57 protein-coding genes and 1 other annotated feature (2 of these 58 only partly in view) are annotated in these 57,671 nt (G+C 42.5%); of the genes, 22 read left to right on the top strand and 35 right to left on the bottom strand.

The window, feature by feature from the left end; all coding sequences use genetic code 11:
* Both sseA and Xish_RS18520 read right to left on the bottom strand, forming a co-directional pair.
* On the bottom strand, positions 1–635 hold the 5' portion of the coding sequence (gene sseA, locus Xish_RS02445; RefSeq protein ID WP_099116555.1) for a 3-mercaptopyruvate sulfurtransferase. 205 nt of this gene lie to the left of the window's left edge; 635 of the gene's 840 nt are visible here — the first part of the coding sequence; its start codon is at positions 633–635; its stop codon lies beyond the left edge, outside the window.
* Positions 636–674: 39 nt separating this feature from the next.
* Complete coding sequence (locus tag Xish_RS18520; protein WP_167383205.1) at positions 675–830, bottom strand: hypothetical protein; 156 nt, start codon at positions 828–830, stop codon at positions 675–677.
* A 212-nt stretch (positions 831–1,042) separates the two neighbouring features.
* Between Xish_RS18520 and dinG the strand changes: the two genes are divergently transcribed.
* Positions 1,043–3,157 carry an ATP-dependent DNA helicase DinG gene (gene dinG, locus Xish_RS02440; RefSeq protein WP_099116554.1) on the top strand — a complete coding sequence of 705 codons (2,115 nt, stop codon included), beginning with the start codon at positions 1,043–1,045 and terminating at the stop codon, positions 3,155–3,157.
* A gap of 1,005 nt (positions 3,158–4,162) precedes the next feature.
* On the opposite strand, the gene Xish_RS02435 is transcribed toward dinG, so the two are convergent.
* From Xish_RS02435 to rhtA, 3 genes are all read right to left on the bottom strand, one after another.
* Positions 4,163–4,387, bottom strand: a complete 225-nt coding sequence (locus tag Xish_RS02435; RefSeq protein WP_074018355.1) for an alkylphosphonate utilization protein — start codon at positions 4,385–4,387, stop codon at positions 4,163–4,165.
* Positions 4,388–4,580: 193 nt separating this feature from the next.
* Positions 4,581–5,084: a DNA starvation/stationary phase protection protein Dps gene (gene dps / locus Xish_RS02430; protein WP_099116553.1), complete on the bottom strand. Its 504-nt coding sequence runs from the start codon at positions 5,082–5,084 to the stop codon at positions 4,581–4,583.
* A 210-nt stretch (positions 5,085–5,294) separates the two neighbouring features.
* Entirely contained in the window at positions 5,295–6,185 is an 891-nt protein-coding gene (gene rhtA / locus Xish_RS02425) for a threonine/homoserine exporter RhtA (RefSeq protein ID WP_099116552.1), read from the bottom strand.
* 233 nt (positions 6,186–6,418) lie between these two features.
* Between rhtA and Xish_RS02420 the strand changes: the two genes are divergently transcribed.
* Complete coding sequence (locus Xish_RS02420; RefSeq protein WP_208614801.1) at positions 6,419–6,883, top strand: GNAT family N-acetyltransferase; 465 nt, start codon at positions 6,419–6,421, stop codon at positions 6,881–6,883.
* A 200-nt stretch (positions 6,884–7,083) separates the two neighbouring features.
* Here Xish_RS02420 and Xish_RS02415 read toward each other — a convergent pair whose 3' ends face one another.
* Positions 7,084–8,091, bottom strand: coding sequence for a Gfo/Idh/MocA family protein (locus Xish_RS02415; RefSeq protein WP_099116551.1), 1,008 nt, complete (start codon positions 8,089–8,091; stop codon positions 7,084–7,086).
* A 267-nt stretch (positions 8,092–8,358) separates the two neighbouring features.
* Between Xish_RS02415 and Xish_RS02410 the strand changes: the two genes are divergently transcribed.
* Positions 8,359–9,954, top strand: a complete 1,596-nt coding sequence (locus tag Xish_RS02410) for an ABC-F family ATPase (protein ID WP_099116550.1) — start codon at positions 8,359–8,361, stop codon at positions 9,952–9,954.
* An 85-nt stretch (positions 9,955–10,039) separates the two neighbouring features.
* Here Xish_RS02410 and moeB read toward each other — a convergent pair whose 3' ends face one another.
* Together moeB and moeA are read right to left on the bottom strand one after the other, a co-directional pair.
* A complete protein-coding gene (gene moeB, locus Xish_RS02405; protein ID WP_099116549.1) occupies positions 10,040–10,795 on the bottom strand; it encodes a molybdopterin-synthase adenylyltransferase MoeB in 756 nt (251 codons plus the stop codon).
* Between the two features lie 25 nt (positions 10,796–10,820).
* Complete coding sequence (moeA, locus tag Xish_RS02400) at positions 10,821–12,077, bottom strand: molybdopterin molybdotransferase MoeA (protein WP_099116548.1); 1,257 nt, start codon at positions 12,075–12,077, stop codon at positions 10,821–10,823.
* Positions 12,078–12,288: 211 nt separating this feature from the next.
* Between moeA and Xish_RS02395 the strand changes: the two genes are divergently transcribed.
* The 3 genes from Xish_RS02395 (at position 12,289) to yeiB (ending at position 15,489) form a co-directional block, all read left to right on the top strand.
* On the top strand, positions 12,289–13,473 hold the full coding sequence (locus Xish_RS02395; protein WP_099116547.1) for a YbfB/YjiJ family MFS transporter: 1,185 nt from the start codon (positions 12,289–12,291) through the stop codon (positions 13,471–13,473).
* A 174-nt stretch (positions 13,474–13,647) separates the two neighbouring features.
* Positions 13,648–14,316, top strand: coding sequence for a GTP cyclohydrolase I FolE (folE, locus tag Xish_RS02390; protein ID WP_099116546.1), 669 nt, complete (start codon positions 13,648–13,650; stop codon positions 14,314–14,316).
* Positions 14,317–14,355: 39 nt separating this feature from the next.
* Positions 14,356–15,489 carry a DUF418 domain-containing protein YeiB gene (gene yeiB / locus Xish_RS02385; protein WP_244185896.1) on the top strand — a complete coding sequence of 378 codons (1,134 nt, stop codon included), beginning with the start codon at positions 14,356–14,358 and terminating at the stop codon, positions 15,487–15,489.
* Positions 15,490–15,642: 153 nt separating this feature from the next.
* On the opposite strand, the gene sanA is transcribed toward yeiB, so the two are convergent.
* From sanA to metG, 6 genes are all read right to left on the bottom strand, one after another.
* Positions 15,643–16,368, bottom strand: coding sequence for an outer membrane permeability protein SanA (sanA, locus tag Xish_RS02380; RefSeq protein ID WP_099116544.1), 726 nt, complete (start codon positions 16,366–16,368; stop codon positions 15,643–15,645).
* Between the two features lie 210 nt (positions 16,369–16,578).
* Positions 16,579–18,276 (bottom strand): NAD-dependent malic enzyme, encoded by a 1,698-nt coding sequence (locus Xish_RS02375; RefSeq protein ID WP_099116543.1) that lies wholly within the window; start codon positions 18,274–18,276, stop codon positions 16,579–16,581.
* Positions 18,277–18,438: 162 nt separating this feature from the next.
* Positions 18,439–19,323 (bottom strand): cytidine deaminase, encoded by an 885-nt coding sequence (gene cdd, locus Xish_RS02370; RefSeq protein WP_099116542.1) that lies wholly within the window; start codon positions 19,321–19,323, stop codon positions 18,439–18,441.
* Positions 19,324–19,526: 203 nt separating this feature from the next.
* Positions 19,527–20,222 carry a CidB/LrgB family autolysis modulator gene (locus Xish_RS02365; protein WP_099116541.1) on the bottom strand — a complete coding sequence of 232 codons (696 nt, stop codon included), beginning with the start codon at positions 20,220–20,222 and terminating at the stop codon, positions 19,527–19,529.
* Positions 20,216–20,701, bottom strand: coding sequence for a CidA/LrgA family protein (locus tag Xish_RS02360; RefSeq protein ID WP_099116540.1), 486 nt, complete (start codon positions 20,699–20,701; stop codon positions 20,216–20,218). Before Xish_RS02360 ends, Xish_RS02365 begins: the two co-directional genes overlap by 7 nt.
* A gap of 148 nt (positions 20,702–20,849) precedes the next feature.
* Entirely contained in the window at positions 20,850–22,877 is a 2,028-nt protein-coding gene (metG, locus tag Xish_RS02355; protein WP_099116539.1) for a methionine--tRNA ligase, read from the bottom strand.
* A 183-nt stretch (positions 22,878–23,060) separates the two neighbouring features.
* Between metG and apbC the strand changes: the two genes are divergently transcribed.
* The 4 genes from apbC to asmA all read left to right on the top strand — a co-directional run bounded on the left by apbC (position 23,061) and on the right by asmA (position 27,696).
* Positions 23,061–24,173, top strand: coding sequence for an iron-sulfur cluster carrier protein ApbC (apbC, locus tag Xish_RS02350; RefSeq protein WP_099116538.1), 1,113 nt, complete (start codon positions 23,061–23,063; stop codon positions 24,171–24,173).
* Positions 24,174–24,523: 350 nt separating this feature from the next.
* A complete protein-coding gene (udk, locus tag Xish_RS02345) occupies positions 24,524–25,165 on the top strand; it encodes a uridine kinase (RefSeq protein WP_099116537.1) in 642 nt (213 codons plus the stop codon).
* Between the two features lie 47 nt (positions 25,166–25,212).
* The gene (gene dcd / locus Xish_RS02340) at positions 25,213–25,794 is read left to right on the top strand and encodes a dCTP deaminase (RefSeq protein WP_099116536.1); all 582 of its coding nucleotides are present in this window, start codon (positions 25,213–25,215) and stop codon (positions 25,792–25,794) included.
* A gap of 63 nt (positions 25,795–25,857) precedes the next feature.
* Positions 25,858–27,696 (top strand): outer membrane assembly protein AsmA, encoded by a 1,839-nt coding sequence (gene asmA / locus Xish_RS02335; protein WP_099116535.1) that lies wholly within the window; start codon positions 25,858–25,860, stop codon positions 27,694–27,696.
* Between the two features lie 106 nt (positions 27,697–27,802).
* Here asmA and Xish_RS02330 read toward each other — a convergent pair whose 3' ends face one another.
* Entirely contained in the window at positions 27,803–29,383 is a 1,581-nt protein-coding gene (locus Xish_RS02330; protein WP_099116534.1) for a TerC family protein, read from the bottom strand.
* A gap of 290 nt (positions 29,384–29,673) precedes the next feature.
* Between Xish_RS02330 and gndA the strand changes: the two genes are divergently transcribed.
* Positions 29,674–31,080, top strand: a complete 1,407-nt coding sequence (gndA, locus tag Xish_RS02325; RefSeq protein ID WP_099116533.1) for an NADP-dependent phosphogluconate dehydrogenase — start codon at positions 29,674–29,676, stop codon at positions 31,078–31,080.
* A 90-nt stretch (positions 31,081–31,170) separates the two neighbouring features.
* On the opposite strand, the gene Xish_RS18515 is transcribed toward gndA, so the two are convergent.
* Positions 31,171–31,311, bottom strand: a complete 141-nt coding sequence (locus tag Xish_RS18515; RefSeq protein WP_167383190.1) for a hypothetical protein — start codon at positions 31,309–31,311, stop codon at positions 31,171–31,173.
* Between the two features lie 86 nt (positions 31,312–31,397).
* On the bottom strand, positions 31,398–31,907 hold the full coding sequence (locus Xish_RS02320) for a YbaK/prolyl-tRNA synthetase associated domain-containing protein (RefSeq protein WP_141553930.1): 510 nt from the start codon (positions 31,905–31,907) through the stop codon (positions 31,398–31,400).
* Between the two features lie 154 nt (positions 31,908–32,061).
* Here Xish_RS02320 and yiaY point away from each other — a divergent pair, with 154 nt between their 5' ends.
* Complete coding sequence (yiaY, locus tag Xish_RS02315) at positions 32,062–33,213, top strand: L-threonine dehydrogenase (protein ID WP_099116532.1); 1,152 nt, start codon at positions 32,062–32,064, stop codon at positions 33,211–33,213.
* A 235-nt stretch (positions 33,214–33,448) separates the two neighbouring features.
* Here yiaY and Xish_RS02310 read toward each other — a convergent pair whose 3' ends face one another.
* The gene (locus Xish_RS02310; protein WP_099116531.1) at positions 33,449–33,736 is read right to left on the bottom strand and encodes an ArsR/SmtB family transcription factor; all 288 of its coding nucleotides are present in this window, start codon (positions 33,734–33,736) and stop codon (positions 33,449–33,451) included.
* 120 nt (positions 33,737–33,856) lie between these two features.
* On the opposite strand from Xish_RS02310, the gene Xish_RS02305 reads away from it, so the two are divergent.
* Both Xish_RS02305 and Xish_RS02300 read left to right on the top strand, forming a co-directional pair.
* Complete coding sequence (locus tag Xish_RS02305) at positions 33,857–34,858, top strand: permease (protein WP_099116530.1); 1,002 nt, start codon at positions 33,857–33,859, stop codon at positions 34,856–34,858.
* A gap of 88 nt (positions 34,859–34,946) precedes the next feature.
* Positions 34,947–36,032 (top strand): methyltransferase domain-containing protein, encoded by a 1,086-nt coding sequence (locus Xish_RS02300; RefSeq protein WP_244185895.1) that lies wholly within the window; start codon positions 34,947–34,949, stop codon positions 36,030–36,032.
* A 105-nt stretch (positions 36,033–36,137) separates the two neighbouring features.
* Here the strand turns inward: Xish_RS02300 and hisIE are convergent, their stop codons facing one another.
* From hisIE to hisG, 8 genes are read right to left on the bottom strand one after another with little or no spacing between them, the layout of a single operon-like run.
* On the bottom strand, positions 36,138–36,773 hold the full coding sequence (hisIE, locus tag Xish_RS02295; protein ID WP_099116528.1) for a bifunctional phosphoribosyl-AMP cyclohydrolase/phosphoribosyl-ATP diphosphatase HisIE: 636 nt from the start codon (positions 36,771–36,773) through the stop codon (positions 36,138–36,140).
* Positions 36,767–37,543 carry an imidazole glycerol phosphate synthase subunit HisF gene (hisF, locus tag Xish_RS02290; RefSeq protein ID WP_099116527.1) on the bottom strand — a complete coding sequence of 259 codons (777 nt, stop codon included), beginning with the start codon at positions 37,541–37,543 and terminating at the stop codon, positions 36,767–36,769. Before hisF ends, hisIE begins: the two co-directional genes overlap by 7 nt.
* Entirely contained in the window at positions 37,525–38,262 is a 738-nt protein-coding gene (gene hisA / locus Xish_RS02285; protein ID WP_099116526.1) for a 1-(5-phosphoribosyl)-5-[(5-phosphoribosylamino)methylideneamino]imidazole-4-carboxamide isomerase, read from the bottom strand. The genes hisF and hisA overlap by 19 nt, the downstream gene beginning before the upstream one ends.
* A gap of 4 nt (positions 38,263–38,266) precedes the next feature.
* Positions 38,267–38,857 carry an imidazole glycerol phosphate synthase subunit HisH gene (gene hisH / locus Xish_RS02280; protein WP_099116525.1) on the bottom strand — a complete coding sequence of 197 codons (591 nt, stop codon included), beginning with the start codon at positions 38,855–38,857 and terminating at the stop codon, positions 38,267–38,269.
* Positions 38,858–38,879: 22 nt separating this feature from the next.
* Positions 38,880–39,962, bottom strand: a complete 1,083-nt coding sequence (gene hisB, locus Xish_RS02275) for a bifunctional histidinol-phosphatase/imidazoleglycerol-phosphate dehydratase HisB (protein ID WP_099116524.1) — start codon at positions 39,960–39,962, stop codon at positions 38,880–38,882.
* Positions 39,959–41,077, bottom strand: a complete 1,119-nt coding sequence (gene hisC, locus Xish_RS02270; protein ID WP_099116523.1) for a histidinol-phosphate transaminase — start codon at positions 41,075–41,077, stop codon at positions 39,959–39,961. The genes hisB and hisC overlap by 4 nt, the downstream gene beginning before the upstream one ends.
* A gap of 26 nt (positions 41,078–41,103) precedes the next feature.
* Positions 41,104–42,432: a histidinol dehydrogenase gene (gene hisD / locus Xish_RS02265; RefSeq protein ID WP_167383204.1), complete on the bottom strand. Its 1,329-nt coding sequence runs from the start codon at positions 42,430–42,432 to the stop codon at positions 41,104–41,106.
* 2 nt (positions 42,433–42,434) lie between these two features.
* Positions 42,435–43,334: an ATP phosphoribosyltransferase gene (hisG, locus tag Xish_RS02260; RefSeq protein ID WP_099116521.1), complete on the bottom strand. Its 900-nt coding sequence runs from the start codon at positions 43,332–43,334 to the stop codon at positions 42,435–42,437.
* A gap of 52 nt (positions 43,335–43,386) precedes the next feature.
* Positions 43,387–43,510: a sequence feature (His leader region), on the bottom strand.
* Here hisG and Xish_RS18510 point away from each other — a divergent pair.
* Positions 43,456–43,605, top strand: coding sequence for a hypothetical protein (locus Xish_RS18510; RefSeq protein WP_167383203.1), 150 nt, complete (start codon positions 43,456–43,458; stop codon positions 43,603–43,605). Its footprint overlaps the feature before it by 55 nt.
* 219 nt (positions 43,606–43,824) lie before the next feature.
* Positions 43,825–44,664 carry an SDR family oxidoreductase gene (locus tag Xish_RS02255; RefSeq protein ID WP_099118637.1) on the top strand — a complete coding sequence of 280 codons (840 nt, stop codon included), beginning with the start codon at positions 43,825–43,827 and terminating at the stop codon, positions 44,662–44,664.
* A gap of 19 nt (positions 44,665–44,683) precedes the next feature.
* Here Xish_RS02255 and Xish_RS02250 read toward each other — a convergent pair whose 3' ends face one another.
* Complete coding sequence (locus tag Xish_RS02250; protein WP_099116520.1) at positions 44,684–45,304, bottom strand: glutathione S-transferase family protein; 621 nt, start codon at positions 45,302–45,304, stop codon at positions 44,684–44,686.
* Between the two features lie 154 nt (positions 45,305–45,458).
* Here Xish_RS02250 and Xish_RS02245 point away from each other — a divergent pair, with 154 nt between their 5' ends.
* A complete protein-coding gene (locus Xish_RS02245) occupies positions 45,459–46,664 on the top strand; it encodes a serine hydrolase (protein ID WP_425275013.1) in 1,206 nt (401 codons plus the stop codon).
* 99 nt (positions 46,665–46,763) lie between these two features.
* Here Xish_RS02245 and Xish_RS02240 read toward each other — a convergent pair whose 3' ends face one another.
* From Xish_RS02240 to Xish_RS02230, 3 genes are all read right to left on the bottom strand, one after another.
* Complete coding sequence (locus Xish_RS02240; protein ID WP_099116518.1) at positions 46,764–48,071, bottom strand: HAAAP family serine/threonine permease; 1,308 nt, start codon at positions 48,069–48,071, stop codon at positions 46,764–46,766.
* A gap of 831 nt (positions 48,072–48,902) precedes the next feature.
* Positions 48,903–49,511: an undecaprenyl-diphosphate phosphatase gene (gene ybjG, locus Xish_RS02235; RefSeq protein WP_099116517.1), complete on the bottom strand. Its 609-nt coding sequence runs from the start codon at positions 49,509–49,511 to the stop codon at positions 48,903–48,905.
* Positions 49,512–49,917: 406 nt separating this feature from the next.
* Positions 49,918–50,181, bottom strand: a complete 264-nt coding sequence (locus tag Xish_RS02230; protein WP_099116516.1) for a GrxA family glutaredoxin — start codon at positions 50,179–50,181, stop codon at positions 49,918–49,920.
* A 56-nt stretch (positions 50,182–50,237) separates the two neighbouring features.
* Here Xish_RS02230 and Xish_RS02225 point away from each other — a divergent pair, with 56 nt between their 5' ends.
* The 4 genes from Xish_RS02225 (at position 50,238) to rlmC (ending at position 52,466) form a co-directional block, all read left to right on the top strand.
* Entirely contained in the window at positions 50,238–50,429 is a 192-nt protein-coding gene (locus Xish_RS02225; protein ID WP_167383189.1) for a hypothetical protein, read from the top strand.
* A complete protein-coding gene (locus Xish_RS02220; RefSeq protein WP_244185893.1) occupies positions 50,395–50,706 on the top strand; it encodes a YbjC family protein in 312 nt (103 codons plus the stop codon). The genes Xish_RS02225 and Xish_RS02220 overlap by 35 nt, the downstream gene beginning before the upstream one ends.
* Before the next feature lie 78 nt (positions 50,707–50,784).
* Positions 50,785–51,306, top strand: a complete 522-nt coding sequence (locus Xish_RS02215; protein ID WP_099116513.1) for a type III secretion system chaperone family protein — start codon at positions 50,785–50,787, stop codon at positions 51,304–51,306.
* Between the two features lie 26 nt (positions 51,307–51,332).
* Positions 51,333–52,466, top strand: coding sequence for a 23S rRNA (uracil(747)-C(5))-methyltransferase RlmC (gene rlmC / locus Xish_RS02210; protein ID WP_099116512.1), 1,134 nt, complete (start codon positions 51,333–51,335; stop codon positions 52,464–52,466).
* An 80-nt stretch (positions 52,467–52,546) separates the two neighbouring features.
* On the opposite strand, the gene artM is transcribed toward rlmC, so the two are convergent.
* From artM to Xish_RS02185, 5 genes are all read right to left on the bottom strand, one after another.
* The gene (gene artM / locus Xish_RS02205) at positions 52,547–53,215 is read right to left on the bottom strand and encodes an arginine ABC transporter permease ArtM (RefSeq protein ID WP_099116511.1); all 669 of its coding nucleotides are present in this window, start codon (positions 53,213–53,215) and stop codon (positions 52,547–52,549) included.
* Positions 53,215–53,931, bottom strand: coding sequence for an arginine ABC transporter permease ArtQ (artQ, locus tag Xish_RS02200; protein WP_099116510.1), 717 nt, complete (start codon positions 53,929–53,931; stop codon positions 53,215–53,217). Before artQ ends, artM begins: the two co-directional genes overlap by 1 nt.
* A gap of 11 nt (positions 53,932–53,942) precedes the next feature.
* Positions 53,943–54,680 carry an arginine ABC transporter substrate-binding protein gene (gene artJ / locus Xish_RS02195; protein ID WP_099118636.1) on the bottom strand — a complete coding sequence of 246 codons (738 nt, stop codon included), beginning with the start codon at positions 54,678–54,680 and terminating at the stop codon, positions 53,943–53,945.
* A 158-nt stretch (positions 54,681–54,838) separates the two neighbouring features.
* Positions 54,839–55,567, bottom strand: a complete 729-nt coding sequence (gene artP / locus Xish_RS02190) for an arginine ABC transporter ATP-binding protein ArtP (protein WP_099116509.1) — start codon at positions 55,565–55,567, stop codon at positions 54,839–54,841.
* Positions 55,568–55,830: 263 nt separating this feature from the next.
* On the bottom strand, positions 55,831–56,733 hold the full coding sequence (locus Xish_RS02185; RefSeq protein WP_099116508.1) for a LysO family transporter: 903 nt from the start codon (positions 56,731–56,733) through the stop codon (positions 55,831–55,833).
* A gap of 663 nt (positions 56,734–57,396) precedes the next feature.
* Here Xish_RS02185 and macA point away from each other — a divergent pair.
* Positions 57,397–57,671, top strand: partial view of a macrolide transporter subunit MacA gene (macA, locus tag Xish_RS02180; RefSeq protein ID WP_099116507.1) — the beginning only. It continues 871 nt past the right edge of the window; the window shows 275 of its 1,146 coding nt (coding positions 1–275); the start codon lies at positions 57,397–57,399; its stop codon lies beyond the right edge, outside the window.

Below are 57,671 nucleotides of genomic sequence, written 5' to 3'. Positions count from 1 at the left end.
CACCCATTATCAATCAGGGCTGTCCATGGAACATTTTTAGCACCGGGAAGGTGCCCCATTCTTAGACCAGGGCGGGGTTCTGGCACTTTTGCCTGAAAACGGTCTTCTGCTCTGGCATCCACAAATTGTACTGCTACATCATTACGGAGAGCATCAAGGACTTGCGTCTGAGAACAGACTTTTTCAGGGGTAAACTGCATATTGAAAACTTCAGGTGAGCGGGTCACTTTTCCTGATTCGGTTGGATAACCAGCCTGTTGCCAGCCTTGTAAGCCCCCTTCAAGGATGCGGATATGACGGGCGCCAAAGATTTTAAATGTCCACCATGCCCGTGGAGCAGAAAACATATTGCCTTGATCGTAAATTACCACCAGATGATTTTCACTGATGCCCATTTTACTGACAGCCTGACGGAACGTTTCCGGCTCCGGCAGCATGTGTGGCAGATTGGTTTGTAGATTGGCGACTTTATCAAGATCAAAAAACTGGGCGCCCGGAATGTGTTTTTCTAACCAGAATTGGTAATAATTCATGGATTGGGTAGGCATTGGGGCACTGGCATCAATGATAACGACATTCCCATCATGAAGATGCTCGTTTAACCATTGTGGACTGACAAAATATTCATTTTTCATGAGCTTCCTCATCCGCTATTACGATAAAAGCCAATGTATTTATTGTTGCCCTGTTGGCGTATTTTCCTGCTGAATCTGTTGTGGCTCTTCGGCTGGTGTTGTTGAGCGAGTATAGATATTCAAACCCGCCAGAAAAATCCCACCAATTGAGCCGATAGAGAATAATATAATGATAATGAGCAGGATTTTTTTCATCTCTGTGTCCAATAAGGTTTTAATAAAGAGTGATAACAGCGATACAAAGCCAAAAGATAGAAAGACAAAAGTATATCCGCTTCCAGAGGCAAGACAAGCGATAAACTATTTTCGCAAAAGCTGGAAACTGTTTCCCAGTAATGGCTTGATAAGGCTGATCTGAGATTCACTCTATGAGAGAATAGCCCCCTCATTTTTAAGCAGCAAAACTTATGGCACTTTCCAGTTCAATAAAAAACCAGATCAGTCAGTGGTATAAAGCATTGTCTACCCATATTGATGGTTTCATTCCACGTGCGCCGCAACGCCAAATGATCGCTGAGGTTGCAAAGACATTGGCAGATGAAGAAGGGCGGCATCTGGTGATAGAAGCCCCAACGGGAGTAGGGAAAACGTTATCATATCTGATCCCTGGGATTGCCATCAGTCGGGCAGAACAGAAACCATTGGTGATCAGTACAGCCAATGTTGCTTTACAAGATCAAATCTACAGCAAGGATTTACCGCTGTTGCGTAAAATTATTCCTGACCTGAAATACACGGGCGCTTTTGGTCGGGCACGTTATGTCTGTCCGCGCAACTTGGAAGCCATTTGCGCCGCAGAAGGGGAGCAGATTGATTTGATGTTTCTGGTTGAAGACCAGACAGAAATTGCCAATAGTGAAGAGCGGGAACTATGCCGTCGATTGCGCAGTGATTATACGACGTTTGTATGGGATGGCTTACGTGATCACCATAAACTGGCACTGGCAGATTCGCTGTGGGCAAAAATCAGTACGGATAAAATGAACTGTCTGGCACGCAATTGTCAGTTTTACTACCGTTGCCCATTTTTTCTTGCTCGCAGAGAAATTGAAGATGCTGATGTTGTCGTCGCCAATCACTCTTTGGTTATGGCTGCGTTGGAAAGTGAATCTGTTTTGCCAGAAGCAAAAAATCTGCTGTTGGTTCTGGATGAAGGGCACCATATTCCCGAAGTAGCAAGGGATGCACTGGAAGTTGAAGGAGAAATTACCTTATTTCAGCTTAATGGGCAGTTAGATACATTTGTCCGTCATGTAGAGCAATACTTGGCTCAATTCCGGCCGACCAAACCGCCCGCTTTAGCAAATCCCCCTCGATTACAGACCCATTGTGCAGCTATCCGCGAACATTTTAAGGAATTGGCGGAGATAACACAGACATTGCTGCCTGAGCGTGGCGAAGAAGAAGAATATCTCTTCGAACTGGGACAGTTACCGGAGAGTTTACTACTGTGCTGTCAGCAATTATTTAAACTTATTGATGGATTTCGTGGTTTAGCGGAAGCGATTTTAAATGATTTAAGCGATCAGACGGCTAAACAGGATATTGTCCGATTACATCGTGCTATTTTGCAAGCCAGCCAGACGTTAGGTTATTTCGAGAATATGGCAAAACTGTGGCGGTTAGCTTCACAAGAAGAGTCTTCCCATGCGCCGATCTCAAAATGGTTAACGCGACGTTATGAGAAAAACCAGTCACATCTTTATTTTCATTGTGCGGGAATTCGGGTCAGTGAACAATTAACGCAGCTACTATGGCGCTCAATCCCCCATGTTGTCGTGACATCGGCCACATTGCGTTCACTAAATAGCTTTTCTCGCATTCAGGAATTGACCGGATTGCATGAAAATTATGGTGATCGTTTTATCAGCCTGTCATCACCTTTTGAACATGTGCGACAAGGGCGTTTAGTCATTCCTCAAATGACACAAGAGCCGACCATTCAAAATGAAATGCAGCATCTTGAAGAAATGTCACGTTATTTTCGCTCTCAGGTGATGGAAGGGAAACATCGGGGAATGTTAGTCCTTTTTAGCAGCCTACGGGCTATGGAAGGGTTTCTCACTTTTGTCACGGACTTACGTTTGATGTTATTGGTACAAGGTGATCAGCCGCGCTATCGATTGGTAGAAACGCATTGTAAGCGTATTGATGAAGGGCAAGCCAGCGTTCTGGTTGGATTGCAGTCATTTTCAGAAGGATTAGATCTCAAAGGTGAATACCTTTCACAAGTCCATATCCATAAAATTGCATTTCCTCCCGTAACCAATCCAGTGATTATGACTGAAAGCGCATGGTTGAAATCCTTAAAACGTTATCCGTTTGAAGTACAGAGTTTGCCCAGTGCTTCTTTTAATTTGATCCAACAAGTAGGAAGGTTAATTCGTAGCCATGAGTGTTATGGTGCTGTCGTGATTTACGATAATCGGTTATTGACCAAACGTTATGGTTCACGCTTATTGAATTCTTTGCCTGTATTTCCAATTGAACGGCCAAAGGTGCCGTCGGAAAAGGAATTGTAGATCTTGGATTCACATATTAAGTGCAACACCGCAATGAACGAAGTAAACGATTGGAAGTTAATATGTGAATCCAAGATAAACCTGCATTATTAAGTTAAATTGGTACATCTTAAGATTCGTAATGGTAACATGTTAAAAACAGGTATAAATACCAGTAAAATGGCAGAAAGCAGGCAAAAATGAGAACATCAGAGTAGCTTAGATACTTGTTCAATCAGTAATTGGCTTTATGAATGCCAACTTTGGTTTGACTTAAGGTGATTTTATATTAATTAGTTAATTGTATTCTGATAAATGAGTTGTTCATAAAAAATAACAGTATATCAATAAGAAATGGTTGATGGATTGTCAGTAAGGTTACATATACCCGTCACTATTGAAGGTTTTTAGTACCTTAATAAGGACGGGTATACACCACCAAACTTAACTTACGGATTTCTGAAATCACATTTATTTAATAGCGTTGAAGTTATATCGTACCTATCTGGTGCATACAGTTGCTATATATCTCTTTAAGGCAAAATTGATATTTTTTATGGTGTTTAATATGCTTGGCACATATAGTAAATGCAAGTGATTTGCATTGTTCAGATTTATTGTTCGATTTTGCTTCTGTTGCAAATGTATTCCAGGATGTTAATAGCAGAATAGCTGTGCATAGAGTAAGTGAAGTCTTCATCTTGTAACCTCTATATAAACTTTAATATTTTCAATATTTTTATTCTGTATCAGAATAAAAACATATTTATCATAAATTCTCTTGGCTGAAATTCCAATCTATTTGGTGTTTTTCTGGGGCTTGGTTTATGAATTATGTATTTAATGGATTGATTTTCTAGGTGATATTGTTATTTTTAACGGAAAAATTTAATTGGCATCGATAATAATGAGTCGCCTGATTCAATATGAGTGATATTATTCGATTTTAATCCCGTTAATAAAAAAGGATAAATAATATAAAAGTTAATATTATTTATCCTTTAAACAAAAATTGGATTGTAACTGTTATTTATCTATCTTTTTCAGGAAGCAGGTTTTCAGGACTAATCCCTTAATTTTATCGGCATTGCATTCGATCTCATCTTCGCGGTGAGTCAGGCGGATGTTTTTGATCAGTGTGCCGCGTTTCAGCGTCTTGGAAGTCCCTTTGACTTTCAAGTCCTTGATAACCTGAACTGAATCACCGTCGTTCAGCAATGTGCCGTTAGAATCTTTGACTTCAATATCCATCTTATAGAATCCTCATGTTTATTTTTGAATCAAACAGGGATTATAGAGAGAAAAATGATTTTTTTAAAGGTTTGCAAGATTTTTAAGGTTATAACTTCTTTTTTTTATGTTTTTTCCCACCAACAATGGGCGTTGATGGAAAAAAGGCCACGGAGGTGGCCTTAACTTAATGAAGAATAATATTTTTATTTTATTACTCAATATTTGCTTCGATAAACCATAAAAATTTGTCGAGATCACGGGACGCCGCAGTAAACATATCCGCCGTATCTTCATCTTCTGCATCAACAATCGCCTGACGGATATCATTAGCAACAACAGCATAACGATCTGCCAGTGCCTTTAGATGATCCTGTACATTATGAATACCCGTTGGATAGCTTTCCAATGTGGTACGTTTATATACTTCCTGAACAGTGCCCAGCGCCGTTCCACCTAGTTGAACCGCTCGCTCTGCAAATGTGTCAAGATGATCCGTGATGGAATTACGAAAATCATCCAGCATTTCATGAATGGCAATGAAATTGTGGCCACGCATGTTCCAGTGAGCCTGCTTAGTCAGCATGGATAGATCGATAAATTGGGTCACCATATGATTTAAGGCAGTAATCGTTCTCTGTTTAATACCTTTATCAAGATTATTTCGGGTATAAATCAGGTTAGAAGGTTCAGTTTTGATTAATTTTGCTGTATTCATCATAATGCTCCATTAATTCTGAGTAATGAGTTATCTCATTAGATAGAATAAATTTAGTTGATCATTTGCCGGAAGTCATATTGCTTATCTCTATCGAATTGATAGTTATTATAGCGGTCAGTAACATATTGATAATTTGTGAAAATAAAAAACCGGAGAATGAAATTCTTTCTCCGGCTTCAATAAATCAAATCGATATATCTAAAGTTATTATGCTACTTTTTCTATTTTAGTTTTTCGCTTAATAGTCGAGGTGGAGCCTATAGAAGCACAAATAATGCAAAAGAGAGCAATCCATTGAATTTTTGTCAAATGCTCATTAAGGAAGATGATGCCTGATAATGCTCCCAACGCAGGTTCAAGGCTCATTAATGTCCCAAATGTTTTGGCTGGCAGACGTGTCAGTGCAATCATTTCCAGAGTGTAAGGAAATGCGGTGGATAAAATAGCGATCCCCAGGGCAATCGGCAGCAGAGAAGTATCGAACAGGAGTTCAGAGCCAGTCTGTATTAATCCGACAGGGAAAAAGATAAAGGCAGCAATGAGTGAACCAATAGAGACCGTCGCAGCACCATAGCCCGCACCAGCGCGTTGCCCAAAGATAATATAAAGTGCCCAGAAAATACCGGCTCCCAGTGCGTACACAATACCGATAGGATCGAGTGTATTGATGCTATTCCCGATTGGCAGCAGGAAGCTTAATCCAGCAATGACCAGAGCAATCCAGAGAAAATCCAGAGGGCGGCGGGAAGAAAACATGGCTACCGCCAAAGGTCCGGTAAACTCAAGCGCAACGGCAATGCCGAGCGGAATTCGGGATAAGGACAGATAAAACAGATAGTTCATTGCTCCCAGAGAAATGCCATAGGCGAAAAGGGGGAGTAATGAAGAACGCTGAAATTTCAGTCGCCACGGTTTAAAAATCAAAAATAGAATGATCGTTCCTAATGCAAGTCTCAAAGCTGTGACACCAGGCGCACCAATGACAGGAAATAATGTTTTAGCCAATGAGGCTCCAGCTTGAATTGATGTCATTGACAGTAACAATAAAATCACAGGAAGCAGTGGAAAAGAAGCTGCCCGATGTTTGGAAAGAGACATTTAAAAAAACCTCAGTTACAACGTGTTATTTAAGAGATGTCATCTTCGCAGTGAAACAGAGATAACTCAACCGTATTATCAGTGCATGTTTGTTAATAGCGAATTTTGTGGTTTTATCGGGAGGTTTTGGCACATTGGAAGCATTCAGTGAAGGAATTTGATCGTTCTAATAATTGTATTATTCTGCTGGTGTAAATCTATACTGAATCATTAAAAATAATCGAGGGAATCTAATGATAATAAGAACGGCTACTATGCAGGATATTGAGGCTATTTTATCTCTTTATAGGATATTGTTCAGTGAAATGGCTGCATTGCAGCCGGATAGAATGCAAACGGCTGAACAAGACAGAGATTTTATTGCTTCCAATATCAATAACGATGAGTTTCACTTATTGGTTGCAGAAGATGAGAATGGCAGTATTAGCGGTTTTGCTATTGCTCAAGAACAAAAGACACCTCCCTTTAATTGTCTGGTTCCGAGAACTTATGGTTATGTTTTTGACTTAATGGTGAGTCCGGATGCCAGAAGTCTTGGCATTGGTCAGAAATTGCTGGCGGGTATGAAAAAGTGGGCGCAAGAAAACCATTATTCACACCTTGAACTGAGTGTATTATCCCAGAATGTTGATGCGATACGTTTTTATATAAGGGAAGGATATCGGGAAGCCAGCAGAACGATGGCGCTTACCTTGTGATCAGGAATGATATATTAAAACCATCAAAGCTATGCTTTGATGGTTATTGTAGTCGTAAAGGTATTCAATTTACCCTTCATATTTTTAAGCAGTAATACCAGACTTATTAATTCACTCCACGACATAAATTGAGGTAGTTTAGAAATTTATACAAGATTTGTTATTTTTGGTTTTTTTACAATATTGTGTCTGGCAAGTGACTATTTGTGGGAAATAGTGTTTGAAGCAGCCCGATATTCTTTTAATACTTCATCAATAACCCAACTGGTGCGGGCGGCAGATTCACCTGTGGATGGGCAACTGCCATTACCCTGTATGTTATTAATAACCGTCTGAATGAATGGCATTTGGATATGTTTGGGATTTTCGAAATGATATTGGTGTAGTTGGTTATTTTCGTCATAGTGTGAAATGGGGGAATCACCAAATGTGGCAAAAACGATTTTGCCTTTTGTACCGATAATTTCGACTTTATCCTCGCGAAAACTGGCGACAAAATTCCAAATGCCAACTCCCTGAACATGATCCTCGAACATAAATGACATAGAAACACAATCTTCGGCGGGATAGGCTTTTGCCTGTGAATGGGCATGTCCTTTGACTGAAATAATTTTGCCCAGCAGAAAATCCAATATATCGAGTGTGTGACAAGCTAAATCAACAAATAAGCCACCACCAGATATTTCGGGTTTAACAAGCCAGGGTAAATTATCAGGATCTTGATAAATAGACGCCATTTCCCTGAATTGCATGCAATTGACAATTCGTGGTGTACCAATTGCTCCAGAATCAATTAATTCTTTTATTTTAATAAATCTCGGTAGCGCTCTGCGATAATAAGCGACGAACAGTGAAACTTTTTGAAATCGGCAGATGGCAATCATTTCGTTGCATTCTTCAAATGTTAATGCCATTGGTTTTTCGACATAAACACTTTTGCCGGCCTGTGCTGCCAAAATGGTATATTTTTTATGGGTAGAAGGTGGGGTAGCAATATAAACGGCATCAACCTCCGGATCATTAATCAAAGATTCGGCATCCGAATACCATTTTCGGATATTGTGTCGTTCGGCAAAATCTTTGGCTAAATCTGCATTGCGACGCATAACGGCAACTAATTCTGAATTCTCTAACTTATAAAAAGCAGGGCCACTTTTTACTTCTGTTACATTACCACAGCCTATAATACCCCATCTTACTTTTTGCATAGTATTTTTCCGGTATATTGAATGAATTATTGAGTTGTAAAATTCAGAATGAAGTTTATAACAGTACTGTTTTTTGTTCTATGTTTCACAGTTCAATACATTAAGTTTTTCATAAAAAATAATTAATATTCAGTATGTTATTTAAGGTATTGCCCTGAATTTGAAAGTGGATAACGCATTCTGGCGATACTTTTCTTCTGTTGTGGCATAATGCGCGGCTATCGGTTTTATCATCTCCCTTTTTACTCACTTATAAGAGCAACAGTTGTGTTAAGTACAAACAACATCACTATGCAGTTTGGCAGTAAGCCACTGTTTGAAAATATTTCTGTCAAATTCGGCAACGGTAACCGCTATGGTTTGATTGGGGCGAATGGGGCAGGTAAATCTACTTTCATGAAAATCCTGGGCAAAGATTTAACCCCAACTTCCGGTAATGTCAGCCTTGATCCTAATGAGCGTCTGGGTAAGTTGCGTCAGGATCAGTTTGCTTTCGAAGAATATACCGTGTTGGATACTGTCATCATGGGGCACTCGGAGCTATGGGAAGTCAAACAAGAGCGTGACCGCATTTATGCGATGACAGAGATGAGCGAAGAAGATGGCTATCGTGTCGCCGATCTGGAAGTCGCTTATGGTGAGATGGATGGTTACAGTGCAGAAGCGCGTGCCGGCGAATTGTTGCTGGGTGTCGGCATTCCTGTGGAGCAGCATTATGGTTTAATGAGTGCAGTAGCTCCGGGCTGGAAATTGCGTGTATTGCTGGCACAAGCCCTGTTTTCTGATCCTGATGTCTTGCTGCTCGATGAGCCAACCAACAACCTGGATATCGATACCATCCGCTGGTTGGAAGAGGTGCTCAATGAACGTAACAGCACCATGATCATTATTTCCCATGACCGTCATTTCCTGAATACGGTATGTACCCATATGGCCGATTTGGACTATGGTGAACTGCGTTTGTTCCCTGGCAACTATGATGAATATATGATTGCCGCTACGCAAGCTCGTGACCGTTTGCTGGCTGATAATGCCAAGAAAAAGGCACAGATTGCTGAATTGCAGTCATTCGTTAGTCGTTTCAGTGCCAATGCTTCCAAATCTAAACAGGCAACTTCCCGCGCCCGTCAGATTGATAAGATCCAGTTGGAAGAAGTGAAAGCTTCCAGTCGTCAGAATCCATATATCCGCTTTGAACAGGAGAAAAAACTGTTCCGTAATGCACTGGAATTGGAGGGGTTGACCAAGGGTTACGATAACGAGCCACTGTTCAAGAATCTGAATTTGCTGATGGAAGTTGGCGAAAAGATGGCGGTAATCGGTGAAAACGGTATCGGTAAAACAACACTCTTGAAAACCTTAGTTGGTGAAGAAACACCAAACAGCGGCACAATTAAGTGGTCTGAAAACAGCACGATTGGCTATTACGCACAGGATCATGCCAGTGATTTTAACTGTGATATGACCGTATTTGAGTGGATGAGCCAATGGAAGCGTGAAGGCGATGATGAGCAGGCAGTACGCAGTATTCTCGGTCGCTTGTTGTTTGGGCAGGATGATATCAAGAAGAAAATCGGTGTACTTTCCGGTGGTGAGCAAGGCCGGATGCTGTTTGGTAAGCTGATGATGCAGAAACCTAACATTCTGGTTATGGATGAACCCACTAACCACCTGGATATGGAATCTATTGAATCTTTGAACCTTGCGCTGGAACTCTATCAGGGCACGTTGATTTTCGTCTCTCATGACCGTGCATTTGTTAGTTCATTGGCTAGCCGTATTTTGGAAATTAAATCCGATAAAATTATTGATTTTAAAGGTACTTATGATGAGTATCTGAGAAGTCAGGGTATTGCAGGATAAGCCAGATTTATATTGGAAAAGAAACACCCAGCCATATTTGGCTGGGTGCTTCTTTATTACTAGACATAGTTACTTATAGGTATCGCTACTGCGACTGGCAGACCTCACACAAGGGATCTTTCTGCAATGTTATTGGGCGAAATTGCATTGTCATTGCATCGAAAAGTAATACTTTGCCATGACAGGTTTGCCCATATTGAGTTAATAGCTTAATGGTTTCCATTGCCTGCAAGGCGCCGATAACGCCTACTAATGGCGCCATTACACCTGCTTCAACACAAGTCAGGCTGTTTTCACCAAACATGCGGCTCAGGCAACGATAACAAGGCGCTTTCGATTGGTAAGTAAAGACAGAAAGTTGGCCTTCCATACGGATCGCAGCACCCGAAACCAACGTTATTTTACGTCTATAACACAGGCGATTGAGCTGTTCACGAATGGCTACATTATCTGTACAGTCGAGCACAATTTCGTGTTGGCTGATTAATTCATCTAATGCAGGATCATCCAATAGCCCTTCAATGGGGTTGATGGTGATATGTGGGTTGATTTCCCGCAGGATCAGCGCCGCGGAGTGTACTTTTGCCATACCAATGCGCTCATCGCGATGGAGGATCTGCCGTTGCAGATTAGAAAGGGAAACGGTGTCAAAATCCAGCAGAGTAATTGTCCCAACACCCGCTGCCGCAAGATATTGGGAAGCTGCACAACCCAGTCCCCCCACACCCACTATTAACACTTTGGCAGATTTTAATGTTTCCTGCCCGTCGAAATCGAAACCACGTAAGACAATCTGTCGGTTATAACGCAAGGTCTCTTCATCGGTAAGTTCGACTGCCATTTTTCGGTATCTTCTTAAAATTATATTATTGGTTTTTCAGTAGATGGTTGAAAAACTCAATTTGCACGGTTTCACCAGCGGCAACATGTCCGCGTTCCCGTTCCAACACAATAAAACAGTTGCCGAGACTATATGAACTAAAGATATGCGAACCTTGATGCCCCGTAGTTTGTACCTCTAATTCACCATATTCATTCAGTGAAGCAATACCGCGTTGGAAATCCAGTCTGCCAGGGGATTTTTTCAAGGGTGTTGTTGTCTTGGCTGTGAGACGCATAGGCGGTTGCCATGCGGTAAAACCCGATAGATGGGCAATCAACGGTTGTACCAATTGGTAAAAGGTGAGCACGGCAGACACCGGATTCCCAGGCAAGCCGCAGAACCAGGCATTTTCCAATTTACCAAAGGCAAAAGGCTTACCCGGTTTAATGGCGAGTTTCCAAAAACTGATTTTTCCTGCTTCTTCTAAGATTTGTTTGGTGTAATCCGCTTCACCAACAGAAACGCCACCGCTGCTGATCACTAAATCAGCTTGTTTATCTGCTTCGATAAAGGCCTGACGCAATGCATCGGGATCATCGCGGATTACGCCAAGATCGATGATGTCACAATCCATTTTTTCCAACATCAGGCGAATAGCAAATCGGTTGGTATCGTAAATTTGACCTGCCTGTAAGGGTTCACCGATGGCTTGTAATTCGTCACCGGTGGAAAAAATGGCAACTTTCAGTTTGCGGACAACATCAACCGTTGCAATGCCCAGTGAAGCAATCAGCGGTAATTGTGCGGTGGAGAGTTTAATTCCTTTTGGTAATACCACCGTATTTTGGCTGATATCTTCCCCAATGGTGCGAATGTTCTGCCTCGGTTTTACCGGATAAGTGAAGCGAATTCCTGTTTCGGTAACCTCCGTTTGTTCTTGCATAACAACGGCATCTGCGCCAGAGGGAATAGGAGCACCAGTCATAATGCGAATGCAACTGCCGGTCGGCCATTCCTGCTGAAACGGCATACCCGCCAGCGCCTTGCCTGCTACAGGTAAGGTCTGATTTTCGTTAAGATCTGCAAAGCGAATAGCGTAACCATCCATTGCTGAGTTATCAAAAGAGGGTACGTTGATCGGGGAAATGATATCAGTAGCGGTAATTCTGCCCGCAGATTCGGTCAGGTTAATGGTTTCTGTCGTGATCAGAGGTGTAGCAGTGAGGGGAATGGTGTATGTCAGTAATTTTTCTAGTGCTTGATCAAGTGAGATTAAGTCTGATGTATGACAGTGATCCATAAGAAACTCCCTATATGACAGCTAGTTATTCTTAAGTGCTTACGCTTATATTGGCTGCATTATGGCAAAGATTGCACTGATGGGAAATGACAGGAAATGGTGACTGTCACAGCGAAAGAGGTTGTTAATAAAAGATGTATATTATATTCATGATTTGTTATAACTGAATAATGCCCACCAAATCAATTAATTTCATTACTATTTAATCACTATGAAAAATCAAACTGTTACATATCGTAATCGTAACTATCAAGCTTTTCAGATTGCATTAAGCGGTTTTTTCGCTTTGGTTGTTGCAATGGGAATAGGGCGCTTCACTTTTACGCCACAAGTTCCATTGATGATAGCTGAGTCCCAACTCACATTAACAAGTGCGGGAATCGTCGCCGCATTCAATTACCTCGGCTATCTGGCGGGTTCTTATGATGCCATGCGGGCGCAACGTTTTGTGGAGTATCGTTTGTGGAGCGGTTTGTGGGGAGCCGTTATTATCACTCTGCTTTCCGCATTGTTGGATGGACCAATATTGCACAGTATTGCCCGCTTTTTTATTGGCTGGGCAAGTGGTTGGACGTTGGTTTTGGTGGCCGCATGGGCGAATGATGAATTAGCAAAATTGAATCGTCCAGGATTGAGTGCAGCCGTTTTTTCAGGGACGGGGGTGGGGATCTTTATCAGTGGCATGGTAGCGATTGGGGTTCAATCCTGGCAGATGAGTGCCGCCAATGCGTGGATGTTATATGGCATTCTGGCGCTGTTATTTAGTATTTATGTCAGCCGCTATTTGCCTCGCAGTGGTGAATTGCACCGTCCGCAGACGGCGATCCAAACACTGAGCATGACACCGGAAATCAAGCGATTGGTGTGGAGTTATAGTCTGGCTGGGTTTGGCTATATTTTGCCTGCGACGTTCCTTTCTCAAATGGCGACAGAGCGTTTTCCTGATAGCTTGTTTGCTCAGTTTGTCTGGCCAATATTTGGTGGTGCTTCGGTCATTGGTATCATGCTGGGAATTTTGCTGCGTAATGTATCAACATCTCAAATCCGCTTGGCGGTCACGTTATGGCTTCAGGCACTGGGTATTTTGATTGCGGAAATGTTACCAGACATTGCCGGTTTGATGATTGGAGCATTGCTGGTAGGCGGTGGATTTATGTGTGTAGTACAGCTTGCTTTGCAGTATGGTCGTGAGCTGGCTCCTAATCATGCCCGATATATGGCGGGATTGCTGACCACGGGTTATGCCCTGGGGCAATTGGTCGGGCCAATGTTATCAGCCACTTCGACATGGCTGACAGGCAAATTGGAGCCCGCACTGTATGTCGCATTTATTGGGCTGCTCATTGCGGGATTGCTGGTATTTTATCGCACCAATCCCCATCATGAACCCTCCTGATTTGGTGCATTGAGAATGTACAGGTATAGTTATGCGCCTATTCATGTATACGATACAGGCGCAGAACAAGATAAATAAAATAGATATTGTGTGGTATTACATTCGCTGATATCTGCGTAAAATAAGTGTCCCGATTCCCGTCAAGTAACGGAAATATTTACCTTGGAGAAACTGATGTCATCCCTAAGTACAGAAGCTGCGCTGGTGCATTCGGCACTGGTTGACCGTGGTCTTGAAACCCCACTGCGTGGAGCAACTTTGGCGCCAGAGGTGCGTAAAGCACGCATTGAAGAACATATGACAGAAATTATGAAGCTGTTAAATCTCGATTTGCGTGATGACAGTTTGGCAGATACGCCGGGTCGTATCGCGAAAATGTATGTGGATGAGATATTTTCAGGGTTGGACTATAACAATTTCCCAAAAATTACGCTGATAGAAAATAAAATGAAAGTGGATGAAATGGTGACAGTGCGTGATATTACGATGACCAGCACTTGTGAACACCATTTTGTCACTATTGATGGCAAAGCCACAGTTGCTTATATTCCTAAGGATAAAGTCATTGGCTTGTCAAAGATTAACCGCATTGTCCAGTTTTTTGCACAGCGCCCACAAGTTCAGGAGCGTTTAACACAGCAGATCCTGATTGCACTACAAACCCTGCTTGGCACAAATAATGTCGCTGTTTCCATCGATGCTGTCCATTATTGCGTGAAAGCGCGAGGGATACGCGATGCGACCAGTACCACAACGACAACTTCGTTGGGGGGGTTATTTAAAACCAGCCAGAATACACGACAGGAATTCCTGCGTGCTGTGCGTCATTTGCACTTATCATGATGAATTTCTATTGCTATGAAACACAGTTGTAATGGAGTAATGCACCAGAGAATTGAGATACTTGATAGTGTGCGCGGTTTTGCCATTTTGGGAATATTGCTGCTTAACATTTCCAGTTTTGCCTTGCCATATGCAGCCTATATGAATCTGTTTTATAAAGATTCAGTCTCGCCCTCTGACGTGATGACATGGTCTGTATTGAATACCTTTACTCAGGGGAAATTTCTGTTCATCTTGACGCTGTTATTCGGAGCATCCCTCGAATTGCTTCGGCAGCGGGGACGCGATTGGAATATCCCCAGGTTACTGGTTTTGGCTGTTATTGGTTTATTGCATGGTGTTTTGCTATGGGATGGCGACATTTTGTTGTCATATGGTGTTGTTGGCTTACTGGCATGGCGTTTTATCAATAATCGTCAAAAATTGTTTGGTACAGCGGTGACTTTCTATTTATTTGGCGTAATGATGTTTTATCTTCTGGGGCTTTTTCCCTTAGGGGAAAATAATTCGTTTTGGCAGCCTACGCTGGAAGATATTTCTTATGAAAGTTACTGGAAAATGTATGGTGGATTCTTGGCCATAGAATACCGTATTCGTCAGATAAGCGGCGCGATGATTGTGGTGATTGTGCAATATGGCTGGCAAATAATGGGTGTCATGCTATGTGGTGCTATGCTGCTGCGTAATGGGTGGTTAAAAGGGGAGTTCAGCAGTAAACATTACCGCCGGTTGGCATTATGCTTGATCCCCGTTGGTATGGCGATTCAGGGGATTGCCTTGTCGATACAATATTTATATCCCTACAGTTATTTTGCATCCTGGACTGTTCGTTACACCATCACTGAATTGGCAACACCGTTACTGGCATTGGCCTATATCGCACTGATTTATGGATTTTGGCCCGCCATTTCACGTTGGAAAATCACGTTTTGGCTCCGGCAGGTCGGGAAAATGGCACTGAGTAGCTACTTGTTGCAAACATTGGTTTGTACCACACTTTTTTATCGCTTTGAATTATTTGGGCAGTTTAGCCGTTTGGAGTTAATGGCATTTATTCCCTTTATCTGGGCGTTGAATATCTGGTTTGCTTGCTGGTGGTTGAAACGTTATTCTCAGGGCCCAATGGAAAAGCTCTGGCGCAGTTTAACAGTAAAATTGGCAGGTAAGGTTTAGAAAAAGCTCAACCATTTTACCTCTGACAGATCCGAAGAGGTTAATAGGTTAATAGGTTTCAGGTTGCAGTTTTGGTTTTGTCGGTAAACTGCAACTTGAAAGATGAAGGGCAAAAAACTGATTAAATAGATTGCGCTGATTTCTTATCCATTTTTATTTCCTTTGTGACTTCTTTTCTAATTCTTGTAACTCTTCTGGTGATACCGCAGGGTAACCTTGAATTCCTGCTGGTACAGTATGCGGGGCAGGAGGGATCGGCATTAATGGGCCTAAAAAACGAGGTTCACGTTTTAAAATATAGAGGTCAGTCAAGGCACCGAGACGCGCTAATACTTCCCTGATACGGATTGTCATCATGTTTTTGGGGGAGGGAACCATATAACATTGTGCTTCTATACCAAAATGCATAGCGATAAACAAGGCTCGTTCGCAATGAAAGCGCTGAGTGATAATAGTAAAATCGTTGGTATCAAATACCCTGCGGGTTCTGACAACCGAGTCCAATGTTCTGAAACCGGCAAAATCCATCACAATGCTACTGGCCGGAATTCCTGCCTTGATCAAATCCTTGCGCATGGTAATTGGCTCATTATAACTATGCTGGGCGTTATCCCCACTCAATAACAGGTATTTGACTTTACCACTGTTGTAAGCATTAATCGCCCCTTGGATACGATAGAAATAATATTGGTTATATTTACCGGTCTTATAATATTTGGATGTGCCGAGTACCATACCGACTTCTCGCTCAGGCAGTTGCCTGACATCATCAAAAATGTAAGGAGCGGTTTTCCAACTAACCCAACGATCAAGCATAATGGCTGCCAGTATAAGGACAGCAATGATAAAAATGAGACCAGTAATCAGGCGCTTCCACATGATTTTTGTTTGCCTTATATGTGCTGATGAGCCAATGGTCTAAAGGCTACTTGACTTGAAATATTGAAGCAAGTTTTGGGAAGATTATATCGGAGTTAATCTAATTCAATTTAAAAAAATCGAAGACAATTATTTATGATTTATCTGACTGGATTATTATTTGATTACTTTTTAAGCCTGCCAATATTACCGGCAGGCTTATCACCAATATCAGAATGAAGTTCGTTTATAGACGCGGTATTCTGGTTTCCAGAAATTGCGTTCAATCGCTTCATCTAACGCATCTTCCGATGTAACAATCGCGACACCTTGAATTTGGGCTTTTTTCGCCACTTCTTTGGCTATTTTGCGGGAAACATCCTGGATATCATCAATCAGTGGTAATAATGGGCCAGAGCCTGTTTGTGCCAGCGGTGAACAATCCGCTAATGCGCGACTGGCAACCATCAACATATCATCGGTAACACGTTTAGCGCCGGCAGCGATAACGCCTAAACCTATCCCTGGGAAGATATAGGAGTTGTTACATTGTGCGATTGGATATTCCTGACCGTCATATTTTACTGGTGCAAACGGGCTTCCTGTTGCAACCAAGGCTTTGCCCTCCGTCCAGTTGATGATGTCTTCTGGACGAGCTTCCACACGTGATGTTGGGTTGGAAAGAGGCATCACAACTGGACGTTCACAATGTTTGTGCATTTCACGGATGATCTCTTCGGTGAACAGACCAGATTGACCAGAAACACCAATCAGGACTGTAGGTTTGGCATTGCGAACCACGTCCATTAGTGAGAGAGAGTCGCTGGTGGCATCCCACGACTGTAAGGCGGAGCTTTTCTGTACCAATGCGCTTTGGAAATCCAGTAAGTTTGGTTGTTTGTCAGTCAGGAGACCAAAACGGTCAACCATAAACACACGGGCACGAGCTTGTTCGTCACTCAATCCTTCAGATTTCATTTGGGCAATGATTTGCTCTGCAATACCACAGCCAGCAGAGCCGGCACCAAGGAATGCGACAGTTTGATCTTTTAATTGGCGGCCTGCGGCACGGCTGGCGGCAATCAGGCTACCTAAGGCAACGGCTGCGGTGCCCTGGATATCATCATTGAAGCAGCAAAGCTCATCGCGATAGCGGTTCAACAGTGGCATGGCGTTGTTTTGGGCAAAATCTTCAAATTGCAGCAGTACGTTAGGCCAGCGACGTTTCACGGCCTGAATAAATTCATCCACAAATTCATCGTACTCTTTGCCAGTAATACGTGGATGGCGCCAGCCCATATACAGTGGGTCATTGAGGCGCTGTGGGTTATTTGTCCCTACATCCAGAACCACAGGCAAGGTATAAGCAGGGCTGATCCCGCCACAGGAGGTATACAGTGACAGTTTACCGATAGGAATGCCCATGCCCCCGATGCCCTGATCACCCAGACCAAGGATGCGCTCACCGTCGGTAACAACGATAACTTTTACATTCTGCTTGGTGGCATTTTGCAGCATGTCATCAATGTAAGCCCGATTTGGGTAGGAGATAAACAGGCCACGAGCGCGGCGGTAAATGTCAGAAAAGTGTTCACACGCTGCACCAACGGTTGGCGTGTAGATAATAGGCATCATTTCGCTTAAGTGGGCATCAAGGAGGCGATAGAACAACGTTTCGTTGGTATCTTGAATATTCCTTAAATAAATGTGTCTATCAATATCGTTTTTGAAATCGACATATTGACGGTAGGCGCGTTCTGCCTGCTCTTCTATTGTTTCAACGGCCTGTGGCAATAAGCCATGCAAGTTGAAATTACTGCGTTCTTCTTCTGTAAAGGCGCTGCCTTTATTCAGCAAAGGAAATTCCAATAAGATAGGGCCAGCGTAGGGAATATAGAGAGGGCGTTTACTTTCGTGTTCCAGTTCCATGATGCTTACTCTTTGAACTTATCAATAACAAAATCGGCTACCGATCCTAAGAAGATAAAAACAATAAGTACAGTAAATGTTACTTAGATATGATTATTATGAGCAAAAGTGAGAGATAACATACAGAATTAGCTAATAAAATGTTATTGGATGATATATATGTCAAAATGTATGTCGTTCTATTTTTGTACAGTTGAGGGCGGTTAAAGTACATTCTGTCGCACTCCATTGTGATAAATGGTTATTTTTACCTTCCACCAATACTGCCCTTTTGATGGACTGACAATTGCCGCCCGCCATATTCATGAAAATAAGTGCTGCCTGTAATGGGGGTAAGCTTGGGTTGAATGCAGCATTTTCTGCATAACGGCCAGTGTAAATGTTCCCTTGTTCATCTTGCAGGGCAATTCCTGCGTGGGATTGGCTATAAGGTGCATGGCTGCGGTTCGCTGCATCCAATGCTGCTTGCACCAATTCATCACTGGTAGATAATCGATAGCCGTGATTAACCTCATCCAGCAACAACGGTGTGTCGGCTAAATCGCGTGGGCCAAAGGCTTCTGGCAGATAGTCGGCCAAAGTTAAGGGGGGACGATTGGGCAGGTAAACCTCTAATTGTGCCCCGCTATTCAGTTCATTCATAAATTGTCGGCAATGGCCACAAGGTGAATAGTTGACAGTGATGGCAACCAGCTTTTTCTCGCCATGTAGCCAGGCATGAGTGATGGCTGATTGTTCTGCATGGATGGTTTGCTGTAATGGGACGCCGGCAAATTCCATATTGGCACCGAAATAGAGATTACCACTTTCTCCCCGTGCAATTGCCCCAACATAAAAATGGGAAATAGGGGCACGGGAATAGGCTGCCGCAAATGGCAATAGGGTCAATGCCAGTGTTTGATCATCAAACCCGCTGAACTGTTTGATTGATTCTACTTGCTCGGCTGTCAGCATGGCTGGAAAATCGTCGTTGCCAATATAAGGTAATAGGGCTTTTTGCAGTTCAGGTGTCATTTCTGACCAAATAGCGTGAAAACGAGCTTGCATAGAATGATCTCCAAATTAATTGAAGGTCATTCTAGGACGTCTGTTCAGGTTTGCAATGTGATAAAAGCCATATAATTAATGAAATCTGTGTAATAAAGACATTATTTTAGTAACCTGTATCGAATTTTTGCTGTCTTAATGGATTTGTTTGCTTTTTTGTTGCGACTTTGTAACGATTTAAGTCATGGTTATACACAAAATGGTTAACCAAATAGATGCAGCAATACTGGAAATAGAAAAGGTGCAATCAGTGAAGTAATAATGCCGCAGGTCATTAAGGCCAGTGAGCTGTAAGCCCCTTCAATATGATCCATTTCCGCACAGCGCGCCGTTCCTACCGCATGGGATGCTGTACCCATAGCCAATCCTCGTGCCGCCTGGTTTTTTATTTTTAGAACGTTAAATAGATTGTGACCAAAGATAGCTCCCAAAATACCTACCATAATGACACAAGCTGCGCTAATGGCAGGAATACCACCAATGGAATCAGCCACAGCCATAGCGATTGGCGTCGTCACGGATTTGGGGAGAACAGAGGCTGCAATTTCAGGTGTAGCTCCAGCCCATAATGCAATGGCAGTCCCTGTAACCATTGCGACAATGCTGCCTACAAAACAGATGCTAATAATGGATTTCCATTGAGCCCGGATTTGATGTAGCTGTTCATACAGAGGAAACGCCAAAGCAACAACAGCAGGTTGCAGTAAATCGTTCAGTATCCGGCTGCCAGCAAAATAGTGTTTGTAAGGAGTGTGAGTTAGCAGCAGCAAGGGAATGATAACGGCCATTGAGATCAATAACGGATTAAAGATAGGCAATTTGAGTCGTACTGACAGCTTTTTAGCGCAGTAAAATACAACCAAGGTTAACGGTAGTGACCACCAAATATGGCTTAACATTTTTCTTTCTCTTTCGGCTCTTGTGATGAATTTGTTGACGTTGAGGTGAATTCTTGCTGCTTAGTGTTCATCTGGTTGGTATCCATTTGCTGAGCACTAATAATGATACGTTTACGATGAATATAGTGGGAACTATAAGCAACGACGATCATAACAATCACTGTGCTAACGATACAAGAAAGAAGGATGGGGAGCATTTGTTGGCTAAGTTGTGGGTAATAATCCATGATCCCCACCCCGATAGGCAAAAAGAGCAGTGTCATGTTTTTCATCAACAAGCTACAGCCTGGTTTTGCCCAGTGTGAGGGAATAATTTGGGATGCGAGTAAACCAAACAGGATAAGTAAGCCAATAATGCTGCCGGGAAGAGAGAAGGGAAGCAGTGCCGAAATAATATTCCCCGCGATCAGGCACAAATAGAGCAGCGCAAATGCGCGCAGGTATTGCCAACCGATTATCAGCACATTTTGGAAAGACATAATCAATAATTCCTCAGTATAGCGAGGGTTTTATCATACGACTAACATTGTAAATGTGCTACACATCACATTAAAAAGCGGGTCTTTTTTGGAGCCCGCTTTATTATCTAATTGATTATTAAATATATTTATCAAAGATATGCAATTATTACTTAACCTGCATGCCTGGTTGGGCACCACTATCTGGGCTTAGCAGAAAAATATCTTTTCCACCAGGGCCTGCCGCCATTACCATGCCTTCTGAAATACCGAAGCGCATTTTGCGTGGAGCAAGGTTAGCAACCATCACCGTCAGACGATTTTCCAGCGCTTTGGGATCAGGATAGGCTGAACGAATACCAGAGAAGACCTGACGAGTCTCACCACCGAGATCAAGGGTTAGTTTCAGTAATTTATCTGAACCTTCGACAAAATCAGCCTGTTTGATCAGGGCGATCCGCAAGTCAATCTTGGCAAAGTCATCAAATGCAATGGTGTCCTGAATGGGATCATCTGCCAGTGGGCCTGTTACGGTTTTTTGTGGTTCGATGCTCTCTTTCGAATCAGCAACCATTGCTTCAATTTTAGCCATTTCGATGCGGTTGAACAGCGCCTTGAATGGGGAAACGTCATGGTTTAACAGAGGCTGCTGGATACCATCCCAGTTTAGTTCAGTATTCAGGAAGGCTTCTGCTCGAGCAGCCAAACCTGGAAGAACGGGTTTCAGGTAAGTCATCAGCACGCGGAACAGGTTAATCCCCATTGAGCAGATTGCTTGCAGGTCAGCATCACGGCCTTCTTGTTTCGCCACAACCCACGGTGCTTGCTCATCAACATAGCGGTTAGCCAGATCGGCCAGTGCCATAATTTCACGGATTGCCTTGCCGAATTCACGGTTAGTAAAGTCTTCTGCAATACCCTGTGCAGCTTCGACAAACTTCTGGTATAGCGCAGGATCAGCGAGTTGGTCTGCCAGTTTGCCGGCAAAGCGCTTGTTGATAAAGCCCGCATTACGTGAAGCAAGGTTAACCACTTTGTTAACGATATCGCTGTTTACACGCTGAATAAAATCTTCCAGATTCAGATCAATGTCGTCAATGCGGGAAGAGAGTTTTGCTGCGTAGTAATAGCGCAGGCAGTCTGCATCAAGGTGTTTCAGATAAGTACTCGCCTTGATGAAAGTGCCACGAGATTTGGACATCTTAGTGCCGTTAACCGTGATGTAGCCGTGGACGAACAGGTTGGTTGGTTTACGGTAATTACAGCCTTCCAGCATAGCAGGCCAGAACAGACTGTGAAAATAAACGATATCTTTGCCAATAAAATGGTAGAGATCAGCTTTGGAATCTTTCTCCCAGAACTCATCGAAATTCAGGTCATCACGTTTATCACACAGATTTTTGAACGAACCCATATAGCCAATCGGAGCATCCAGCCAGACATAGAAATATTTACCTGGCTGATCGGGGATCTCAAAGCCAAAATAAGGCGCATCACGGGTAATATCCCATTGTTGCAGCCCAGCGTCGAACCACTCCTGCATTTTATTTGCCACTTGTTCCTGCAAGGTGCCAGAACGTGTCCATTTTTGTAGCATATCGCTAAAGGCAGGCAGATCGAAGAAGAAATGCTCTGTATCACGCATTTCTGGCGTTGCCCCAGAAACAACGGAGCGAGGATTAAGTAATTCCGTTGGAGAATAGGTGGTTCCGCAGACTTCACAATTATCGCCATACTGATCTTCCGCCTTACATTTCGGGCAGGAGCCTTTAACGAAACGGTCTGGCAGGAACATACCTTTTTCTGGATCGTACAATTGAGAAATCGTCCGGTTTTTAATGTAACCGTTCTTTTTCAGTTCCAGATAAATTTTGGAGGCAAGCGCTTTGTTCTCTTCGCTGTGCGTAGAATGGTAATTATCATAGCTAATGGCAAAACCGGCAAAATCCTGCTGATGCTCTAGGTTCACCTTGGCAATCATCTCTTCTGGGGAGATACCACTTTGCTGGGCTTTCAGCATAATTGGTGTACCGTGGGCATCGTCGGCACAGATAAAGTGAACCTCTTTGCCGCGCATTCGATGATAACGAACCCAAATATCAGCCTGAATGTGTTCCAGAATATGACCGAGATGAATTGGACCGTTAGCATAAGGTAACGCACAGGTCACCAATAATTTGTTCGCGACTTGAGACATAGTTAGGATCTGACTTCCGTAAAGTGAAAAGGGTTTTTGATGTTACCTGATAAGGAGCGTTGCCGCTAGGGTAACGCAAGATCTTCATCACTTTTACTCGTTGCCTTTATCCGAAGTGGTTAGCTTCTGTTATGATGGCTAAAACAGTTTTAGGTTGAAAAAGATAAATCAAAAGGAGCCGGGATGAACTCACAATCCTCCGAGCAGACCAATCCTGACCTGCTGAAAGAACATGTTGTAAAGATATTAACAACATTCAAACATCCGACTTTAGAACAAGATTTGATTGCCCTGAAAGCATTGCATCATTGCACTATGCTGGATGGAATACTGCATATTGAATTAACCATGCCGTTTGTCTGGAAACGTGCCTTCGAAATATTAAAGAAAGAAACTACCCAACCTTTGCAATCCGCGACAGGGGCAAAATCCGTTGAATGGCGATTAACCCACAATATCTGCACATTGCGCCGAGCCAATGATTTGTCTGGTGTTAATGGCGTACGCAATATCGTGGCAGTCAGTTCAGGAAAAGGTGGTGTAGGGAAATCCAGCACAGCAGTGAATCTGGCGCTGGCGCTGGCACAGGAAGGCGCAAAAGTAGGAATTTTGGATGCGGATATCTATGGCCCATCCATCCCCAATATGCTTGGTACAGCCAAAGAGCGCCCGACTTCCCCGGATGGACAGCATATGGCGCCAATTATGGTTCACAGTATGGCAACCAACTCCATTGGCTACCTTGTCACCGATGATAATGCGATGGTATGGCGTGGCCCGATGGCCAGCAAAGCTTTGATGCAAATGTTGCAAGATACGTTGTGGCCGGATCTGGATTATCTGGTGATTGATATGCCGCCAGGAACTGGCGATATTCAGCTAACGCTTTCCCAGAATATTCCGGTGACGGGAGCGCTGGTTGTCACAACACCACAAGATATCGCCCTGATCGATGCGATGAAGAGCATCGTCATGTTCCAGAAAGTCAATGTGCCAGTGTTGGGCATTATTGAGAACATGAGTACCCACATTTGCAGTAATTGCGGTCATCATGAGCCCATTTTCGGTACGGGTGGGGCGGCAAAACTGGCAGAAAAATATCATTGCCAATTACTGGGGCAAATCCCACTGCATATTTCATTGCGTGAAGATCTTGATCGTGGTGAACCTACGGTAAGCAGCCAGCCTGACAGTGAATTTGCAGATATTTATCGTGAAATTGCTGCCAATATTTCTGCGAAGATGTATTGGCAAGGCGAAAAAATTCCAACTGAAATTTCTTTTCGTGCAGTTTGATTAATGAATTTAACTGTAGTAACAGCGGTTGTGTGGGAAATGTTGAACAATGGCTCTACTGATATAGAGTCATTGCTCAGGGTTCAATAACTCTATATTTTTCACCACAATATGGCATTTCAATTACCAGAGAGCTCGTTGCGCATTTATGTGAAACTTATTTATAGAATATTTTCTACTAGATGCATAAAGTTGCGGGATTTTTATGCGAAACATATCAAAAAAAACGAGACTTATCTTGTTTACTCTGGAATAGAAGTCATTAACTCCCTATAATCCGCCAAACATGGTGTTAGCGAATACCATATTTCTACTTTATTTTTTTCTTTTTTAACCAGGTTATTTTTAGTATGGATGATGAAGCACATAAGTGTACAATCGTAGGTATTTCAGGTGCCTCCGCCTCAGGCAAAAGCCTTATTGCCAGCACACTTTATCGAGAATTACGGGATCAGGTTGGTGATCACAATATCGGCGTTATTCCAGAAGATTGCTATTATAAAGACCAAACTAACACCCCGATGGAAGAGCGTTACAAAGTTAATTATGATCACCCAAATTCAATGGATCACAGTTTACTATTCGAACATCTTCAGGCATTAAAAGCCGGAAAATCCATCGAATTGCCACAATATGACTACGTTGAACACACCCGCAAACCCGAATCCATTCATTTTAAACCGAAAAGAGTTATTATCCTCGAAGGTATTCTACTATTAACAGATAAGCGTTTACGCCAAGAACTGGATTTCTCCATTTTTGTCGATACGCCACTGGATATCTGTTTGATGCGCCGTATTAAACGTGATGTAAATGAACGCGGACGTTCATTGGATTCCGTGATGGAACAATACAAGAAAACCGTGCGCCCAATGTTCTTGCAATTTATCGAACCATCGAAACAATATGCCGATATTATTGTGCCTCGTGGTGGGAAAAACCGCGTGGCCATTGATATATTAAAAGCCAAGATTGGCCAGTTTTGCGAATAATCTGTTGTTCTGGTATTCATAAGTATCATCGTATTTGAGAGGAAATAATGCGACTCTGTGACCGTGACATTATTAAATGGCTAGATGAAGGTAAGCTGGTAATTACCCCTCGTCCCCCTGTTGAACGCATTAATGGGGCAACTGCTGATGTGCGCCTCGGGAATCAGTTTCGTGTTTTTCGTGGTCATACTGCCGCCTATATTGATTTGAGTGGTCCTAAGGCGGAAGTCAATGCGGCACTTGACCGCGTCATGAGCGATGAAATTACGTTGTCGGATGAAGAAGCATTTTTCCTCCATCCTGGTGAATTGGCTTTGGCAGTCACGTTGGAATCTGTCACACTGCCTGATAATTTGGTCGGTTGGTTGGATGGCCGTTCATCTTTGGCACGTCTCGGTTTGATGGTTCATGTTACTGCGCATCGCATTGATCCGGGTTGGCAAGGGCAAATTGTTCTAGAATTCTATAATTCAGGCAAACTGCCTTTGGCCTTGCGTCCTGGTATGGTGATAGGTGCATTAAGCTTTGAACCGCTTTCTGGCTCTGCTGAGCGCCCCTATAACCGACGTCAGGATGCTAAATATAAAAATCAGCAGGGAGCCGTAGGTAGCCGAATCAGTGAGGATTAATCTTTTCTGGTAAGGCTTTCTGGTGAAAAATAGTCTTCTTGTGAACATGGGACTGGGGAAGTCATGAAAAGATTGTTGACGACACTCATTATTTTGTTGGTAGTCATTGTTGCTGGCTTAACTACATTGGTTATGTTAGTTAACCCAAATGATTTTCGTGGCTACATAGTCAAACAAGTACAAAAGAAGAGTGGTTACCAGCTCGTGTTGCGGGATGACTTGCGTTGGCATGTTTGGCCAAGGTTAAGCATTCTGACCGGTGAAATTTCTTTGACCGCCAAGAATGCTAAGGTGCCGACAATTGTGGCAGAAAATATGCGTTTGGATGTGGAGTTACTGCCACTACTGTCTCATCAACTCTCAATAAAAGAAGTAATGCTGAAAGGGGCTGTCTTGCGATTCACGCCGGATAGCCAGCCGCAAAAGCAGCCAGAAGCCCCAATCGCGCCGGAAAGCGATATTCATTATCCAATCGTCACGGGAAGTCAGGCTTGGAAACTGGGTATTGCCAGGATCAGGTTAGTGGACAGTTTACTGATCTGGCAAACTAACGAACATTCCCAAGTAAATGTCCGTGATCTCAATTTATTGTTGGAGCGAAATGATCAAAATCACGCCAACCTTAGCCTCCGCAGCAAAATCAATAAAAACCAGCAAGAACTATCATTTGAACTTAATTCGTCGATAGATATTTCTGATTATCCACAGCAGCTATCGGCCGACATTAATTCCTTTGCATATCAATTACAGGGGATCGGGTTACCGCCTACAGGTATCCAAGGAACGGGGAGTGCCATAATGAAATATCAGGCCGCACCTGAATCAATTGCGCTGCAAAAAATGGCATTGACAGTGAATGATGGAAATGAACTTAAAGGAGATATTACTGCCGTTTTGCAAGCTAAACCGCGATATTCCATCAATCTGAGTTCACCAAAGTTCAATCTGGATAACCTGTTGGGGTGGGATGCTTTACCGAAAAATACGCCTCAGGTAAAACATGATTATCGGGTGGAAAATAATTCCTTAAAACCAGTGATTGCAACCTCGGTTTCGGCATTATCTAACTATGACCTTACTTTTTTGCAAGGGTTTGATGCTGATATCTCATTCACGGCAGATAAATTCATTTATCAGGGCATGGATATTGACCATTTTGGCCTGCAAGCGAGTAATAACAGTGGCCTGACCGAAATCACAAAATTAAGTGGCAACGTGTTTGGCGGACATTTTGCGTTGCCGACTTCAATTGACGCCACGGTTGTTCCTGCAAAACTACACACAAAGCTGCTCTTGCGGAGAATTGAAATACAACCTTTGTTAACTGCATTGGCATTGCCATCAATATTCAGTGGTCAGCTTAATGTTAATGGTGATCTCTTGGGAGAAGGTTATGACGAGTATGCTATTTCTCATTATTGGCAAGGTGATTTGAATATCGATTTAAAAAACGCACGTCTGGAAGGGTTGAATATTCCTCAGCTTATTCAACAATCTTTTGCACGGGCAACAGATCAAGTCAGCCAACCTACAGATACAAATGATTTTACTGAAGCTAAGAGCATGTCGGTGAAAGCACAACTGGAGCGCGGTGAGATTAAAATCAGTGAACTTGCGGCAACTTCAGGCATGTTCAATATTAAAGGGCAGGGGAAAGCTAATTTACTGAAACAGAATACCGATGTTTCATTATGGGTGCAATTAACCAATGGATGGGGCAAGCAGAACGAATTTGTACGTCGTTTGGCGCAGTTAAAAATCCCCCTGCGGGTTTATGGTGACTGGAATAACCTGCAATATGCGCTGAATGTGGAACCCATGTTGCGTGATGAATTACAGCAGAAGGTTAAGAAATCTATCAAAGATTGGATCGAAAATAACAGCAATAATAAAAAATATTAAAGCGCTGGAAGATCTATTGACTAAAGCCATAAATAAAAAAACCGGACTGATGCCGGTTTTTTCTCAGTAGCGAATATGTCCGGTGGTACTGTTTTAAGATCGTGGATTATATTTCCACCTCTTCTGCCACGCTCAGTGGGGTAATTTTCACTTTATTGATGCGGTGGCTGGTGATTTCCAGTGCTTCAAACAGATAGTCACTAATCTTCAATTGTTCGCCTTGCTGTGGAATGTGTTGCAGATGCTCCATCAACAAGCCTGCTAGTGTCTGGTATTCCCGTTTTTCATCCAATGGCAGCGGCACATAAAGTACCAAATCTTCCAGTGGCATAAATCCATTGGCGATCCAATATCCCTCTTCCATGACCTGAATGTCATGACGAGCATCGATCTCTCCGCTACCTACAGGAAGATTACCTGTAATGGTTTCCATCACATCGGTTACCGTAACCACCCCTTCGACAGAACCAAACTCATCGACAACAAAGGCAAAATGAGTTTGCGCTTTACGGAACTGTTCCAGCGCCTGTAGCAAGGAGAGAGATTCTGGGAAAATCAACGGTTGTTGGACTAATTTCTTTAAATCAAAAGTATTGTGAGTCAGTTGTTGATTAAGGATATCAATCACATGTACTACGCCAAGTGGTTCGTCACCACTTTGTTCATCTGTAACCACAATTCGTGTATGTGGCTTTTGTTTCAGTAACGTAGTCAATTTTTCGGTAGGGGAATGGATATCCAGATAGATTACATCATGGCGTGAAGTCATGATGCTACTGACGGTACGTTGTGCCATGCTGAGAACGCGGGCAATCATCTGGCGTTCCTGAGGTTCAAAGATTTCTTTGTTATCTGTATGATCTGCAATGAGATCAGAAGCATGGTTATCCAACGCAGCGCTTTCACGTTTGCCATTTAAAATGTGAAGGACAGCTTCTGCGGTTCTTTCACGCAGGGAGCGGGAAGCGCTCAAGAACTTGCGGCGATTGAACTGAGCGAACAGGTTCAGTGCTTCAATCATGATGGAGAAGCCGATGGCAGCATAGAGATAGCCTTTCGGAATATGATAGCCAAAGCCTTCTGCAACCAGGCTAAAACCGATCATTAGCAAGAAACTGAGACACAGGATCACGATTGTGGGATGTGCATTGACAAATTTTGTCAACGGTTTGCTGGCCCATATCATCAGGATCATGGCAATGGTTACAGCCGTAATCATGATACCAATGTGATTGACCATTCCTACGGCGGTGATAACAGAATCCAGAGAGAATACCGCATCTAAGACAATAATTTGTGCAACAACCGCCCAGAAGCTAGCTCCTTTGCGTTGTTGGTTAGCATGCAAGGTTTTTCCTTCTAACCGTTCATTCAATTCCATTGTTGCTTTGAACAGCAAGAATATCCCCCCTATCAACATAATTAAATCACGGGCACTAAAAGGGTGTTCCCATAAAGTAACTAATGGATTAGTCAGGGAAATGAGCCAGGATAAGCTGAATAGCAGTAATATCCTCATGAGAAGGGCGCAGGAAAGTCCTGTCAGGCGAGCTTTATCTCTCTCTTTTTCAGGTAGTTTATCTGCCAGAATGGCAATGAATATTAAGTTGTCTATTCCGAGAACAATTTCTAAAACGATAAGTGTGGCCAGACCTGCCCATATCGTCGGATCAGCGATCCATTCCATACAATTTATTTTGCCTTTTAGTGGGACGGCATTTGCCGACTATTAAATAATGCGTATTGAAATGCGAAATATCAATAGTTGATTTGTCTCAGTTGGAAATTTTTTCAGCAAAAAAACGTCACGCCGATATCGATTGCATCAATAACTACCTTCAATGGCTATTCCTGAGTTAACATGTGACTTCATTAACAAATTGCCCGCTCTGTTTTGTTGCATACGGTATGCATTACGCTCGGTATTACGTATAGCATCTTGAGTGGGCGGCAGTCATTATTAGACGGGAGTTATTCATGTCCAAACAGCAGATCGGTGTTGTCGGTATGGCGGTAATGGGGCGCAACCTGGCGTTGAATATTGAAAGCCGAGGTTACTCTGTATCTATTTTTAACCGCTCCAGCGATAAAACAGATGAAGTTATTGCTGAAAATCCAGGGAAAAAATTAGTTCCAAGTTATTCCATTGAAGAGTTTGTCGATTCGCTGGAAAAGCCACGTCGTATTCTGTTGATGGTTAAGGCTGGTGAAGCTACGGATAAAACCATTGCATCACTGATGCCACATTTGGATAAGGGTGACATTCTGATCGATGGTGGCAACACCTATTTTCAGGATACTATTCGCCGTAACCGTGAGTTGTCTGCTCAGGGCATTAATTTTATCGGTACAGGGGTTTCTGGTGGTGAAGAAGGCGCACTGAAAGGGCCTTCAATTATGCCGGGAGGTCAGAAAGAAGCTTATGAATTGGTGGCACCAATTCTGAAAGAGATCGCAGCTCAGGCAGATGGCGAGCCTTGTGTGACTTATATCGGGGCAGATGGTGCAGGCCATTATGTGAAGATGGTTCACAATGGCATTGAATATGGTGATATGCAGTTGATTGCAGAAGCCTATTCTCTGTTGAAAAGTTCATTGAACCTGAGCAATCAGGAATTGGCTGAAGTATTCAGTGACTGGAACCAAGGTGAACTAAGCAGTTACCTTATCGAAATTACTGCCGACATTTTCCGTAAGCAAGATGAAGACGGGAAATATCTGGTTGACGTGATTTTGGATGAGGCGGCCAACAAAGGCACCGGTAAGTGGACTAGCCAAAGCTCGCTGGATCTGGGTATTCCAGTAACACTTATTACGGAATCTGTCTTTGCACGCTATATTTCTTCCCTGAAAGATCAGCGCGTCGCTGCATCTAAACTTCTGTCAGGTCCAGAAATTCAGCCATTCAATGGAGATAAGGCTGAATTTATTGAGAAAGTCCGCCGTGCCCTGTATTTGGGTAAGATTGTTTCTTATGCGCAAGGCTTCCAGCAGTTGAAAGCGGCATCGGATGAGTACAATTGGGATCTGAACTATGGTGAAATTGCGAAGATCTTCCGTGCGGGGTGTATTATTCGTGCCCAATTCCTGCAAAAAATCACCGATGCATACAATGAAACCCCCGCTATCGCCAACCTGCTTTTAGCACCTTACTTCAAACAAATCGCAGATGAATATCAGCAAGCTCTGCGTGATGTTGTTTCTTACGGTGTGCAGAATGGTATCCCAACACCAACATTCTCTGCTGCAATCTCTTATTATGATAGCTATCGCTCTGCGGTATTGCCGGCTAATCTGATTCAGGCACAGCGTGATTACTTTGGGGCGCATACTTACAAGCGTACTGATAAAGAAGGTGTTTTCCACACTGAATGGTTGGACTAATCATTTAGTATCCCATAAGTATATCTAATGCTTTCAAGGTGAGGTGCTGATTTTCAGCACCTTTTTTGTGAAATGACATAAAGTGAAGCATCAATCTGGAGGTTGCCACTTAATCAATCGTTGGGCAAATCTCTCCAGCCAGTGTGCTATCTCTGCATCATGGAGATAAAGAAATACAGTGAGACAGAGGATAGCAAGGCTGAGTATTATCAGAACAAAAATATTATTCATATAATAGTCACCCATCTTTATCTGGTTAAATTATAGCAAAATTTAAGTTATCTTTAATTTATTGAGCAGCTTTTTTAAATCTGGCTTTAATCGCTTCTTTTCCGAAAGGTAATTAATTCTGGCATAGCGATGCGACGGTAATCTGCTGTATGCAAAATAATCGAACGCTCCAGACTACCCGCGTTAAATGCTAATTCTTCATAGCGCTCAAATAAAAGCGGATCGGCAACCAATTTCAGTTCTGGGTGAAAACTAAAGGGTGGGATGGCACCAAAAACACAACGGGTTAATTCAGAAACCTCTTTTGGGCTTGCCAAAGATGCTCGGCTCCCTCCTATTTGTTTGGCAAGAATAGCAAGATCGGCTTGTTGATCAGCAGGTAAGACAGCAAGGACATACTGTCGGTAACCATTTCCTTTCACATGGCAAATCAGGCCTTTAGCGCCTTGTCCTAGCTGGGTTCCCCGTATTTTTGCTACTTCTTCTGAACGACCGCCAGTAGCATGTTCCATAACTCGATAGCGGGCATTGTTGGTGTCTAATAGGGTAGTGAGGCGTTCAAAGATGTCGTTTTTTAGCAAAATATTCTCCTGCATAAACTCAAAGTGAAAATTGATACCTATTTTTTCCGTCTTGCATCAGCAATTATTGATTTTGGTCAAAATTACTGGGGTAGATAAGTGTCACATTGTAATTCCAGTTTTTTACACTAAGATTTGGAATACTTCAGTAAAATCTAAGGAGTTTCAAATGGCAGCATCAACTTTTTTTATCCCACCAGTGAATAAAATCGGTATGGGATGCATGACTGAAGCCGTCGAATTAATGAAAAATTATGGCTATAGACAGGCTTTGATTGTCACTGACCGCGTGTTAAACGAGATTGGTGTTGTTGGAAACGTCCAGGCTTTGCTGGCAGATGTTGGGATAAAAAGTGCAATTTATGCTGGAACAAATCCAAATCCAACTACGATTAATGTTGGGGAAGGTTTGGAAATTCTGCGTCAGCATAACTGTGATTGTGTGATCTCTTTAGGGGGTGGTTCGCCGCATGACTGTGCAAAAGGCATTGCGCTGGTGGCAGCTAATGGCGGAGATATTCGCGATTATGAAGGAGTTGATCGTTCAGCGAAACCACAACTCCCTTTGATTGCCATCAACACCACTGCGGGAACCGCTTCTGAAATGACACGCTTCTGTATTATTACGGATGTTGAACGTCATATCAAAATGGCCATTGTGGATAAAAATGTAACGCCCATCTTGTCAGTCAATGATTCTGCATTGATGGCAGGGATGCCAAAAGGATTGACTGCTGCGACAGGAATGGATGCATTGACGCATGCGATTGAGGCTTATGTCTCTACGGCGGCGAACCCTATCACTGATGCCTGCGCGTTGAAAGCTGTGACAATGATCAGCCATTATTTACGCCGTGCGGTCGAAGATGGCAAAGATATGGAAGCGCGTGAGAATATGGCTTATGCTCAGTTTCTGGCCGGTATGGCATTCAATAATGCGTCCTTGGGATATGTCCATGCTATGGCACACCAATTAGGTGGATTTTATGATTTGCCACATGGTGTCTGCAATGCGGTTTTATTGCCACATGTACAGAGATTCAATGCAAAAGTTTCTGCCGCTCGCCTAAGAGAGATTGCGGCAGCTATGGGGGTTGAGGTTGCTGCTTTAAACGATACGCAAGGTGCTGACGCTTGTATTCGAGCAATCAGTCAATTGGCAAAAGATGTGAATATTCCGTCAGGCCTGTCTGAATTGCATGTAAAAGAGGAAGATTTACCAACATTAGCGGCCAATGCGTTGAAAGATGCCTGTGGGTTCACCAACCCAATTCAAGCGTCACATGCAGAAATTGTTGCTATCTTTAAGACGGCAATGTAATTCACTGAGTAGTGTTTTGATTTACTAAATGTTCTAGTAAAATTAAGATCCACTGACAAGCCCCATTATTTTCTACGGGATTTGTCAGTGGACTCACATATTTCTTAATGAAATGCCATGTTCTTCTTTTCAGGCTTACTATGGCTTTATTCCATATACCTGATGAAAATATTGTCTTCTGCTGTCACCATTATGTTTTACATAATTGATATTATTGCTCGGTGAAGTATTCGAGCTAAATCCCCACACAACACTCTTCTTGCAAGAAATTGATCAGATTTCCCAAGTGCTGATAATCAGGTATACATACGATAGTACGACTGTGTTTCTCTTGACGGATGAGTCCGACCTTCACCATACGGTTGAGATGATGTGACAGTGTTGAAGGGGGAATATCTAAAGCTTTCTGAATTTCCCCGACGGAGGCTCCCTGATGACCAGCCTTCACTAAAAAGCGAAATATGGCTAATCGATGACTATTCCCTAGTTCCGCCAGACTTGCTGCGACTTCTTCGTGTTTCATACGCGTCCCTAAACCCAAAATTCTATGTTTCTAGAAATATACTTGACAGGAATTGCAATGGCAATCTATCATCCCCAATATTTCCATATTACTAGAATTATAGATATATAAGGATCTGGTATGTCTTCCCAATTACAAGAAACCCTAAACATGTTTGTCTTCCTCGCCATAGAGTTATCAGCCTTGTTTATTGGTATCAGTTTGTTGGTTGGTATTCTCCAGCGGCATATACCACCATCCAAGGTAGAAGCGTTACTGAGTGCTAACCGGAAAAGGGGATATTTTTTAGCTGCTGCCCTCGGCTCTATCACTCCTTTCTGTAGTTGTTCGACTATTCCTATGTTGAAAGGATTAATTCGTGCCAAAGCTGGTTTTGGTCCAATGATGGTATTTTTATTTTCTTCCCCGCTATTAAATCCCATCATCGTCGTATTGTTTGTGGCTACTTTTGGCCTGACGCTAACAGCCATATATGTACTTTCTGCCTTTCTGGTCTCATTGGGTGCCGGATGGCTGTTACAAATATTGGGATTTGAACGTTATGTACGCCACGAAGAGGGATCTGATTGCGGGGTTTCTGGAAGTAGTTGCGCGATTAAACCGGTTATATCAAATAGTTGTGAACCAATGGCAGCTCCCTGTTGTTCGGCTACCCAGATGACTACACAATCTACGGGTTGCTGCGATAGTCAAACCACTAAAGTGCGTCCAAAAAGTAAATATAGCGGTCTATGGCAGGAAACCTGGGCAGATTTTAAGAATGTATTACCTTACTTATTCATCGGTATAGCTATAGGCAGTGTGATTTATGGCTATGTTCCTACTAGTCTGCTTGAAAAATATGCTGGTTCAGATAATCCTTTTGCAATCCCAGTTTCTGCTGTCATTGGAATACCACTGTATCTGCGCGCTGAAGCTTTGATACCGCTTTCAGCAGCTTTGATGGCGAAAGGGGTCAGCGTCGGAGCGATTCTGGCATTAATTATTGGTGGTGCTGGCGCCAGCCTGACTGAGCTAATTTTATTACGCTCCCTATTCACATTGAAACTTTTGGCGGCCTTTGTCGCTGTTATCCTTGCGATGGCAATGATCGCAGGTTACATGGCTTTATTGTTTTTCTGAATATTGATCAAATAAACGCATTAGGTCGATCGTTATTAGCGTTATGTCAGAGCTAAGGTTGGGTTTTATTAGAGGTTATAGGAATAGAATGATGAAAATCAGAGAACAACAATTGTCTCAGCGAGTTGAAAATGTACAGAATTACTACGGTACAACGCTTTCGGGCAAGGAAGACCTGGTAACTAATGTTTGCACTGTAGATGAACCACCTTCTGATGAGATCAGGGCTATATTAAAGTCAATCCACCCAGAAGTGCAGCAGCGTTTTTATGGCTGTGGTACTCCTTTTCCTCCTTTACTGGCTGGATCAACCGTGTTGGATTTGGGATGTGGCGGCGGGAGAGATTGCTTCATTTTATCTAAGTTGGTAGGCGAAAAAGGGAAGGTTATTGGCGTGGATGCTACTCCTGAGCAAATTGAATTTGCCAAGAGTTACGTTGAATATCATCGTGAGGCCTATGGCTATAACGAAAGTAATGTACATTTTATACACGGTAATATTGAATCCTTGGATCTACTCAATTTACCGCAGAATAGTGTCGATGTCATAGTCTCCAATTGTGTCATTAACTTAGCTACTGCAAAATCTGATGTGCTTCAGGGCATGATCCGGTTGCTCAAGCCTGGTGGAGAAATTTATTTTGCTGATATTTTCTCTGATCGCAGACTTTCCCAAGAGTTGAAAAATGATCCATTGCTGATTGGCGAATGTATTGGCGATGTCTTGTATTATGGTGACTTTGTGCGAATAGCGCGTGATGCAGGTTTTCGGGATATACGGATTGTTGCAAGCAATCTAAAGGCTATTCGCAACAAACCCATTGAAGAAAAGCTGGGAGGCGCAAAACTGTATTCAATGACTCTCAGGCTATTCAAGATTGATCTAGAAGATAGTTGTGAAGACTATGGCCAAGTCGCCATATACAAAGGTAATCTCCCTGATGCCCCTATTCGCTTTATGTTTGATCAAGAACATGTATTTGAAACAGGGAAAGCGATGCCAATATGTCGGAATACGGCAGATATCATTTATAAAAGTCGATACCATAACTTATTTAATGTGATTGGTGAAGGCCGTACGCATTATGGCATTTTTAACTGTGGAACAGCTTCAAGCAACTCTGCCGTTTCAGTTGAAATCCCCATAAGCGCACCAGGTGGTTGTGGCTGCTAAATAGAGTGAACAGGACTCTTTAACAAGACAGCGGGAAGCCACTTCGTACATATAGCTTGGCGAAGTGGCTGTTATTTTTCGAAGCCGTTATTCCTGTACCGAAAATTATTCCTTGGCTGAGTGCCGTTCCCGTAATCGACGAATAATACGACTAAGATCGAGCTTTTGATCCTGAAGTAAAACCAACAGATGATAGAGCAAATCTGCGGCTTCGTTAGTCAATTCTTCCCTATCATTGACGGTTGCTGCTAATGCGGTCTCGATGCCTTCTTCGCCCACTTTTTGAGCGATGCGTTTTGTTCCGCTGGCATATAAATGAGCCGTATAGGAACTGTCTGGCGAGGCATTTTTTCGGCTTGCCAGTAATTGTTCCAATTCATAGAGAAAACCCCATTCGGTTTGTGCAGGAGCAAAACAGCTTTCACTGCCTTTATGACAGGTGGGACCAACAGGATAGACTAAGGCTAGCAGGGTGTCGTTGTCACAATCGGGATAGATACCAACCAGATTCAGGAAGTGGCCGGAGCTTTCGCCTTTTGTCCATAATCGTTGTTTAGTGCGGGAAAAAAAGGTCACATTGCCAGAATTGAGCGTAACATTCAGTGCCTCCTGATTCATATAACCCATCATTAACACGGTTCCAGACGTGGCATGTTGGACGATAACGGGCATCAGATTATCCACTTTTTGCCAATCCAGTTTCTCAACTTCCTGAGTTGTTAATTGTCGTTCTGTCAGCATGTTCTAACCTCGACACCTTGTGTAGCCAGATATTGTTTGAGTTCACGGATATTAATGATCTGTTTGTGAAAAACCGAGGCAGCTAAAGCACCATCAACATTTGCCAATTGAAAAGCATCCAAAAAATGTTCTGGTGCCCCAGCACCTCCAGACGCCACCAATGGTACAGAACAGATATCACGCACTAATTTCAGTTGGGTCAGATCATAGCCATTACGGACACCGTCTTGATTCATCATATTCAGGACGATTTCACCAGCACCGCGTTGTTGAACTTCTTTGATCCAATCCAATGTTTGCCAGCGTGTTGCAGTTGTGCGTGTTTCATCCCCTGTAAATTGGTAAACTCGATAACTATTCGTGTTTTCATCAAACCATGTATCAATACCCACGACAATACATTGCACACCGTAACGATCAGCCAGACGGTTAATTAAATCTGGATCGGCTAAGGCTGGAGAATTGATAGAAATTTTATCTGCACCAAATGCTAGAATTTGTCCCGCTTCTTCGACAGTCTTAATACCACCGGCAACGCAGAAAGGGATGTTGATAACTTCCGCGACTTTTGCCACCCAGCTTTTATTTACTACTCGGCCATCGGAAGAGGCGGTAATATCGTAAAATACTAATTCATCAGCTCCTTCTTGGGCATAACGCTGTGCGAGAGGAACAATATCACCAATAAGCTCATGGTTACGGAATTGTACACCTTTGACAACTTGTCCATCACGGACATCCAGACAGGGAATTATGCGTTTTGCCAACATTGGATAGCCTCCGCCAGGGTAAATTTTCCTTCCAGTAATGCGCGCCCGACAATGACACCCGCCACACCAGAAGCAGGCAAGGGGGAGATATCGGTGAGACTACCAATGCCACCAGAAGCTTGAAATTGGATTTGCGGATATTGCTGGCTGATTGCCTGATAGAGCGTGATATTAGAGCCGCTCAATGTGCCATCACGGGAAATATCCGTGCATAAAACATGTTTTAGTCCAACAGGGAGATACTGTTCAATGACATATTCAAGGGTAGTGTTGCTGTTTTCTTGCCAACCACTAATGGCGACTTGTTTTATCCCATTTGCATTGATGCGGACGTCCAGTGCCAGCACAATTGCCTCTGCTCCGTAGTTTTGCAACCATTGTTTGACTAATTCAGGCCGTGTAATTGCAGTGGAACCAATGACAACTCGGTTTGCACCTGCTTCAAGCAGTATTTTTATATCTGTCTCTGAACGAATTCCTCCTCCAACTTGAACGGGCACAGTAACGCCTGCCAATAGCTCTTTTAAAAGTGCAATCTGACGTTTGGCAGGCTCTTTTGCGCCTGTCAGATCGACTAAATGCAGTAACTTAGCACCTTCCTGTTCATATTGCTGTAAACGAGAGAGCGGAGAGCGGCCATAATCCCGACGTTGGTCATAATCTCCCTGATGCAAACGCACCACATTACCATCGATTAAATCTAATGCAGGTATAATCATGCGATTACATCTCCAAAAAGTTTTTTAGTAGCTGTGCGCCTGCTGCTCCTGAACGTTCAGGGTGGAATTGCACTCCAAAGAAATTGTCTCTTGCAACGGCGCTACTAAATGTATTGCCATACTCCGTTTGGGCAATCGTATATTCACCGACAGGCAGGGCATAACTGTGAACAAAATAGAAACGGGAGTTATCTGCAATATGGCGAAACAGTGGATTACCTGTCTGTGCTTGCACTTGATTCCAGCCCATGTGTGGCAATGGCAAATCTGCGGCTATCATTTTTTTGACAGGCGCGTCAATGAGCTGCAATAGCGGAATGTTACCCCCTTCCTCACTGGCACGAGCCAGCAATTGCATACCGAGACAGATACCTAATACAGGTTGGGTAAGAGAATTAATTAAGGGAATTAATTGTCGTTGTTCAAGTTGTTTCATCGCTGCGGTTGCCGTACCCACTCCGGGTAGAAATAGTTTATCGGCTGTTTGAATAATACCCGCATCTAAACTCACAATTGGCTCATAACCTAACCGACAGATGGCATAGGTAACAGAAGCAAGGTTAGCGCAACCTGTGTCTAGAATAACAACGTTCATCATGGCTCCTTCATCTTCTTTCCTATAAAACACCTTTGGAACTCGGCAAGGTATCGCCTTCTACGCGAATAGCTTGTCGTAACGTTCGGCCAAAGGCTTTAAACAGGCTTTCTGCCCGATGGTGATCGTTCTTGCCTTTGGTTTTCAGATGCAGAGTACATCCCATTGTGTAAGAGAGGGAGCGGAAAAAATGTTCGATCATTTCGGTACTCAAATCTCCAACCCGCTGGTGTTTAAATTCAGCTTTATATTCAAGATGTGGACGACCGGAAATATCCAGAGCACAGCGAGCGAGGCATTCATCCATTGGCAGCATAAACCCAAATCTGACAATGCCACGCTTATCCCCCAATGCTTGCTTTAAAGCATCTCCCAGTGCAAGACCGGTATCTTCAACCGTATGATGATCGTCAATATAGAGATCACCCTTGACTTGGATATTCATGCGCAAGCCGCCGTGAGTTGCGATTTGATCCAGCATATGATCGAAAAAACCGACTCCTGTATTGATGCGACTTTTTCCTTCACGATCCAGCCAAATTTCAATATCGATAGCGGTTTCTTTAGTTTTTCGTTCGACATGAGCATAGCGATTTTTATGGATCAATTCTTTGCCGATCAATTGTTCACAAATGGTTGTCCATCCTAGTGATTCTGGCTGGTAGCGAATGCCCTTTATTCCCATATTTTGGGCTAATTGCAGATCGGTTTCCCGATCACCGATGACATAACTGCTGTCAGTATCGATAACATTATCTGCCAGATATTTTTGCACCAAGCCAAGTTTGGGCTTACGACAGTGACAGTTGTCTTCTGGTTTATGTGGGCAGATCAGAACCTCTTCAAAATGGATACCTTGTGAGGTGAAAATCTGCATCATCAAGGCATGGGGTGGCTCAAAATCCGCTTGTGGAAAACTAGCCGTACCTAACCCATCCTGATTAGTGATCATCACTAATTTATAATCAGCTTTTTGCAGGGCGAGTAAAGCTGGGATCACACCAGCCTCAAAAGCCAATTTATCAAGGCGATCAACCTGATAATCACTAGGTGGTTCGGTGATCAATGTTCCATCGCGGTCAATAAAAAGCATTTTCTGGCTCATGGATTTTCAGTTTCCTTGGTTTGTTGAGGTTGGTTGGAAAGTGCACTAATGGTACGAACCAACTGTTCACATTCATTACGGGTGCCGACGGTAATGCGCAGGCAATTTGTTAATCCTGGTTGTTTACGTTGGTCACGCAAGATGATCCCTTGCTCCCACAGCGTCTTGAATACCAGCTCTGCATTAGTAAATTTCACCAAAATATAGTTGGTTTCGCTTGGAAACACGTTTTCAACTAATGCCAAGTTACTGAGAGCCTGCTGGAGATAAGCACGATTGCTAATGATCTCTGCCACGCGATTTCTCATTGTTTCAATGCCTGCTTCAGTCAGTGCTTGTGCAGCGATATCAGCAACAGGCGTCGCCAGTGGATAAGGCGCAATCACTTTTAGCATCAGTGCGATGATATCGGCAGATGCCAGCGTAAATCCACAACGTAATCCAGCCAAAGCAAAAGCTTTCGAGAGGGTTCGCAAAATAACTAAGTGGGGATAGTTTTGCAGCCAACGGGTGGTAACATGGGTAGCTGTATGTTGTGGGCAAAATTCGATGTAGGCTTCGTCAATGGCAACGATGGCACGATGACGAGCTAATTCAAGGATCTGGCGTAATATCTCTGGATCAATCAGGTTGCCTGTTGGATTGTTGGGACTACAAATATAGATAAGCTTGACGCGTTCCAGATTACTTTTGATAGCAGCAATATCAGGTTGCCAGTTAGCGCTGACAGGGATTTTTTTCTGTTCCACACCGAAGGTTTCGGCACTCACACCATACATACCATAGGTTGGTGGGCAAAACAGTACAGCATCGCGCCCTGGCTCGCAAAAAACGCGGATCAGCAGTTCGATAGATTCATCTGCTCCACGGCTGACAAGAACTTGCTCCGGTTGCAGGCCAGCATAATCGGCATAACGTTGAATGACTGTGGTGGGTTGGCATTCAGGATAGCGGTTGAGCGTATGTTCGGTGAGTTGGAAATCGGGTGCGATAGGATATTCATTCGCATTTAACCAAATATCACCACGACCACCCAGACGGCGGGCAGACATATAAGGGACTAATTTGCGAACGTTTTCTCTTGCCAATGAATTGATATCAAAAACCGTACTCATGATTGTTCCTTAACTTTTTATGGTTATCAAACCTTGTGGTTTTCAGTCACATTATTAAAGGCTGTCATACGTAACGTAACCGCATTTTTGTGTGCAATAAGTTGTTCTGCCTGTGCCAGTGTTTCGATAGTTGGGGCGAGGTTTTTTAATCCTTGTGGAGTGAGCCGCTGGACGGTCATTCTTTTCAGGAAATCAGCCAAGCCAAGGCTGGAATAGGTTGAAGTATAGCCGTAGGTAGGCAGAACGTGATTAGTACCGGAAGCGTAATCTCCGGCGGATTCAGGTGACCAGTCACCAAGAAAAATAGAGCCGGCGCTGGTAATTTGCTCAAGTAATTGCTCAGGCTGACGAGTTTGAATAATCAAATGTTCTGGACCATATCGGTTGCTGATTATTACGCATTGGTCGAGATCTTTAGCAATAATTATCCGGCTGGCTTGCAAAGCCTGGATTGCGATCTGTTGACGTGGTAAGGCCATGAGTTGGGTTTCAATTTCACGGATAACCTTTTTAGCCAAATCTTCATCGGGGGTTAGCAGTATCACTTGGGAATCAGGGCCATGTTCTGCTTGTGAAAGCAGGTCTGCTGCCGTAAATATGGGATTGGCTCCGCTGTCAGCGATAACCAATACTTCGGATGGGCCAGCGGGCATGTCGATCGCGGCGCCATCAATCTGTTGGCTGACCTGACGTTTGGCTTCTGTTACCCATGCATTTCCGGGACCAAAAATTTTGTCTACTTTGGGAACGGATTCAGTTCCGAATGCCATTGCGGCAATTGCCTGGGCACCACCGATTTGAAATATTTCGCTTATTCCACATAGTTGCGCAGCATAGAGTATTTCATCGGCAATAGGGGGAGGAGAACACAAGATAATTCTACGGCAGCCTGCAATGTTGGCTGGTGTACCTAACATTAATACCGTTGAGGGCAGGGGAGCAGAGCCGCCGGGAATATAGAGTCCAACTGAATCTATTGGGCGTGTAACTTGTTGGCAGCGAACGCCCTGCACTGTTTCAACATCAACTTCTGCTGGTGTTTGTGCCTCATGGAATCGACGGATATTGCTCATAGCCCGTTGCATAGCCTGCTTGATTTCTGGTGTCAGGCGAGCCGTAGCGGCATCCACTTCATTGGCTGAAATTTGGATGGTTGTAACAGTTGTTTTGTCGAAGCGTTGGCTGAACTCATGTAATGCTTGGTCGCCTCGTGTTTTTACTGTTGCCAGAATCTGTTTAACTGTGCCGGAAATATCGTCGGATGCGGCAATAGCCGGACGGGTCAGCAATATTTTTTGTTGTTCTGGCGTACATGATTGCCAGTGAATGATGGTTTTAAAATTGGTGTTCATCAAGGCTACTCCATCATTTTTTCAATTGGCAGAACTAAAATAGAACTGGCACCTAATGCCTTGAGTTTCTCCATCGTTTCCCAGAACAGGGTTTCACTACTGACCATATGCATGGCTACGCGATTTTGTGCTCCTGCCAGTGGCAAGATAGTGGGGCGCTCAGCGCCTGGCAGCAGGGATATAATCTCTTCCAATTTGTCGCTGGGAGCATGCAGCATGATGTATTTGGATTCTCGTGCCTGAATGACGCCTTGGATGCGGAGCATCAATTTGTCAATAAGCTGCTGTTTGGCTTCTGGCATCTCTCCATCACGCTGGATCAAACAGGCTTTTGAGCGATAAATGACTTCTACTTCCCGCAAGCCATTGGCTTCCAATGTGGCACCGGTGGAAACTAAATCACAAATAGCGTCAGCAAGTCCTGCGCGGGGGGCAACTTCGACTGAACCATTGAGAAGGCAAGGTTTGAAATGAATGCCTTTTTGGTCTAAATAACGTTTTAATAAGTGTGGGTAAGAGGTTGCGATACGGGTATCTTGCAAGCATTTCACGCCGGTATAATCGAAATCAAAAGACGTTGCCAGAGAAAGACGACAATCGCCAAAATCGAGGCGGCACAATGTCAGATAGCGAGGATCTTCTTCTTGTGCTCGGCGAGTCAGTAACTCTTCTTCAAGCACATTTTCCCCAATAATACCTAGATCGACAACGCCATCCATTACTAAGCCTGGGATATCATCATCGCGGACACGCAGGATATCGATAGGCATATTTTCAGCGAATGCGATAAGGCGCTGTTGTTGTAAGTTAATTTTGATGCCGCAGCTCGTTAGCAATGTCCTGGAGTCATCACTCAGACGGCCTGATTTTTGAATGGCTATACGTAAGCGTGTTTTATCTAGCATGTTTTTGTCCTATATTAAGATTCAGTTAGTAATTAATTCGTAAAAACCAGAAATAAAAAAACCCTCGGAAAATCTTCCGAGGGTTTTTTTATCGTATTCATTCCACCGGAAGACGGGTTAAATGTCTTCCAGCACACAGCAGCCTGAAAGACTAGTCAGGATGATGGTGATGATGGTTAAATTGAATACGGTTCATATACGGGTTCTCTATTTTTTCTACACAGTAGTTTTCTACAAGAAACGTGCTGTACTGAATAATGGCTATACGTAACGCTATGTTTATGATTAAGGATTGGTTGCTTGTTGTTTAACCTATACGATCTTGTGTATAAAAAGCAAACTTTTTTTAAAGAAGATATTTGTTTTGTGTTAACGTATTGTTTTAAAAGAAAAATGTGTTTGGTTGCTATTAAACAAATCGGTAAGTAATGTTAACTATGGGTACATAATAGCCTAAGAATCAAAATGATATCGCTTTTGGGAGGGCATGGTGAAAAAAGTTTCTATTATTGGGTTAGGATGGTTAGGAATGCCATTGGCACAAGCCTTACAAGGCGAGGGAATGCAAGTAGTTGGTAGTAAAACAACACCAGATGGTGTTGAAGCGGCTTGTATGTGTGGAGTGGATTGCTACCAGCTAAACTTGAAGCCTCAGATTGTTTGCGATGCGGATGATCTTGAGCAACTGATGTCTGTTGATGTGCTGGTTTTGACATTACCTGTTAGTGGTGTTGCTGGTGGTGGGAAGGAATATGTACAGGCGGTACAACTGGTTGTTGATACTGCACTTTCGTATTCGGTTCCGCGGATTATTTTCACCAGTTCTACTTCAGTTTATGGTTCATCTGCTGGTTACCTCAATGAAGATAATCCCGTGTGTCCCGAAACTGAATCAGCCAAGGCACTGGTTGAATTGGAAAACTGGCTGCATCAACTACCCAATACGTCGGTCGATATCTTACGTTTGGCTGGGTTGGTAGGCAGTGGGCGCCATGCAGGGCGTTTTCTCGCTGGAAAGAAGGCACTCAGCGGAGGAGAAAATGCGGTTAATTTGGTACATCAAGATGATGCCATTTCTGCGATTAAGCTTCTTATTCAACAACTAAAAGGCGGGCATCTTTTTAATTTGTGTGCGCCAATACATCCGAAAAGAGCAGAGTTTTATCAATCAGCTAGTCGCCAGCTCGATCTGACGCCGCCCGAATTTTTACAGCCAGAAAGAGCAAAAATCGAAAGTCAAGTAGAAAAAATTGTTGATGGTAGCCGCATCTGTCGGGATCTAGGGTTTGGGTATCAGTTCCCAGATCCCGGCAGAATGCCAATGAGTTAATTAAGTAATAAGTAAAACCTTAGTTTATTTCTATCATAACAATCTTTCTGAAAGCAGGTCTTTCAGTTAGCAATTGATACCAACGCTCTAAGTTTGGCAGAGATGGGCGCTCTATTTCTACGTTTAACCATAAGTAGGCCAGAGGAGCTAAGGCAATATCAGCCATACCAAATTTGTCACCGGAAAGGTACTGCTGATTGCTTAGGGTGTCATTGACCATTTTCAGCAATTTTTCAATTTCGGCTAAAGCTTGGGCGATGATTTTGGGGTCACGTTGATTTGCCGGTGTTCTGATAAAGCTAATCATAAATTGTTTAATAGGAGGGAAGAGATTGCAGCCTACCCAGTCCATCCACTTCTCAACACTGGCTCTTTCTTGAAGATCGGCTGGGTAAAGACTGTCTTTGCCAAATTTCGCCGCAATGTAACGCACAATGGTATTGGATTCCCATAAGATAAAATCGTCTTCTTGCAAACAAGGAATAACTGCATTGGGGTTCATACGCAGGTATTCAGGATCATTGAGTTTGCCAAATTTACCACCAACATCAATTTGCTGATATGGCACATTTAGCTCTTCCAGACACCAAAGCACTTTTTTCACATTTGATGAATTTTTACGCCCCCAAATTGTCAACATCATTTTCTCCTTAATGTCAGTCTATTTTTAACGATTGATAATATGACAATAAAGCTAGTTGAATAACAGAAAAATCTTTACGTTATTAGGTTGGAGTCTTCTCTTATAACATCCTATATTAATAGAGTTTTAGCAGAAAAAAGGGAGAGCGATGATGAAAAAAAGACAGCAGATACCGATAATTAAATCTTTTACCTTTGGCTTGAGTGTTTTTTGGTTGGCGAGTATCAATGTATATGCAATAGAGCAGCCCGCCGCACCTGAAATTGATGCAAAAGCCTATGTATTAATGGATTATGCCAGTGGAAAAATTCTGGCTTCAAATAACGCCGATGAGCGGTTAGATCCTGCCAGCCTGACGAAGATAATGACCAGCTATGTCGTAGGGCAAGCGATCAAATCAGGGAAAATTTCTACAGAAGATATGGTAACTGTTGGTAAAGATGCCTGGGCTACAGGGAATCCAATACTTAAGGGATCATCGCTGATGTTTTTGAAACCAGGTGACAGGGTTAAAGTGATTGATCTGAACCGTGGGGTTGTTATCCAATCCGGTAATGATGCCAGTATTGCACTCGCTGATTATGTTGCGGGCAGCCAGGACACTTTCGTTGACTTGATGAATAAGTACTCAGAAACACTAAAATTGACGAACACTCATTTCAAGACAGTGCATGGCCTGGATGCAGCAGGGCAGTATAGTACCGCTCATGATATGGCGCTTCTAAGTCAGGCCATGATCCGTGATGTGCCGGAAGAATACGCCCTGAATAAAGAGAAAGAATTCACTTTTAACAATATCCGCCAGCCTAATCGTAATCGCCTGTTGTGGAATAAAAACATGGATGTGGATGGCATCAAAACCGGACATACCAGCGGTGCAGGCTATAATCTTGTAGCATCGGCAACCGAAGGGCCAATGCGTCTGATTTCAGTGGTATTAGGTGCTCCGAGTGATCGGGTACGTTTTTCTGACAGTGAAAAACTTTTGTCATGGGGATTTCGTTTTTATGAATCGGCGACTCTGTTGAAGGCCAGTGATACTTTGGTGACAGAGAAAGTATGGTACGGGACTCGTCCAGAAGTCGCATTGGGCGTGGAAAAAGATGCTTCCGTGATAGTTCCCCGTGGACAAGGAGGCAATTTGAAAGCAAGCTTTACTCTGGATAATACCTCGCTTGAGGCACCATTAGCTAAGAACCAAGTGGTGGGTACAGTGAACTTCCTGCTAAACGATAAAGTTATTGACCAGCACCCCTTGGTTGTTAAAGAGGCAGTGGAAGAAAGTGGCTTCTTTGAACGCATGTGGGATTTCGTTGTAAAAACGGTTAGTGGCTGGTTTAACTCGATCTTTGGTTAATATAGCGGGAACATCTAAATGAAAAAAATGCCAGTCGATCTTGTGATGACTGGCATTTTTTAGGTGCTACTGTCGAAGAAAGCAGCTCATGGATTTTGATTACATCACTGAGTAAATTGCCGCTGAAATAGCAATTGAGCCGGTGACAATGACAAAAATATTGCTTGGTTTACCTGCATATTTACGCATAGCCGGAACTTTTTTGATTGCATACATTGGCATGATAAACAGGATCATGGCAATAATTGGCCCACCCAGTGATTCAATGATATTCAGGATACTTGGGTTAAGTGTAGCAACGATCCAAGCACTGACCAGCATAAAGAGGCTAGTGATACGATTCAGCGTTTTGTGCTGAATAGTCTTGCCACTCGTATTCATCATGGCTTTATTCACAATGCCATTAAAGCCTTCACGGGCACCCAGATAGTGGCCGAGGAAAGACTTGGTAATGGCAATAAAAGCGATAAATGGAGCAATATACTCAATAGTTGGTACACGGAAGTGGTTGGCCAGATAGGACAGAATAGTGATGTTCTGTGCTTTTGCTTCTGCCAAGTTTTCCGGTGATAAGCTCAGTACGCAACTGAAAACAAAGAACATGACTGTCAGTACCATCATGATATGGGCATAGGCCAGAATGCGTGAACATTTTTTCTCTGCATGCTCACCATATTCTTCACGTTTTGCAACTGCGAATGCTGAGATGATTGGGGAGTGGTTAAAAGAGAAAACCATAACAGGGATTGCCAGCCACAGGGTAAATAGCAAGCCGTTATTGCTTGTGGCAGACATGACACTGTCCTGCGACAGGCTATCAAAAATGGTAGTGTTCCAGTGGGGAACTAAGTACAAGGCCAACAGCATCAAAACGGTGACGAATGGGAATACCAATACACTCATAGCCTTAACGATGGCTTTCTCACCGAAACGGATAATGCTCATTACACCAAGGAGCAATACCAATGCCAGTAATGCACGTGGTGGAGCATCAATTTGTAGCTGATGCACAAGAAAGCTTTCTACCGTATTGGTCAGTGCAACACTGTACACGAGTAAAATAGGATAAATAGCAAAAAAATAGAGAACGGTGATCAGAAAGCCAGCAACTTTGCCAAAATGTTCTTCTACCACGCCGGTGATATCATCACCACTGCTTTTACCAGATAAAACAAAACGACACATTCCTCGATGCGCAAAAAATGTCATGGGAAAAGCAAGAATTGCCATGATAATGAGCGGAATTAGACCACCAATACCTGCATTGATGGGAAGAAACAAAACACCGGCACCAATCGCTGTGCCATATAAGCCCAGCATCCATACTGTGTCTGATTTACGCCAGGTAGTGTGATTGCTTTTGCTGGAAGCAGAGGATGCTATCGAACCTGCTTGAGATGTGTCCATAAGTATCTCCGAAATAACGCGGTAAAGTAAAATTTAAAAACTACTAAACCCGCACATTAATTAAATGCGCAAGTTGGATTTTTATATGAATAATAAGTTGTCAGATATTGCGTTGGTGTTTATCTAAACGTTTTTATTACCACATCCAAAAAACTTAACCCCAGACTTTTGGTAGGGGAAATATAGTTATTTTCAGTGAAATGTACCGTGATCACTCTCGCAATTGCAAGATTTATATAGAGAATGAAAGTTGTTAAAAATATTTACCAAAATGTTGATTAAATATTAAATAAAATAAAATGCAAATTTTGTTAAAGAATGTATCATTATTTTTATTTTAAATTCCTAATATCTATCTGGTTAACTGCTCAATAATGTTTACATGTTAATGATGCTTTTTTGTTTGGTGTTTGAATAACCTGAAACTGAATTATAAATGCCAATATTTTTATCTTGATATATCTTTATTTGTCATATTTTTTTATTAATATTTTGATAAATAAGAAAAATTTACCTTGGTTGCCTATGGTGTTCAGTCTTTGACTGAAAATGTGTTTAGTATTGATTGCTCTTTAATAAAAGTTTTAAGGACAATCAATTGTTGTGTATGAAATTTGTTCTTTAACTCTGTATTCATGAAGTAATGGTAATCATTTTGTAGTTATATGTTGTTAAATATAACGAAGGGTTTTATTCTGATATTTAAAGCTACTATGAAGAGCAGAATAAATGCTAAAGAATTTCCTGAACAAAATAATGCCATGATTTTTTTATGGTTATCAGTTACACCAGCCATATGGAGATATATGGCTGGCGCATATTCAAATTTGATTAATTTTTTACCCACCCTTTTTTGATAAAAAATGCGCAGCAGAATTGATAGAGCCGAGTCAGTTTGTTTTGTAAATATTCTCCGTACTGGCTCCAAAATATTTGGGAAAAAGCACAGCCTAACAGGCTTACTAAAAATGCCCCAACCATATCGATTGGCCAGTGAACACCCACATAGACACGGGACCAGGCAATGGCGCAGGCGATAGCCATCAGGCATAAACCTGACCAAGCGCGATGCCAAAATATAAATGCCAGAGCGAAACTAAAGACTGCTGTGCCGTGGTTACTGGGAAAAGATTCAGTAGGTGCATGGTAGAGAAAATTATAGCCAAAACCTTCAACAAATGGCCGAGCATGCGGAACAATCATCCCGATGATATAGGAGGTTGCCATACCAAAGGCAAAAGCAATGCAAGATTTACTGACAACGGCGCGTTGGGATGTGATGGCTCGTTCTTTTCCCCAAAGCCAGCAAATGACTAATGTGGCAGGGTAAATAAATACGCAATATTTCGCTATAAAGATGGCAAGCGAGATCATTGCTGGTGATGAATCCGGGGTTGCATTGATAAAAGTAAACAAATTGTGGTTAAGTTGTTCTAGCAAAGTCAGCCTCACAAGCGAGATATTTACGTAAACAGGATGATTTTATTTAATGCTTAGTGATGTTGCATGAGTAAATAATATAGGGATTGTAATAATAATGAAAGATAACCGCTATCTTGCAAGTCGCTCGTGACTAACAAAAAACCCGATAGTCTTTAACCAAAGTGGATGACTATCGGGCTCCTCAATATGGGGACATCAAAGAAAAGCAGTGGCAATAATTAAGACTGCACTATGGTATGAAAGTTCTCATTCTTGAGAAAAAAATCGCAAAATTTTTTCAAGAAGGGAGAATTTCTTTGAAGAATAATAGGGTTAAGGCATCCGCTATCCAGCAAGAGGACGGTTTTTGGTTGGATAGCGGTTTTTTCTGACGACTGATTTTATAACTAATTATTGGATTCGGTTATTTGTACAGTTCCAAATTTTCTTTAGCATAAGCTTCAAAATCTGTGCAGCCACCGATATGTTTCTCGTCAATGAAAATCTGGGGAACGGTCTCAACAGGTTTACCCACCGTTTTTGATAAGTCGTTTTTGGTGATGTTTTCAGCCCAGATATCGACATAGCGATAATCAAAATCGTCACGCTCTTTTTTTAGTTTCTCTGCGAGTTCTTTGGCGCGAACGCAGTAAGGACAACCAGGGCGGCCAAAAATGACAGTGTACATACAAACTCCTTAGTGGCAATGATCATGAACTTCATAGAATGTCATCTGGCGTTACTATGCCTGTAAGTATTAATAAAAAAAAGCAGGAATTACCTTTTGTTGTAATTAGTCCTGCCAATAAACGGGATTCAGGTATGATAGGCTTACCAATTAGCAGAAATCTATTGAGTAACGAAAGTCTATTTTTAGGCCGGAATAGGTTAAAGAATGAAAATGAATCCATCAAAAAAGATGCGCTCATTGGCTGACATGCCTAAGTTAGTCATTTTATTGGAAGTATTGGGAGTGGGGTTGTTGGTTCTGGCTTACTTGTCAATAACTGATAGCATAATTCTATCACCTTTATTAATGACGACAGAAGCACACATTGCTATGATTTTATTGGGTATCGGCTGCTTGATACCAGCGGCTATCCATATTATCTGGCGTGCAGTCTATAATCTTTCCTTTTTGGGAATTGATCATAAGAAAGCGGATAAAAACCATCAGATTGTCACTGATGATGAGAAAAACAAAATAGATTAATTATTGTACATGAAACTGTTTGCTGGGAGTTTCCCTGTGGTAGCATGTGTAACTTCCCAGTCATATGAGGTTAATTCGATGGATTCTATGGTTATTCCCGATTTGTCAATTTTGCGTACGTGGCTTGAACAGCTCAAAATTTCTTATTTTGAGAATGATTCAGGCTCAATCTTGCATTTGCCTCATATGCAGAATATTGATGGCTTGTTTGATGCCAAGATCGATCTGTTGGGTGATGTAGTATTACTTTCTGCTTTGGCCGAAGTCAGGCCAACAGCGATAATTCCATTGGTTGCTAATTTGAGTCAGATTAATGCTTGTTCTCTTACTGTGAAGGCATTTATTGATGTTCAGGATGAAAGCTTACCTAAATTGATTGTTTGTCAGGCTTTCCCTATTGCTGCCGGAATGACTTTCAAACAATTCTCCAATTTTATGCAGCAGGGTGAAGAACAAATTGCGAATGTGATTTTTGAAATTCACAGCAATAATCTTCTCTATGTTAATAATGATGTAGAAAGTGAGATGGAAGTTGAAGTTGAAGTTGAAGATGAAGAGTCCTTAGCTTCAACGAAAACATCAACATTTACTTTGCATTAATATTTTTTTGATACGGTTTTTTTACGATGCAATGTGCGCAGTATACCGAGGGGTATTGTCACTCCTGCCAATGGCTTGATAAGTCATATTCGCAGCAATTATTTGATAAACAACAACATTTAAAGCAACTTTTACAGGAAGGATCAGTAGTACATTGGTTGTCACCAGTAATCAGTAAAACAAGTGAATTCCGTAATAAAGCCAAAATGGTAGTGAGCGGCAGTGTTGAGCGTCCATTGCTTGGTATGTTGCATCGTGATGGCCGAACGGTGGATCTTTGTGACTGCCCGCTGTATCCAAAATACTTTCAGACGGTATTTGCAGTCATAAAAACATTTATTGCCAAAGCTGGCTTGGTTCCGTACAGCGTTGAACGCAGAAGAGGGGAATTAAAATATATCCTTCTGACGGAAAGTCGCGCTAATGGCGAAATAATGCTGCGTTTTGTTTTGCGTTCGGAAACAAAGCTGGCCCAATTAGAGCGAGCTTTGCCTTGGCTACAGGAACAACTGCCACAAGCAACAGTGATTTCCGCAAATATTCAACCGACCCATATGGCGATCCTGGAAGGTGAGCAGGAAATCATTTTTACCGAACGTAAGATGTTGCAGGAAACTTTTAACGGTATTCCGCTGTACATCCGCCCGCGTAGTTTTTTCCAGACAAATCCAGATATTGCCGCAGCGCTGTATGCAACAGCGGGGCGTTGGGTCAGGGAATTGAACATTAGCAATATGTGGGATCTGTTTTGTGGTGCTGGCGGTTTTGGTCTGCATTGTGCAGATAAAGAGACTCGACTGACAGGGATTGAGATCAGCGCTGAAGCGATTAGTTGTGCTAAAAGTTCTGCCAAAAGCCTGGGGCTGGAGCAGGTAGATTTTCAGGCACTGGATTCCACTCATTTTGCCCTTGATAAATCACAAATACCTGAGTTAGTACTGGTAAACCCTCCTCGGAGAGGGATCGGCAAAGAGCTATGTGAATATCTTAGCCGGATGGCACCTAAATATGTGATTTATTCGAGCTGCAATGCTCAGACGATGGCAAAAGATATCACTATGCTTAAACAATATCGAATAGAAAAAGTGCAGTTATTCGATATGTTCCCTCATACCGAACATTATGAAACATTGGCACTGCTAGTTCTTAATGCAAACTAATAACCTTATGTCTCGATCATCCCGTGATAACAACGAGTTATCACGGGTAGTGAAGTCAGATAATTAAATGTGAATGCTGATTAATTACGTTGTTCAAATAATAAGGCTCGCTGTTCAATCATACGCATCAATAGTGTTAAAAGACCATTTATGCAGAGGTAAATAATACCCGCGGCAATAAATACCGTTGCATCATAACTACGTCCAAATTGAAGTTGGCTATATCCCATGATGTCTAATAGGGTGATGGTACTGGCTAGTGACGTGCTCTTGAAAATCAGCACAACTTCATTGGAATAGGAAGAGAGTGCCCGTTTAAAAGCATAAGGTAACAGAATGCGCATAGAGTGCGCTTTGGACATACCGAGAGCCTGGCAAGATTGCCATTGTCCGGCAGGAATTGCTTTGACAGCCCCATAAAATAGCTGGGTTGAATAGGCTGCACTATTTAATGTAAGTGTAACCATTGCACATAACCACGGCTCTGACATAAGTTGCCATAACAACGGATATTCTTTGAGCGATGGAAATTGCCCTGGCCCGTAGTAAATCAAGAAAAACTGAACGAGGAGCGGGGTTCCGGTAAATAGGGTGATATAGCCTCTTACCAATTGAGAAAGCACAGGTAATTTCATTGTCAGGATCATGGTCAAGACAATGGAGAGTACGAATGCAACCAGCAATGCTGAGAAAGTCAAACTGAGGCTGGTTTGTAAGCCGGGTAAAATTTCCCTGATGTATTCAAACATTATGAAGCACTCCGTTCAAAATGGGTGGCGCGCATTTCAAGCTGTTTGAGAATAAATTGGCTGACCAGAGTGATTATTAGATAGATCACAGCAACAACCATATACCATGTAAACGGCTCCTGAGTTCGGGTGGCGATACTTTTTGTTTGTAACATCAGATCATTAACGCTGATTAACGAAACCAGTGCCGTATCTTTCAATAAGACCAGCCATTGATTACCAAGCCCTGGCAGGGCATGGCGCCACATTTGAGGCATAATCAAGCGAAAAAAGATACGATTTTGACTTAACCCCAGAGCTTGGCCAGCCTCCCATTGTCCTATCGGAACCGCTTTTAATGCTCCTCGCAGTGTTTGTGAAGCATAAGCAGAGTAGAGCAGAGACAGGGCAATAACGCCGCACAGGAAAGGGCTAACATCAAAGTTGTCAATTTCCATCTGTATTTTAAAGTGCCAGACAATAAGATTGATATCAAAACCTTCCGACAGTGTAATGAGAAGTTGTGAACTGCCAAAATAGATAAAGAGAACAACTAAAATTTCAGGTAATCCTCGGATCAAAGTAACCCAGCAGGAGCCTAAAAAAGCAATAGATTTCCAGCGAATAGATTCCCATGCAGCCAAAAACATTGCCAGAACTAAACCGACGACAAGTGAGGAAATGGCAAGGCCGACGGTGACTCCGGCGGCACTGATTAAAGAGTAAAGTTCATTCATTGGGATTGAGTTTATTGTTTAAACCATTTTTTGTGGATGGTATCGTAAGTACCGTCGTGTTTAACTTCCGTTAGTGCTTTGTTCAGTTTATTCAGCAGCTCAGTATTACCTTTGCGAACTGCAATACCTAAACCGATACCAAAGTAGTTTTTGTCTGTCACTTTATCGCCAACCGTGCTTAATTCTTTATTCTTTTTCAGCCATTCATTGACGACAGCAGTATCACCGAACAACGCATCAATACGACCATTTTTTAAATCAAGGATTGCATTTTGATAGCTGTCATAAGGTACGGTTTTCAGCTCTTTATGTTGCTCCATCAAATACTTCTGGTGTGTAGTGCCATTCTGGGTACCTACTTGCTTACCTTTGAGGTCGGCAACTTGAGCAAACTTCCCTTTGATAGCAACGAAAATGGCAGAGTTATCATAATAAGTTTGGGTAAAATCAACTTGTTTTTGGCGATCAGGTGTGATGTCGATACCCGCTATCAAAACATCAGAACGACGGAATTTTAAACTGGGAATAAGGCTATCAAAGGCCTGGTTGGTGAATGTACATTCTGCGTTGAGTTTTGCACATATGGCATTCGCCAAATCGACATCAAATCCTTGAATCTTGTTGTTTGCATCAATAAATTCAAATGGAGGGTAAGTTGCTTCCGTCGCAAAACGGAGAGTTGCTTTCTCCGCTGCGGTTGCTGACAAGGTCACTGCACTCAATAAGGCCGCAAACAATAATTTCTTCATAGCAATATCCTGTTGTTTATGAACTTTATGGTTGATAACTGCTTTGATGTTTGTTTTATATATCCACTTCATCTTTCAAGCTGCTACCTTATGGGAATGTAGTAGATTGAAATTCAAATAGTTTATAGATCCAGTATGCTGTTTCAGTGTGACAAATTTTAGTGTGACAAATAGTGAGCAAAGGCTTCTGTGTGAGGACGCATAAAATGCGTGGTATCACCTTTTTCGATAATGCGTCCCTGCTCCATATATACAACCTGGCTTGCTGTTTTGCGAGCAAATTCCACTTCATGAGTCACTATAACCTGAGTGATACCGGTTCCTGCCAGCTCTTTTATAATATCGATGACTTGGGCTGTGATTTCGGGATCGAGTGCCGCAGTGGGTTCATCAAACAATAGAATCTGAGGTTCCATCATTAATGCACGTGCAATGGCAACCCGTTGTTGTTGTCCACCGGAAAGATGCAGTGGAAAACGGTTGGTGAATTGCTCCAAACGAAGTCGGGAAAGGAGTTTAGCCGCTTTTTCCCGTGCTTGTTGTTTGGATTGCTTTAATACTCGGCAAGGGGCTTCAATTAAATTATCCATCACGGTCAAGTGTGGCCATAAATTGTATTGTTGGAAGACCATGCCAACTTTTTGGCGCAATGCGAGAATTTCTTTGTGACTAGGTTGCTGTTTGAAATCAAATTGGTGATTTACCACATTGAGTAGCCCAGAACGAGGCATCTCCAGCAAATTCAACACACGCAGCAAAGAACTTTTTCCAGCTCCACTGGGACCCAGCAATACCACAGTTTCTCCCGCGTTACATTCAAGATTAATATCGAAGAGAGCCTGATTTGAACCATAGAAGCAATTTATGTTTTTTAATTGAATGCTCATGTGAAAAATATGAATAGTTAATTGATTGATGCGATATTAATCTCATGAGCATAACTATGCAATAATATCTGCATAAAACTGTTATTTTAATCAAATTAATAAGCTAACTAATCAATTTGCCGGTATTTTTTAGATCTTTTTTGCTCTTTTTGTTGGCTTTTTATTAATCGGGCGGGTTGGATTTTAACCAAAAAATTTTTATTCAGTTTGCACACTAATTCAGGATAACTTTTAGCAAGTAAACCATTTGATATGTAAGCCATTTATTGTGCAAATAATGCGATGAACAAAGGAGTTAATAAGCTCAATATAAAACCATGAACGATGGCTGCTGGCACAATACTGACACCACCACAACGTTGTAAGATTGGTAAGGTAAAGTCAATTGAAGTTGCTCCTGTTAAACCCAATGCGGTTGAACGGTAGCGATTGATTAGCATGGGAATAAGCATGATGGACGCCAATTCACGAGCTAAGTCGTTGAAAAATGCGGTGCTACCAAGCACAGGCCCGTAAGCGTCGGAAATTAAAATACCGGAAAGAGAATACCAACCGTATCCTGACGCAATAGCAAGGCCAGTTTTGGTTGGTAATCCCAGTAAAAATGCAGCCAATACACCACCCAACAGAGAACTAATAGCAACTACAATAGCGATAATCATACCACGGCGATTCAGCAGTGTTTGCTTTAGGGGCATACCGTTATTGCGCAGTTGGATCCCAACGAGAAAAAGTAAAAAAATCAAGGTGATTTCGCTGGCTCGGCTGGAAAAATGAAACCCTGACCAGCCTGTTAATCCAATCAGAAATCCTAATACTAATGCACCACATAATTTGACGGAATCCAGAGCCATATGTAATCGGGAAGGGGGCTTTTCCTGTTTATGCGCAGTAATAATCCACGGATCTCGTTTATCCAGGAGGAAAAGCGCTAGCATATTGATTATAAAAATGCACAAGAAAAACGTTGTTGCATACAGCAATATGGAAAGTAAATGACTGCCCAGGTTTTCCAGTATTGCAAGGCTGATACCCATCAGAATGAGAATGATATAAACCATGACATTGAGTAGCTGATGCACGAGGGTTAGCATCGATTTATTGTTCAGATGAATAAGGTAACCCAGAGCCAAAGGCAGGAGAATAATTAATAATCCTGAGTACATGATCCACATCCTTATCCAATAAAAAACGGTTTTTATCTAATCTTAATAACGAAAAAGAGTTGCAAAGATCACAAAACACACAGAAACAAAAAATTTACACTAAAATAACAAGTAGCATAAAGGGATGTATACTGAAACTCAACGCATTTTTAAATTGTCCATAGAGTGGGTGTGATAAATAAATTTGCTACTTAGATACCTTAACAGTCTTATTATCACCTAAATCGGAACTCTATCGTTTTAATGAACTTGATTTCTATCATTCCAGGGATGAAAACTTTTACAAGAAAATGTGATTTGCAAATTATTCTGACATTCTGTGAAAAACAGATTGGAAGCATCGTACAACCCGTTTGTAAAGTGATTGAATTCGTACGATACGGTTCCACTGCTGAAACTTGCCAATCGAGTAGGGATTGAATAGCATGCATTAGCTGATGGGAATGATGCAGGTAAAAGTATTCAGCCACGGACAGAAGTTTCGTAGAACAAATCTGTAATACCGATTTTTGGCTACCTGCATCTACATTGGTTTTTTTGAAGAAGAACTATCAGAAAATTTTTTAATCAGAATTCCCCCGTTGATAAGATTTGTTTATCTCTTCTACCGTAAAGTGCAAGTAAAGTAATTAGATGGCATATTTCAATAGTAGGTATTTGTTGATGAAACTGCTTTTTGCCAAATATCGCTGGATTGGGGCAGGGCTTGTTCTCATAGCTATTGCCTCCGTTTGGCACTATTTCTTCTATCTGCCAAAGCCCATCACATATCAAACAAGTGGAGTGGTAAAGGGAGATTTTGGAAGAAATGTTCTGGCGGTAGGTAAATTGGATGCAGTCAGTAAAGTTGATGTAGGGGCTCAGGTTAGTGGTCAATTGAAAGAGCTTTATGTGAAATTGGGGGATAAGGTAAAACAAGGTCAATTACTGGCATTGAT

Origin of the sequence: Xenorhabdus ishibashii (assembly GCF_002632755.1) — a bacterium.
Taxonomy (GTDB): domain Bacteria; phylum Pseudomonadota; class Gammaproteobacteria; order Enterobacterales; family Enterobacteriaceae; genus Xenorhabdus; species Xenorhabdus ishibashii.
This window is presented reverse-complemented; position numbering and strand designations above follow the sequence as displayed.

Bases quoted from the DNA above. Each gene is read 5' to 3' on its own strand.
- Xish_RS18515 (WP_167383190.1), bottom strand. From the start codon at position 31,311: ATGAATAATATTTTTGTTCTGATAATACTCAGCCTTGCTATCCTCTGT.
- Xish_RS02225 (WP_167383189.1), top strand. From the start codon at position 50,238: ATGCCTGTAAGTATTAATAAAAAAAAGCAGGAATTACCTTTTGTTGTA.
- Xish_RS02420 (WP_208614801.1), top strand. From the start codon at position 6,419: ATGATAATAAGAACGGCTACTATGCAGGATATTGAGGCTATTTTATCT.
- rlmC (WP_099116512.1), top strand. From the start codon at position 51,333: ATGCAATGTGCGCAGTATACCGAGGGGTATTGTCACTCCTGCCAATGG.
- hisG (WP_099116521.1), bottom strand. From the start codon at position 43,334: ATGCTAGATAAAACACGCTTACGTATAGCCATTCAAAAATCAGGCCGT.
- metG (WP_099116539.1), bottom strand. From the start codon at position 22,877: ATGTCTCAAGTCGCGAACAAATTATTGGTGACCTGTGCGTTACCTTAT.
- Xish_RS02360 (WP_099116540.1), bottom strand. From the start codon at position 20,701: ATGTCTTTCCAAAATGTGCTGATAATCGGTTGGCAATACCTGCGCGCA.
- moeB (WP_099116549.1), bottom strand. From the start codon at position 10,795: ATGGCAGTCGAACTTACCGATGAAGAGACCTTGCGTTATAACCGACAG.
- rhtA (WP_099116552.1), bottom strand. From the start codon at position 6,185: ATGTCTCTTTCCAAACATCGGGCAGCTTCTTTTCCACTGCTTCCTGTG.
- Xish_RS18510 (WP_167383203.1), top strand. From the start codon at position 43,456: ATGTCTTCCAGCACACAGCAGCCTGAAAGACTAGTCAGGATGATGGTG.
- Xish_RS02330 (WP_099116534.1), bottom strand. From the start codon at position 29,383: ATGGAATGGATCGCTGATCCGACGATATGGGCAGGTCTGGCCACACTT.
- hisIE (WP_099116528.1), bottom strand. From the start codon at position 36,773: ATGCTGACAGAACGACAATTAACAACTCAGGAAGTTGAGAAACTGGAT.
- Xish_RS02300 (WP_244185895.1), top strand. From the start codon at position 34,947: ATGATGAAAATCAGAGAACAACAATTGTCTCAGCGAGTTGAAAATGTA.
- Xish_RS02240 (WP_099116518.1), bottom strand. From the start codon at position 48,071: ATGGACACATCTCAAGCAGGTTCGATAGCATCCTCTGCTTCCAGCAAA.
- dcd (WP_099116536.1), top strand. From the start codon at position 25,213: ATGCGACTCTGTGACCGTGACATTATTAAATGGCTAGATGAAGGTAAG.
- hisA (WP_099116526.1), bottom strand. From the start codon at position 38,262: ATGATTATACCTGCATTAGATTTAATCGATGGTAATGTGGTGCGTTTG.
- hisH (WP_099116525.1), bottom strand. From the start codon at position 38,857: ATGAACGTTGTTATTCTAGACACAGGTTGCGCTAACCTTGCTTCTGTT.
- apbC (WP_099116538.1), top strand. From the start codon at position 23,061: ATGAACTCACAATCCTCCGAGCAGACCAATCCTGACCTGCTGAAAGAA.
- sanA (WP_099116544.1), bottom strand. From the start codon at position 16,368: ATGTGGAAGCGCCTGATTACTGGTCTCATTTTTATCATTGCTGTCCTT.
- yiaY (WP_099116532.1), top strand. From the start codon at position 32,062: ATGGCAGCATCAACTTTTTTTATCCCACCAGTGAATAAAATCGGTATG.
- Xish_RS02185 (WP_099116508.1), bottom strand. From the start codon at position 56,733: ATGTACTCAGGATTATTAATTATTCTCCTGCCTTTGGCTCTGGGTTAC.
- cdd (WP_099116542.1), bottom strand. From the start codon at position 19,323: ATGCAAGCTCGTTTTCACGCTATTTGGTCAGAAATGACACCTGAACTG.
- Xish_RS02365 (WP_099116541.1), bottom strand. From the start codon at position 20,222: ATGTTAAGCCATATTTGGTGGTCACTACCGTTAACCTTGGTTGTATTT.
- artM (WP_099116511.1), bottom strand. From the start codon at position 53,215: ATGTTTGAATACATCAGGGAAATTTTACCCGGCTTACAAACCAGCCTC.
- yeiB (WP_244185896.1), top strand. From the start codon at position 14,356: ATGCACCAGAGAATTGAGATACTTGATAGTGTGCGCGGTTTTGCCATT.
- Xish_RS02310 (WP_099116531.1), bottom strand. From the start codon at position 33,736: ATGAAACACGAAGAAGTCGCAGCAAGTCTGGCGGAACTAGGGAATAGT.
- Xish_RS02320 (WP_141553930.1), bottom strand. From the start codon at position 31,907: ATGCAGGAGAATATTTTGCTAAAAAACGACATCTTTGAACGCCTCACT.
- hisF (WP_099116527.1), bottom strand. From the start codon at position 37,543: ATGTTGGCAAAACGCATAATTCCCTGTCTGGATGTCCGTGATGGACAA.
- Xish_RS02250 (WP_099116520.1), bottom strand. From the start codon at position 45,304: ATGTTGACAATTTGGGGGCGTAAAAATTCATCAAATGTGAAAAAAGTG.
- hisC (WP_099116523.1), bottom strand. From the start codon at position 41,077: ATGAGTACGGTTTTTGATATCAATTCATTGGCAAGAGAAAACGTTCGC.
- Xish_RS18520 (WP_167383205.1), bottom strand. From the start codon at position 830: ATGAAAAAAATCCTGCTCATTATCATTATATTATTCTCTATCGGCTCA.
- artP (WP_099116509.1), bottom strand. From the start codon at position 55,567: ATGAGCATTCAATTAAAAAACATAAATTGCTTCTATGGTTCAAATCAG.
- Xish_RS02220 (WP_244185893.1), top strand. From the start codon at position 50,395: ATGAATCCATCAAAAAAGATGCGCTCATTGGCTGACATGCCTAAGTTA.
- udk (WP_099116537.1), top strand. From the start codon at position 24,524: ATGGATGATGAAGCACATAAGTGTACAATCGTAGGTATTTCAGGTGCC.
- dinG (WP_099116554.1), top strand. From the start codon at position 1,043: ATGGCACTTTCCAGTTCAATAAAAAACCAGATCAGTCAGTGGTATAAA.
- Xish_RS02395 (WP_099116547.1), top strand. From the start codon at position 12,289: ATGAAAAATCAAACTGTTACATATCGTAATCGTAACTATCAAGCTTTT.
- asmA (WP_099116535.1), top strand. From the start codon at position 25,858: ATGAAAAGATTGTTGACGACACTCATTATTTTGTTGGTAGTCATTGTT.
- artQ (WP_099116510.1), bottom strand. From the start codon at position 53,931: ATGAATGAACTTTACTCTTTAATCAGTGCCGCCGGAGTCACCGTCGGC.
- Xish_RS02415 (WP_099116551.1), bottom strand. From the start codon at position 8,091: ATGCAAAAAGTAAGATGGGGTATTATAGGCTGTGGTAATGTAACAGAA.
- artJ (WP_099118636.1), bottom strand. From the start codon at position 54,680: ATGAAGAAATTATTGTTTGCGGCCTTATTGAGTGCAGTGACCTTGTCA.
- gndA (WP_099116533.1), top strand. From the start codon at position 29,674: ATGTCCAAACAGCAGATCGGTGTTGTCGGTATGGCGGTAATGGGGCGC.
- Xish_RS02245 (WP_425275013.1), top strand. From the start codon at position 45,459: ATGAAAAAAAGACAGCAGATACCGATAATTAAATCTTTTACCTTTGGC.
- Xish_RS02230 (WP_099116516.1), bottom strand. From the start codon at position 50,181: ATGTACACTGTCATTTTTGGCCGCCCTGGTTGTCCTTACTGCGTTCGC.
- Xish_RS02375 (WP_099116543.1), bottom strand. From the start codon at position 18,276: ATGGAACTGGAACACGAAAGTAAACGCCCTCTCTATATTCCCTACGCT.
- Xish_RS02305 (WP_099116530.1), top strand. From the start codon at position 33,857: ATGTCTTCCCAATTACAAGAAACCCTAAACATGTTTGTCTTCCTCGCC.
- folE (WP_099116546.1), top strand. From the start codon at position 13,648: ATGTCATCCCTAAGTACAGAAGCTGCGCTGGTGCATTCGGCACTGGTT.
- moeA (WP_099116548.1), bottom strand. From the start codon at position 12,077: ATGGATCACTGTCATACATCAGACTTAATCTCACTTGATCAAGCACTA.
- Xish_RS02435 (WP_074018355.1), bottom strand. From the start codon at position 4,387: ATGGATATTGAAGTCAAAGATTCTAACGGCACATTGCTGAACGACGGT.
- dps (WP_099116553.1), bottom strand. From the start codon at position 5,084: ATGAATACAGCAAAATTAATCAAAACTGAACCTTCTAACCTGATTTAT.
- Xish_RS02215 (WP_099116513.1), top strand. From the start codon at position 50,785: ATGGATTCTATGGTTATTCCCGATTTGTCAATTTTGCGTACGTGGCTT.
- hisB (WP_099116524.1), bottom strand. From the start codon at position 39,962: ATGAGCCAGAAAATGCTTTTTATTGACCGCGATGGAACATTGATCACC.